This window comes from Methylophilus sp. E2MeOHC9, from assembly GCF_058744375.1.
On the sequence record NZ_CP196024.1, the window covers coordinates 1,551,242 to 1,608,912 of the forward strand.

The window sequence follows — 57,671 nt, forward strand, 5'->3', positions numbered from 1 at the left end:
CGCCTGAAAGGGTGACAGCGCCTACCGTGGTGGAGATGTTGCCGTTAACCAGCGCATTGCTGTTCAGGGTCACCAGGCCGGTCGCGCCGATAATATTGCCATTGACGACCGCATTGGATAATAAAACCACAGATCCCAAGCCGCTTGCCGTGACATTGCCGGTCACCGTGCCCGACACTGTAATACTGCCGTTAGTGGTCGTCAGGTTGCCTTTCACAAATGCTGCTGCAGAGGTAACGATGCTGTTGTTGCCCGCGCTGATGTTGGCATATACCGTGGGGAAAGACATGGTCACCAGCCCCTTTGCCACCAGGGTGACATTCGCCAGTTGCGTCGCACTGCCAATGTTAAAGCCGCCTATCGTCAGCAAATTATTGAACGTGACGGTGACATTGCCGGCATCCAGAAACTGCACATGGTCCTGGATATTCAGATTGTTAGTGCAGGTGTAAGAGCCTGCACTGCCGGTGCAACCAGGTGGCATGGGCGCGCCAGGGGCGGCCGGGAAAGAGTAAAGCGCATGGGCAGTGCTGGTAAACGCCAGCAGTAAAAATAGGCTTAGGGAGGTAATCCAGCTAAAAGTTGGGCTTTTAGATGCTTTTTGGCGACGCAATGAAGTAACGAGATATTTCATATCCGATCTCCAATGGCAACTAAACCCATTTGCCGATCAATCTTAAAATGAGCCGGGGAAACTCATTGATGTATTAATTTATTTACATAAATATATTTACATGTATTTGTAAAGTTGGCAATAACTTAAATAATGTTAGTGATTTGTTTACATTTAAGGCGAGGGCAAACGATGCAAAATAAATGTTGGGTACGCATTCCTGGTCATGCTTTTACTGACTTTTAAACCAGTGAAATGGTTGAATGCGAACAGTGACGGCACAGCATCAGGGTCGAGTCACTTAACAATTATGTCGTCCATGCGGATGGATAAATGGATGGACTGCTTTTTTTGTGAAAAGTTGTCTTTATATAGTTTAGATAGCCAGATGCCGCTTTATTGTTAACGGGATAAATGCTTAGATCTTTGTAAACGGTGGTTTTCTGCTGAAATTCAAAAGCAAGAGTCAGAGTGTGCAGCGCTGGATTCTCCTGTATCTTGATTTTATTCCGAACAGGCTAAAGAGTTGATGATGAAACAAACGCTGAGTGACAATGCAGAAATGGTGATAGGCGACCCTCGCTGGCAGCAGGTATTGGCTCGTAATCCACAAGCCGATGGGCAATTTTTCTATGCAGTGAAAACAACCGGTGTTTACTGCCGTCCTTCTTGTGGTGCCAGACAGCCACGCCCGGAAAATGTGGCCTTTTATATCAGCGCAGCGGAGGCGGAAAACGCCGGCTTTAGGCCATGCAAGCGCTGCAAACCTGAACAACTGCCATTATCTGAAGTGCATGCAGGCAAGGTCGCCTTGGCTTGTCGCTTATTAGAAACGGCAGAAGTCATGCCTACGCTAGCGCAGTTGGCCGCACACGCCGGGCTAAGCACCTATCATTTTCACCGCGTATTTAAAGCTATCACCGGATTAACGCCCAAAGGCTATGCTTTGGCTCACAGAGCGCAAACCATGCGTGCAAGACTGTCCGAAAATACCAGCGTGACAGAGGCTATTTATGCCGCCGGCTATGCGTCTAATAGCCGCTTTTATGAGGCGGCCAACGATACATTGGGCATGCAGCCCACGCAATATCTCAAAGGCGGTATCAACACCACGATACGCTTTGCGTTGGCGGAATGTTCGCTGGGGAATATATTGGTGGCCAGTAGCGATAAAGGCATATGCGCGATTTCAATCGGTGATGATGCCGCGGTATTACTGCATGAGTTGCAGGACAGATTTCCAAAAGCCAACCTCATCGGTGGCGATGCGGCATTTGAATCACTGGTCGCCACTGTGATCGGGTTTATTGAGGCGCCCAGGCTGGGGCTGGATTTACCCTTGGATATTCAGGGCACTGCATTTCAGCAAAGAGTCTGGCAGGCTTTGCGCGAGATTCCTGCTGGCACCACGGTGACATATACAGCACTGGCCCAACGCATCGGCATGCCTAACGCAGTGCGTGCGGTGGCCAGCGCCTGTGCCGCGAATACCTTGGCGGTGGCGATACCCTGCCATCGGGTGGTGAGGCTCAGTGGCGCACTTTCAGGTTATCGCTGGGGTGTGCAACGTAAACAGGCGCTGATCAAGCGGGAGTCTGAAACATAATCTGAAACATAAATGGTTTCCGAGGAGTTAAGGTTAAACACCATCCCATTACAAAAATGGTTGTGAATTGGTTGTTGATTGGCTATAAACAACCAATTTGTCTGCTAGGACTTTTTGAAAACTGTTGTTGATTCAATTATTTAGCTAACTGGCATTGATATTGCGCATAAAACCGGAGTTGTTATCCAGAGTGCAAAATGTCCAGTCAATTTTCTGATTCACAGGGTTTGATCAGGGTGCTTTATCAAGAGCACCATATCTGGTTGCGCGCGTGGATCAACAAACGGCTAGGCTGCAAAAATGGCGCCGCTGATCTGGCGCAGGATACTTTCCTCAACCTTTTATTAAAAGCAGAGTTGCCGGTTTTAAATGAGCCCAGAGCGTATTTAAGCCGTATTGCCCATGGCCTGCTGGTGGATCACGTCCGCCGCCGTGACCTGGAACACGCCTACCTGGAAGCACTGGCATACATGATGCCGGATGAAGTAGGGTCACCAGAATCACGCGCGCTCATGCTCGAACTACTGGTGCGCCTCGATATGATGCTGGATGGTTTGCCCACCAAGGTGCGGACGGCATTCCTGCTTGCCCAGCTTGAAGGCACAAGCTATCAGGAAATCGCCACCCGCCTAGGCGTATCAACCCGCACGGTGGGCACTTATGTGGCAACGGCCATGCTGCAATGCATGGCGTTGTTACAGGAATAATAGGTTTATCAGTGATGCGTTCCGACCTCAGCGCTCACATCACCCCAGCCATGCAGGAAGCCAGCGCCTGGTATGCCCGCTGGTTGTCAGGCGAGATGGATGAGCAGGCAAAATCCGCCTGGCAATCATGGCTGGAAGCAGATGAAGAACATACGCGTGCCTGGCAGCAAATCGAGCGGGTACAACAATACTTTGGCAAAGTGCCAGGCGCGCTGGCGGTTGCCACCTTGCAAGCGCCACCTTCTGCTGAGCGCCGCCGCATCCTCAAGCAATTAGTGCTAGTTCTCTCGGTGAGCGGGGCAGGCTATTACAGCTATCGCGAGCAGCCGTGGCGTGGCGTCATGGCCGATGCCAGCACCCGCGTCGGCGAGCAGCGGCAAATCAAACTGGTCGATGGCACCATCGTGCACCTCAATACCGATTCCGCCATAAATATTGTCTACAGCGACACGGCTCGCATGATCGAGCTGGTTCGCGGCGAAATATTGATTGAAACCGCGCATGAGCAATCACGTGTTTATCGTCCTTTCAGCGTCATCACCCAACAAGGCAGCGTCACCGCATTGGGCACCCGCTTTAGCGTGCGCGAATGGCAACAACAGCAGCCTGGCCATGCAAAAGTGGATATGGTGAAAGTAAGCGTATTTGAAAGCATGGTCGATGTGCGTACTGCGAATAACCCTAATTCTCCAGTAAGGGTGAACGCGGGTGAATCTCTGGTGTTCACCCAAACGCAAGTGTTTGCCAAAACCCGGTTAAAAGCCACAGACAAAGCCTGGGTAAACGGCCTTGTCGTCGTCTACGCCATGCGTCTGCAAGACTTTGCCGATGAGCTTTCCCGCTATCAATCCGGCGTCTTGCGTTGTGACCCGGCCGTGGCCGATCTGCAAATTTCCGGCTCTTTCCCCATCGGCGATATAGAAGCCGTGCTCAATACTGTAGAGCAAACTTTACCTGTACGCGTCAAGCGATTCACACGCTTCTGGACAACGCTCACGCCAGCTTAAAGTTGGCTGCCTCGTCCTGTTCTCAAATTTTTTCAAAAAAATTCCAATTTCACTTCCGGTTTTTACTTTTCATTCGGCATAGCAGTAATTACATAGATTTTTGCTGGCAAGGTGTCGAGAGTGAATCATAAAAATCGTAAAAGCATTTCTTGGGGTGGAGTTTGTTTACTAAGTGCTGGCTTACTGCTTTCCGCTGTTATGGGAGAGGCTATCGCCGAAACGCTCAATATCAGCCTGCCAAAAAAGACATACCAGATCCCTGCAGGTGATCTTAGCGACACATTACCTGATTACGCTGCCGAATCCGGCATTCTGCTGGGCTTTGATCCGATTCTCACACAAGGAAAACGCAGCCAGAGCCTCAAAGGACAATATGGCGTGCAAGAAGGGTTTGATACCTTGCTGAAAGATAGCGGCTTAGAGGTGATTCAAGGGAAAGGTGGCCGCTACCAATTACGGCGTGTAGCCCCTAAACCAATCCCCGGCGCACCCGAAAAGGAAGAGAAAACGCTTAAGCTGGATGGTGTTGAAGTCCGCGCCAAACGTTTTTATGAGGTTGGTCCATTGCCAGGCTTGGGGCTGACAAAGGAGGAGATCCCGGGCAACGTTCAAAGTATTTCTGCTAAAGAAATTAAAGAGGCGCACTCTTTGAGTCTGACGGATCTAATGAACCGCAAGCTTCAATCTGTGACGGTAAATGACTACCAAGGAAACCCTTTTCAGATGGATGTGCAATATAGAGGGTTTACTGCTGGACCACAAATAGGTACTCCACAAGGGCTCTCAGTATTTTTTGATGGTATTCGTGTAAATGAGCCATTTGGTGATGTGGTCAACTGGGATATGATCCCTATGAATGCACTGGCAGGTGTTGATGTATTTCCTGGTTCAAATCCTGTATTTGGTTTAGGTACACTAGGCGGGGCTTTTGCCCTTAAAACTAAAGATGGTTTTAATCATGCAGGAGCTGATGTCGATATATTGACAGGGTCGTTTGGGCGTAAACAATTACAGTTGGAAGGTGGTTGGAATAACGGCACGATTGGTTTGTTTGGCGCGGGGAATTTCTTTCTTGAAGATGGGTGGCGTGAAAACTCACCGAGTAAGGTGAATCAGTTTTTCGGTAAGGCTAGTTATCGTGGCGACAAACTAGATTTAAATCTAAGTACATTGATTGTTGGCAACGATCTTGTGGGTAATGGATTGTTGCCTAGTGAGATGTATAGGCAAGACCGCAATGGTGTTTATACCTCTCCGGATACAACAAAAAATCGGCTAGCACAATTCCAATTGTCAGCTAGTTATTTTGTGAATGATAACTTTACGATTACAGCGCAAGCCTACAGGCGCAACAGTAAACGTAAGTCGCTGGGGGCAGACGTTTATACAGAGTTCGGAAAACAGCAATTAAAAAGAAACCTAGCCCAAGGTGAACAGTTCACATGTTTATTTGAAAGTACTAATAAATACGGGTTGCCAGACTATGCGATTATCCCCTGGCAAAACGGAGATTTGGGAACATTATTTGACGATCCTGTGATTGCTGGTTTTTTATCAGCGCCCACTGTTGAAGATGCATTTGCAGGTTTGCCTAGCAATATGATAAATGCAGACATTGATGATGCGTCATTTCTGGCGCGAGCACTCGACAATTTTCAGCGCCAGAAAAACTTTCAACAGACAAATATCTTTACTCCTGGCGGTGAAGGCTCACCAGAAGTGCCTAACGGCGTACAAGTGAGTTACTCCGGGAGTGATGTTTCATACTATTTTGAATCAATGACCAGCTTGTCAAGTTTACAAGCTAATGATCCAGCGACTACTTTTCTTACTGGAGCATTTTCATTTTATTTTTATACCCCAGATACGCTTGCAGCCGGTGACACTACCCCTGGTGATGGAATGGGTGTCAAGCATGTTGTAGTGTTTAGGTCGCCGACCAATAGTGACAAGTGCCATGGGGATATCACAAAGCCTGAAGATATGGGGCTAGATCCTTTAGCCGTACAAGTGCCAGGCACTACCACACCCAAGTATGTTGATGGTGCGGTTTATGGTACTGGCCCGGGTTCAGAAGGCGTGGTTGAGGGGACGCCTACTGCAGTGATTTCCAATACACAAATCGATCAGGTTACAGACGGCGCATCCATTCAATTTAACTGGAATTTCCCCAAACATAAATTTATGTTTGGTTTGTCTTTAGATGCACCGTCTGCAACTTACTATAGCGGCCAGATGCTGGGGATGCTGGATGGCGAGAGGAATGCCTACTTGGCCCCAGATGAGATTCGTGACCAATATACCGCTGCCAGCCAAGAAATCAGTAATAACAATTTTGATGGAAAGCAGATCACGAAAAGTATTTATTTTAGTGAGACTTGGAGTCCTATAGATACTCTGCATATTACGGGTGCTGCACGGTATAACGATACGCATGGTCAAAATACAATTGCATCTCGGACTTACGGAACTTTTGTCTGGAATCTAGCGCAATATGAATCCTTTCCTAACTATTATGATGTCTGTGTGAATGGCACGTGCCCAACAACTGGGTACATTGTTCCTGATGTCTCCAATTTGCTCCATCCTGCAGAAAAGGAAAAATTCCGTTACTACTCTTTAAATCCATCATTTGGCGCAACATGGCAAACCACGCCTAATCTTAATGTTTATGGTAATTGGGCACAGGGAGCGCGTACGCCATCAGTCATTGAGCTTGGGTGTGCTTTTGATAAAACTATGATTCCGCATGGTGTAAATGCAGATGGTACTCAAAAATATATTGAGAAAAGTATCATTGAAAATCGCTCATGTTCTCTGCCTACAACGCTGTCTGGCGATCCTTATCTACCGCAAATTAAAGCAACAACCATAGATCTGGGCATGAGGGGGAAATGGACTGACAACATAGAGTGGAATCTCGGTATATATCAGACCGACCTTAAAAATGATATTTACATGGTGAGCTACCCTGGAAATAGAACCTTCTTTGACACAATTGATAAGACCCGCAGAAAAGGACTGGAGGCGGGACTTACTGCTACCTATGACAAGTTCAGGATGCGTCTCAATTATGCGTTAACTGATGCTACCTTCGAAAGTAACTTTACGATGGCTGCAGACGATAATAGCAGTTCAACCATAGAGCCATACTGCAACTCCTCTGGTCAATGTGTATATGACGTTGGTGAAACTGCAAGACGGATCAAGGTGAAGCCGGGGGACCGTATGCCTGGTGTGGCCATGCATAATTTTAATGCTAGCCTTGGTTACGATATTACGCCTGATTGGCAAGTTGGCCTGTCTGCTGTTGCACACTCCTCAGCATTTTTGCGTGGCAATGAAAATAACGATCATCAAAAAGGAGTAACTGTCTATGATTTGGACATTAATAACCAGCCGCTTGCTAGGCCTGTGACCAACAATCCAGGCAAAGTCGCAGGCTATATGCTGTTCAATTTTCAGACGAGTTATAAATTGAGCAAAGAATGGACAGCAAGCATGATCGTGAATAATGTTTTTGATAAAGAATATTTCAGTGCTGGGCGTTTAGGCCGTAATCCATTCTCGCCAAGCATTAATGGCGCAATCGGTCCTTCAGGATATAACCACAACTCCAATGACTGGCTTATGACGAACTTTTTGGCACCAGGGGCTCCCCGTGGGGTTTGGTTTAGTCTTAACTGGCATTTTCAGCCGGATTGACATTAAAATAACATTTTGTAAAGTTATGTTAACGACGTCAGGTTTTTTGCTCTCTCAGCGATTAAACAAGTATAGGGATGTGAATACGTAATCTTCCTGATTAATTCGGGAAATCTTCCTGATATTGATTTTAGGTATTGCACATCAGCATCATTTTCTGACCGGCTAGGGCCTGGCACAAGTAATTTAATTTTTTTGAGGGGTCATTCGTGGACTTAGTACCTGACATCGTAGATTTAGTGCTGTATTTGCTGGGCGTGCTCTCGGTGGTGGTGTGGGCCATCATCATTGTCAAAAGCTGGGCCTGGTACAAGGCGCAAAGTGAATCCACTGACTTCCTGTCTGAGTGGCAACAGACGCGCAGTATCTATGAGTTACCTTTACTCATCTCCAAAAGCGAAAGCAGCTTCGCCCGGTTGTGTAATGCCGGCATGAATGCCATGAACGAAGTCATGGCCAATTCAGTACTACGCCGCAACGAACGCCAGGAAGTCATTTTGCTTTCGCTCAAGCAACAGGCATATCTTGAACATAAACGTATGGATGGTGGTGTCGCCGTCTTAGCCAGCATAGGCTCTACCGCGCCTTTCATAGGCTTGTTCGGCACCGTCTGGGGCATCATGAATGCGCTGAAGACCATCACCGCCACCGGCTCTGCCGGCTTAGACGTCGTCGCCGGCCCCATCGGCGAAGCCCTGATCGCCACCGCCATTGGCATTGCCACTGCCGTGCCTGCCGTACTCGCCTATAACTACTTCATGCGCAGGCAGAAAGTACACCGGGCCGATATGGAGCAAGTCGCCAGCCGCTTCCAGTCATTACTCACTCAATCCGGCGTAGAAAGCTAGGCACAGGCAAATGGCTATCTTAGGCGATGCAGAACAAGAAGACCTGGTGAGCGAGATCAACGTCACGCCACTGGTGGATGTCATGCTGGTATTACTGACAGTGTTTATCGTCACCGCCCCCTTACTCATGAATGCGGTGAAGGTCAAACTACCCAAAGCCAGTGCTGAAGTCGCCATCACCGTGCCCAAGACTGCGCATATCAGCATCACCGATGGTGGCGATGTCTTTCTTGATCAGAAAAAGCTCGCCCTGGACGCCCTGACCACTAACCTTGGCACCTTGAAGCAGCAACAAGACCCTGCGGTGGAGATCTACGCCGATGAGCATGCCGAGTATGGCATTGTGGCCAAAGTACTGGCGGCGATACAGCGGGCAGGCATCAGCAAGTTCAGCTTTGTGATGTCGCCGGAATCGGCTAAGTGAGGGCTATGCAACAGATGAGGCCATTGCCATGACCAGCCTGGTGTTGATTGATGAAGAGAGCCATGCCAAGGTCTGGCGTGCGGTCGGCATCTCGATTGGGCTGCATTTGTTGGTGGTTGCTATTTATCCGCATCTGAACAACATCCGTTTGCCAGACATCCCCGAACGGATGGAAATCGAATTCTTCTCAGTAAAGGCACCGCCACCAGCACCCAGTGTGCAGCAAGTGACACCGCAGGTTGAGACACCGCCAAGCCCCCCGGTCGTTGTGCCTAAGCCACAGCCGACAACACCGGTGCCAACACCTAAGCCGGTACTGGCAGCACCCGATAGCGATGCCGAGCATCGGGTGGCTGAACAGCCAGCAAAACCAGAGCCTGTCAAAACAGAAGCGGCACCGCCGGTTGCGGCCACCGCACCTGCAGCGCCAACGGCTAGTCATGACAATACGCGCCAGGCCAATAGTGATGAACATGCGGCAAAAGATGCACGAGCCACCACCACAGCGGCTGTCAGCAATGATTCAGATGAACTCACCGCCAGCGACAGTGATGCCTGGGGGGATTATGGCGAGCAGCTACGTTCACTGGTGAACAAGAGTAAGCAGTATCCGACGATTGCGATTCGCAGGCATCTCGAGGGCGATGTCACCATCGTTGCGCAATTCACCAAGGGTGAGCTGACACAGGTCTCACTGGCGGAAACGAGTAAGCATGTACCTTTAGATGAAGAGGCCATCAGGATGGTAAAGAAAGCGATTCAACAATTAGGCGTGAAAGACAGCCTGAAAAAGAAAACCTTCAAGATCACTATCCCGGTGTCTTTTAGATTGGAATAACAACTAAAACAGTGTCTTGCAGCAAGGAATGATCGAGGAAGCCTTCCCGAGTGCCATACGATCGTTCCTGCCTCCTAACCCCTGCGCTAACCAGGTTGCATCTGGCGAGTGTGGGGGATTTTTTTAGTCTTGCAAGGTGTTGTGGCGGGAGAAAGTCTGTATGGATGGTTTTGCAAAACAGGTACGCTTTAATCAAATAACAATGAGGGGAATCACACAATGGTTTTGAATAAAATAAAAGCAATCTTGTTCGCATCCATGCTCTTTATCAGTGCAAATGCGCAAGCAAAACTGCAGGAATTTGAAGAGGTGTTTACGGGGACTATTTCAGCAGTCAATACTGAACTGAATTTCTATGACGACACCACGACACTGACCAATGGGGATGTGACATTGACCTTGTACTATCAGGTGATTCCTGCGCTGCAAGTGAATTATCCTGCCGTAGGAACCTTTACCAGAACAGATGGGCTGGGCTCATTTTCTGGAAATTTCTTTTTCTATTCGTTGCTGGATCCTGATGCCATTTCGATCACAGGTTTTTTTGATCAAGATAGGAATTCAATATTACCCAATTCAGGCGCATATCAATACGCCTCTGGTTTTGGTGATGCAACTGGCACTATCACCGGCCAGGGAAACATGATTTTAAAAATTGACTGGCAGATACGTACTCCTGACGTGTTGACCCCCGTGCCCGAACCGCAGATGAGCTGGCTGTTTTCGATGGGTTTCGTGATGTTGTGTTTGCGGCGCAGCCAAAAGACTAACCAACAGGCAGCGTAAGGTCTGACTGATTTAACTGAAGACTAACCAAAAAATAAGGGTAAAAATGATCAACATCATCAAAAAGTGTTTGCTGTTATGCGCGTTGCTGGTCAGTGCGCAGGCAGAAGCTAAAGTTGAATTCTTTCAAGAAAGTTTTTCAGGTTATCTTGCTCGAGAGTTCGAGGTCGATGCTGGCTGGTTTCTGGGGCAAACGAGCTTTGTTTACAATCAATCCACTCTTTCTATGCAATATGATCTGATCGATGACGGTACTAGTTTATTTCTGGTGTTTGGTACTTTTAACCGAACCGATCAGTCAACGAACTTAAATGGTTACTTCGATATTTCGTTGTTTTCTGACGATTTAAATAATCCGCCGGATCCCTGGGTTTATCCTGATATTCCAGCGCCGGTATGGGCAAATTTTTATGCAGAAGAGTCATTTATCGATCCTGTCAGTGGCGACATTATCCGAAAGACGGTTTTGAGCGGAACGGGTAAAGGCTTGTTGACGCAACGGACATCTCTTTCTCTTAACTTAGACTGGTTTCTTGCTACCTCTGACGCTGTCAGCACTGTTCCTGCGCCACCGATGGCCTGGTTATTTGCCAGCGGGTTGCTGACGATAGGCGGCTTGCGGGTTTATAAGCGCCATTAATGACATGGCTGTATACAGCCATATTGGTGGTTGATATGCGCATATTTTATTGATTTATCTGCATGATGGGCGTGAAATTACGTTTAAAAGGCATGGCATAAATTTTGCGGCAAAACTGCCATGGAAAAAACAATGATGTGGGGCGGAATCAATTTGCAGTGGGCGTACACCGATTTGCTCGGCTATATACGCTTTAAGGTTTCATGTCCGCATGTGGCCAAAGATATCTTGCATGATGCCTTTATTCGCTACACGGTGTCGACCAGCACGAATAAAGGGCAAGAGCCGCATGCCTATATGCGTAGCATTGCCAAGAACCTCATTGTGGATGCTTACAATGCCAGCCAGCGGTTTGTGTCGCTGGATGCGGATATCGGCCTGAGCCGTGAATGGCTGGAGTCGCCTACGCTGTCCGTTGAGCAATTGAACGACATCAAGCAGCGGCTGGAAACCATACAGGGGATTCTGGAACAGCTGCCGCCACGTTGCCGCCAGGTGTTCTGGATGTACCGGGTGGAAGGCTACACCCAGACTGAAATTGCCGCCGCGTTAGGTATCAGCAAAAATATGGTCGAGCGGCATGTGATGCGCGCGATTGTCGATTTAAGCAGTGCACGCGAACTGATCGCGAATGACTGATAGCCCCAACCAGTGACAAATAAACACGACGATTCGATCAAGCAAGCTGCCGCGCGCTGGTATGTGCGCATGCGGGAAGCCGCGCCAGATGCGCCTGAGCGCACCACATTTGAAGTGTGGCTGCTTTCTGACCGCAGGCATCAGGCTGCCTATCAGCTGGTTGAATCCACCATGGATGACTTTAGCTCGACCGACCGGTTGAAGGATTTATCCAACGCGCTGACGCAAAAACTCTATTTTGAGCAATCCACCCGCCGCAAAAAACTCTCCAAGCTGGGTTCTGGCCTTGCCGTGATGTTGTTATGCGTCGGCCTGGGCTTTTTGGGTCGCACGCAATACCAGACCTGGCAAGCCGCGCCACTTTCCACGCAAGTACAAACCACTGCCGTGGCGCAAATCGTTAAACGCACGCTGGACGACGGTTCGGAGATCACCGCTAACGCTAATAGCGCGCTTGAAATCGTGTTCTACCGTCATCAACGCCTGGTCAAACTCACGCGTGGCGAAGCGATTTTTGAAGTCACTAAAGACCCTGAACGTCCATTTGTCGTGGAGACGCAACAAGCCAAAGTCACCGTGCTGGGCACACGCTTTGCGGTCAACCAGTTGAGTCAAAAAGTCCGCATCAGTGTCGATCATGGCCGCGTGCAAGTGGCACGGGCCGATGGCACCGCAAAAGCCCTGATCCTGCACGATGGTGAAGTCGCGGAAATCATGCAGGAAACCGCTCCGCTAAAAGTCAACCGCTATGCCAGTGATAGCTTCAGCTTCGCCAGCGGGCGCATCGTGTTTGACCGGGCAGATATGTTTGAAGTCGCCGAGACTTTGTCACGCTATCGTCAACAACCTGTCATGGCAGCTTTCCCGGGCGACAACACACCTAAAGTCAACGCAGTCATCAAAACCATAGAAATCGAAGACTTTATCCATACATTGCCACGCTCAGTCCCTGTTGCACTAAAAAACAGTGAAAACGCGCTGGTAATCGCACCGGCCAAATAGCTCTTTACATTTCTTTTTAACATCCGCATATCAGGCGTTTTGCCAGTCCGTCGGTTACACCTCTAACACGACCAGTAATCGACGGATGTTCCATGCAAAATAACACCATTAGAAATGCCATCCTGGCAGCATTGATAAGCCTGCTGACGCCAACTGTCATCTATGCAGAACTCAATACCAAAGTGCCTATGGAGCAAGAAGGCGGCTTTTCTGTACCATTAAATCTGGATATGCCCGCCCAACCACTGGCCGCCGCATTACGGCAATTTTCCATCCAGTCCAATTTGTCCCTCACAGTCGATAGCGCCCTCATCGTCGATAAAAAGTCCCCCGCAGTCAAAGGGCGCATGACTCGTAAAGAAGCCATGAAGCGCATGCTGGATGGCACTGGCCTGCAAGGCAGGATTGAAGATGACAAGATATTGATTCAGCGCGCAGCGAAGGAAGATAAAAGTGTACAGTTGGACAAAGTTGAGGTTCGTGCAAAGCGCTTTTATGAAGTAGGGCCTTTACCAGGTCTTGGGCTCACAAAAGAAGAAATCCCAGGCAACGTACAAAGTATTTCTGCCAAAGAAATCAAAGAGGCTCATTCTCTTAGTATTACTGATTTGATGAACCGAAAATTGCAATCGGTCACCGTGAATGACTATCAAGGCAATCCTTTCCAGATGGATGTGCAGTATCGTGGTTTTACTGCTGGCCCTCAAATTGGTATGCCTCAAGGGTTATCAGTATTTCTTGATGGTATCCGTGTCAATGAGCCCTTCGGCGACGTTGTGAACTGGGACATGATACCCATGAACGCTCTGGCTGGAGTGGACGTTTTCCCTGGCTCTAATCCTATCTTTGGTTTAAACACATTGGGCGGTGCGTTCTCGATGAAAACAAAAGATGGGTTTAACAATGCAGGCGTTGATGCAGATGTACTTACTGGTTCTTTCGGGCGCAAGCAGTTACAAGTCGAAGGAGGCTGGAACAATGGAACGATTGGTTTATTTGCTGCAGGTAACTTCTTTATGGAGGATGGCTGGCGTAAAAACTCGCCAAGCAAGGTAAATCAATTGTTTACCAAGGCTAGTTTCCGTGGTGAAAAGCTGGATCTGAATTTAAGCACATTGTTAGTTGCCAATGATCTAGTTGGCAATGGCCTAATTCCCAGTGAAATGTATGACAGAAATCGGAACGATATTTTTACCGCGCCGGACGAAACCAAGAATCGGCTGCAACAGTTTCAATTATCAGGCAGCTATTTTGTCAATGATAGCTTCACTATTACTGGTCAAGTTTATCGGAGGGAAAGTGACAGAAAAGGGATTGGAGCAGATGTATTTACTGACTATGATCAAAACCTGCCTGCCAGAAGGTTATTGGCAGGAACGAATGAAGAATACACCTGTTTGTATAACAGTAGTGGTGCTGCCCAAGCGAATGGCGTTCCAGATTATTACGTATTACAAACTGATGCTAGCACAGGGTTTGATGTTTTTGGATCTGATATTTTTGCAGATTCACAAGGTTTCACCGGACTAACTCCTGCTCAATTTGATGCAAAATATACAGCATTAGGTATGAAAAATACGGAGCTATCGCCTGAATTTCTTGCCTATTATAAGTATGTTTTTAATTACTTTAAAAATTTTGAAGAGTCCCAAATCTTCAATCGTGGCAAGACTCCAGAACCACCAAGTCGTGGCGAAGTCAGCAATGACTTTAATGGCGAAAACTCTTTCTTTGCATCATTTACACCACTAACCGGTCTCGGTGGCGCAGTTACTCCTGGTGCCGGTATAAATACAATTAATTATGGTTTTGATGAATATTTCTATACTAGAGGCAAAGATAATTTAGGCAATGATGTGGTGTTTAAGAATTATGTTTTTGTTGGTATAGCAACAAACAACGATGCTTGCTACGTATCGCAAACTACTCAGGCTGTCAGCGGCGGTGTCAAGGGTGGAGGCGCGCTCTCTTATCCAGGCCCGGATGGAAATGCTGTATATGTTGATGGTGCTGGCAGGGGGCAACCTGGCGTTGTGAAAGGTACGCCTACAGGCATTATCAATAAAAATAATATTGAACAATTAGTCGATGGTGCATCATTCCAGCTTAATTGGAATTTGGAGCACCACAAATTCATGGTAGGTGCATCAATCGATGCTGCGAGCGCTGATTATCAAAATGTCAGTCAGTTAGGATTTCTCGATGCTAATAGAAATGTTTATTTAGACCCGATACAAGCGCATCCTCAATTTGGAGGGGCGCTTATACAATCCCGTAATAATGACTTTAAGGGAAACAATACAACCAAAAGTATATATTTTAGTGAAACTTGGACTCCCGTAGACTCGGTTCATTTAAATGTTAGCGGTCGTTATAATTTTACTAAAGCGGTAAACAAAATTGCCGCACGCTATGGTGTGTTCGGGAGCGCTGCTATCGGAGATCTGGTTGGTTTGCCTTATACCCGAGATACATGTAATGGTGATTGTATTGACGATCCCAATCCACCAACAACTGGCTACCGGCCACTTAATATCACTACACCACTTGATCCTGCAGAAACCGAGAAATTTTCTTACTACTCATTTAATCCATCAATAGGTGGGACATGGCAAGTAAACGAAAAGTTAAACGTTTTCGCTAACATTGCACAAGGCACAAGAACCCCGAGTGTGATTGAGTTGGGTTGTGCGCTTGATAAAAGTTCAGGTAGGTATTTCACAGATGGTCAAGGCGGATTCATTTTCGTACCGAAGAGCGTACTAGAAAATCGTAGTTGCACCCTTCCTACTACTCTTTCCGGTGATCCTTATTTGCCACAAATTAGATCTACAAGTTTTGACCTTGGGATGAGAGGGAATTTAACAGAGGGTATTCAATGGAATTTAGGTGCTTATCAAACTGATCTAAAAGACGATATTTACTTTGTGAACGTTGCGGGAGGGGGAGGCACAGGTTTCTTTGACACTATAGGAAATACACGTCGAAGAGGGATTGAAGCAGGCTTAAGTGGTAAGTTAGACAAATGGAGGTTCGGTTTCAATTACTCATTAACGGACGCCACCTTCGAGAATAATTTTGAAATGCTTAGTAACAATAATAGTAGTGCAAGGATTGTTGATGGCGATCGTACTGGCGTCATAAATGTCGAAAGAGGGGACAGGATGCCGGGAGTCTCTCTGCACAATTTGAATGCAACTTTAAATTACGAAGTAACTGATAAATGGGTTGTAGGCTTAAGCACTGTTGTGCATTCAGATAGTTTTGTCAGAGGCAATGAAAATAATGAGCATCAACAAGGCGTAATTCGTAAAACAATTACGTATACAAATCCTGTTAATGGCGCACAAACACTGATACAAACACCCCCCACCCGAAACCCTGGCAAAGTTGATGGATATGCCGTCTTAAATTTCCAGACCAGTTATAAACTCAACAAAGAGTGGACTGCAACCATGATAGTTAACAATTTGTTGGATAAGGAATATTTTTCAGCTGGACGTTTAGGGGTTAATCCTTTTTCGCCGAGCATTAATGGTGCAATTGGTCCTGATGGGTATAACCACAATTCAGATGATTGGCTGAGCACTAACTTTATTGCTCCAGGTGCGCCGCGCGGTGTCTGGTTCAGTTTGAACTGGCATTTCGTGCCGGATTGATTTTAAAGTTGTTGTTTTATTATTTCACTCAACCAATCCATAAAAATCCGCACCCGTTTTGACAAGTTGCGGCGATGCGGAAACAGGATTGAAACCGGCATAGTGGGCGCAGGATAAGTTTGCATAATTTCCACCAATTGGCCGTTGAGCAGTAACTCATGCGCGCCAAACCTTGGCGCTTGCATAATCCCTAACCCTGCGGCACAGGCGGCTCGATAGGCGTCTGTGTTGTTGACGCAGATGCGGCTTGGCATTTTGTAGCTTTGTGGTTGGCCATTTGCAGTGTATTCAAAGGCATCGAATCGATTGTTGGTGCTGGTCTGGTAATGAATCAGGTAGTGGTTCTGCAAATCTTTTATGCTTTGCGGCTCACCATGTTCGGCGATATATGCCGGGCTGGCAAAGTTGGTTTGTTGCATCTCGCCTATCTTGCGCATGATCATGCCAGATTCTTCGACTTCGCCAGTTCTGACCACGCAATCATAACCTTCACTAATCAGGTCAACTTTGCGATCTTCGCTGCTGATGTCGATTGATAGGTTAGGGTAGCGTTGCAGGAACTCTGGTAAGGCAGGAATCACCAGGTGCCGCGCCATCGGGTGCGACATATTGACGCGGATGACACCGGAAATGTGTCTGTCATCACTGATAAACAGGGTTTCCAGTTCTTCAATTTCACTGAGTACGTCTTTGCTTTTCTCATAAAACAGCTGGCCGTCCGGCGTCAGTTGCACTTTCCGGGTGGTGCGGTGAAACAACTGAGTTTGCAGTTTGGTTTCCAGTTGCTGTATGGCTTGTGAGACGCTGGCTTTGGGCAGGTTTAAGCTTTCTGCTGCTTTGGTAAAGCTGCCCAGCTCTGCCACGCGTATAAATCGCTTGAGTGTCTCGTTTCTATCCATATGTTGATTTATTGTTCGTTAAATATGAACAGTATAATCAATTTAAGCTTATTTATCTTTGGTGGTGATAACAATAAACTGCATCTACTTTAAATCACTACAGGAGCTTGAACATGACTGCAAAAATTGGACTGATTACTGGTGCTAGCCGTGGATTAGGGAAAAACACGGCGCTGGCAATGGCGCGGCAGGGCATTGATGTAGTGCTTACTTACCAAAGCAATCAGGCTTTGGCGCAACAGGTAGTAGGCGAAATTCAGGCATTGGGCCAAAAGGCGGTGGCTTTGCAACTGGATGTGGCCAAGGTAAGCACGTTTGGTGCTTTTGCTGAGCAACTGAAACAGGCATTGAATACGCAGTGGCAAGCTGAAAAGTTTGATTTCCTGATCAACAATGCCGGTACTGGCATCACTGCACCATTTGCGGAAACGACTGAACAAATATTTGATGATATGGTGAATATTCACCTGAAATCCACTTTCTTTGTGACGCAGACATTATTGCCGTTGCTCAATGATGGCGGGCGGATCATCAATATCTCCAGCGGATTGGCGCGCTTCACTTTGCCTGGCTATAGCGCCTACGCCGCAATGAAAGGTGGCATTGAGGTATTGACCCGTTACATGGCGAAAGAGTTGGGCGCGAGGCAGATTGCGGTGAATACCGTGGCCCCTGGTGCGATTGAAACCGATTTCGGACAAGGGTTGGTGCGTGATAACAAAGATGTGAATGCGTTTATTGCCTCGCAAACTGCGCTTGGTCGCGTCGGGGTGCCGGATGATATTGGCCCCATGATCACCAGCCTGTTATCGGAAGATAACCGCTGGGTGAATGCGCAACGGATCGAAGCTTCCGGCGGCATGCTGATTTAATAAGCCGTTTAATAAAACACAGGCAATGTGGTTGCCTGTTTTTTTATGACTGACCCTTGCTTCTTGCGGGGGGGGGGGGATTTTAATCGCTAGACCTGACCACAGGCAATCCAGGAACCCACTTTAAATTGATCAGGATTATTTGCTTTGCAAAGTGGTGAATTGCGTCTTGTAATCTTCCACCCATTGTTGGGCATGCAACCGTTGTTTGGCATTGGTACTTGCATGCAGGCTTGCGATGGTTTCACACGTTTGTTGCGTGATTTTGTCGATATGCGCCTGGTAAGCCGGATTCGGGCTGTGTTGCATACGCTCAAACCCTGCGCGTACGAGTTGGGTTTTTTCTTCGTTTGACGCGGCAGGATTGCGTAGTGCTTTTAAAATAGTCAAGGCATCTTCGTCACGCCGTAAAATTTCTGAGTAGACCATGGCAGGGTCACTATTTTTGCCAATGCTTTGTTTTAAAATGGTTATTTGTTTCTCGTTTAAATCCCCATATATTTTTTCCGCATAATCTTTGGATTTTTCCAATCTCATTTCCTGCTGTTCCTCGGTCGTTTCCTGCCACCACTCCTCTTTCCATTCTTCATTGCGTTTTTCCAGCTTTTGCTGCAAATGCTGCAATTGTTTATCACTCAGTGTCTCGGCTATGTCCACAATGATAGGAATGAATTTCGTTTGAATCGCTTGTACATTTGATTTGATGGATTCAATCCGCTGGCAGGCAATCTGTGCGCTCACCTCATGACTGAGATCGTTGCTTATTTCATTCAGCAACGAAACATAACGCGGTAATTCGTTTTTTCTATGCCATGTATGCAGATCCTGCAGCGCTGGTTTAAGTTTGGCTTTTTGCGCTTCGCTGAAATTAAAGTAATCATCCAGCCGCCATGCGATAAGCACAGGCGCGTTGTTGTAAGCGGTTTTTACCAGGCTGCAACTGAGGGTTGAAAAAGCCAGCGCTAGGATAAAGATATTTTTGATTATTCGCATGGACTTACGACCACGACTGCAATGCTAAGTTTGCGATACAGCCCTTTCTAACTACATTTTGATTGTTTACGTAGCTGGATGACAAAGTAGGCGCATCGTCTACGCAAAAATGATTCTTGCGCAGAGAAGCCCCGCATACTCCCTAGGCAGGATGGCGGGTAAATCTTGCAGTCATCAGGCAGCGCATGATACTGCCTGTTTGGTTTGCTTAACGCGGATAGCCAGGTGGTGGTGGAGGGGGGTAGTAGATTGATCTTACCGGAGGCGAGCCTGTCGTGCTTTGCGTTCTGGTGATTTGTGTGGTGCTTGTCGTCGTTGCAGTGCCCTGCGTATAGGTTTTTGCCATGCTGGCTGGTACCGGGATCTTATGCCCTGCCGCATACATGCATTGCAGATAGGCATTGTCATATTTGCGCTGGGCATTATCGCCGCTGGTGGCTGCGGTATCCGCGCCAATCGCACCGCCTGATAAAGCACCCACACCTGCGCCTATGGCTGCACCTTCGCCACCGCCTGCTGCGGCGCCGATGGCGGCACCGATCACAGTACCAACGGCAGTCGTGGTCGCCAGGCTTTGATTGTATTGCTGGTTAACCGTTTTAGAGCCGATTTGCCCCAGTGCAAAATCGCGACAGGATAAGTCATCAGCCCTGAACAGGTTGAAGTCTTTGCCGGTACCTGGCAGCGCCATATTGCTTGGGCCGTTGGGTGTCGTCGCACAGCCGGCCAATGCAATCGCCATGCTGATACATGCAATGTGAGTAAGTGTTTTCATCGCCGTGGCCTTATCTGCCGGAAGTGGGCGGGGTAGGTGTGACTTGCTTCCAGCCGGCTGCGCACTCTTTCACATAGGGGTAGTAACTATCTGATTGCTCACAGTAATACCAGTAGCCTTGCGCGTTGTTATTGCCCGCGCTGGCTGTCGGTGGTGTAGCTTGGGCTGGTGGCTGTGTGGAGACCTCAGGCGTTGAAGTAACCCCGCTGCCTTGCTCAATATACACCTGTGGTTGCGGCGGTTGCGTCACGATGACTTGTGGCGGGCCGTAAGCATACGGGTATGGGTAGTAAGGGTAACCGTATGAGTAAGCAAATGGTGGCGGCCCGTAAAAGGGGAACGGGCTGCCGACGTAGACACCTACGCCGCCACGCCAGCCACCGCGATGGCCTGGCGGGTGCGCCTGCGCCAGGTTGCTGATCAACATCAGGCTGACCAGCAAACCAGTGAGTATTCTATATTTCGTTTTCATCAGGATTCTCCCAAAAACACCATAGTCAAAAGACTGTTGTTAGTGATTCAGACCGCAGAATAATGAAATTTATTCGCTGACAGGTGCTCCGTTTTGTATCAGATTGTATCTACGTCTAAGGTTTGAAAGGCTGCCATCAGGCCGCTTAACAAGTTGCCGGGGCGTCCAAAATCAGAAGATTTACATAAAAACCCTTGCTGAAGCCTATCTTTTTTAGACTGCTTTTAGTAACTTGTCAGAGTGTGCAAGCAAATTGCTTGATTCCGGAAAGCCTTAAGATGCAATCTCAAACCCAATCTGTCCAGCAAATCAATTTAGCTTACGATAGTCACCAGGACCGGCTGTTGCTGAAAGCTGCTGTGAGTAGCAACCAGGAGATCCGCGTATGGATCACTTACCGTGTCGCACGGCAGATATTCTCAGTGTTGAACCGGGAGGCGCATCTGCCGGTGACGGCCATTGGCCAGGTCACTGCCGCGTTGCTGGAGAATACCCAATCGCCCGCAGAAGCCACCCGCCAGTTTGAGCAGGAAGCCGAGGCGGTGCATAACCTGGAAACGCTGGATTTTGAAACGGCTTATGAGCAGAGGGCATCCACAGTCAGTGAGCAGGAGTTATTGGCAATTGAAACCCGGTTCGTCTCTATCAATGACCAGTTAAATAATATGCAACTGGCGTGCGCAGGCGGCATGAACGTGAATATGGGCCTGAATAAAGAACTGGTATTGGCGATTAGCCGTATGCTGATGATCGCCAGTAAAGACGCCGGATGGGTTTTACCCGCAGAGAAGGAACCAGAAGCGGTTTCCAGCATCGTAATGCAGGTACCGACAGAAAAGCAGGTGTTACATTAATGGATGAAACGTATTTGGGAGATAGCGGCATTCGCGTCTCTAAAATCGCCTTGGGCACCATGACCTATGGCGACCAGAACACACAGCAGGATGCTGACAACCAACTGGATTTTGCCCTGGCGCAAGGGATCAACTTTATTGATACCGCAGAGATGTATCCGGTGCCCCCCAAAGCGGAGACTGTCACCCGCACAGAAACCATCCTCGGGCATTGGATTAAAAAGCAATCTCGTGACCAGTTCGTGCTGGCGAGCAAGATCGCAGGGCCGCGACGTGGCATGCACTGGATACGCGGCGGCCCTAGCGGGCTAGATCGTGCCAATATCCGCCAGGCCGTGCACGACAGCCTGCAACGCCTGCAAACTGATTACCTGGATGTGCTGTACCTGCATTGGCCGGAACGCAATGTGCCCATGTTTGGCCAATACCAGTTTGACCCTAAAGCCGAGCTGGACAGTGACGGCCAGCCAATGGCATGGGTGACCATACAGGCGCAACTGCAGGCGCTGGATGAGTTGATCAAAGAAGGCAAGGTCCGCACTATCGGCCTCAGTAACGAGCAACCCTGGGGCGTGATGGAGTTTTTGCGTGTTGCGCGCGAACAAGGCTTGCCGCGCATTTCGGTGCTACAGAATTGCTATAACCTGATGAATCGCGGCCTGGAGTTTGGCATGGCAGAAGTGCTATACCGCGAACGTATCAGCCTGGCCGCGTATTCTCCGCTCGCTTTTGGGCACCTGACCGGTAAATATATTAAAAATCCAGCTGCCGCTGGCCGTGTGACTTTGTTTACCGGCTATGCGCAGCGCTATAAGAAGCCTGGTGTTGCCGCTGCCTCGCAGGCCTATGCTGAACTGGCGCAGGCGCATGGTCTCACCCCCGTGCAGTTGGCGCTCAGCTTTGTTTACCATCGCTGGTTTATGGGCAGCACGATTATCGGGGCGACCAATATGACTCAGTTACAGGAAAACATTGCTGCCTATACCGTGCATTTGAGTGAAGAAGTGTTGCATGCGATCGAGCAGCTACACCTGACGATGATGAACCCTGCCCCGTAAGGGCTAAGTGACTAAATATAAGCAACAAAAAAGTCGTGCAAGATCAATAGTCGTACAAAAAAATAGCTGTTGCAGTACAAGTGAAACAAGCGAGCCTTAAGTAAACGAACTGAAGAATAAGGGAATACGTATGATGAGGATTTACGGACGCAGCCTGATCATGGTTGCTTTCATGCTTGCAGGGGGTGCGCACGCCGCCACAGGCAACGAAATGCAAGCCGCATTGCACACATGCCAGACAGAGTTTATTGATGATGCTAGCCGTCGGCTGGTGTGCTTTGATCAGGTAGCTGAACAGTATGCTTCCAACAAGGTTGCCGCCCCTGTGCTTTCTACCAAACAAGAGAACCTGGTCAAAACGGTGGATGCGAAGACTACTTACCTTGCACGTAAATGGCATTTGAACCCGCAGGATGAATTACATTTTACTGACCTCGAAACACATCAGTTAAATTACGTCGTCGGCGCATACTCCACTAATCCCAATGATGTGCCGGTTTCACCTTCGCGGCCCAACACGCAGAACCGCGATTTAAGCAATAACGACCTGCATTTCCAGATCAGCCTGAAAACCCAGCTCATGAATCTGTCAGACTGGCTGCCGGAGAGTCAATATGTGCACAGTGCGCGCTTATGGGGTGCTTATACACAGCAATCCTTCTGGCAGGTGTATGACGGCGGTCAGTCACGGCCCATGCGGGACCATAATTATTCACCTGAATTGATCTTGTCCCTGGGCTTGAACAAACCTGGCGAACCCAAGCAATGGGCGGCAATGCCGGATATGCTGAATCTGGGTGTGGTGCATGAATCGAACGGACGTTCTGAACCGCTCTCACGCAGCTGGAGCCGTATTTACCTGCAAGGCGGCTGGCAGCTTAATGAGCGCTACAGCTTGTTGTTCAGGCCCTGGTGGCGCATCCCTGAGGGGAAATCGGAAGACGATAACCCGAATATCAGCAAATATATGGGCTACGGGGATATGACTTTCCGTTGGGATAATGAGGCGCAAAATACCGCTGCCAGCGTGACCTTGAGAAACAATTTGCGTAGTGATAACAAAGGCTACGTGAAGTTTGATGTGCAATACAAACCATTAAAAAGTGAAAGCGTGAAGTTTTACGCCATGCTGGCCAGTGGCTATGGCGTGTCGTTGCTGGATTACAACCAGGCACAAACCATGTTCGGCATAGGTTTTGCCATTGGCGAATAGTGCCACAAGTTTCCCGCTAGCATTCCATGCCTGCCGTCTGTTGCAGCAGGTGAGCGCCTGCCCGCTCAAGCGCTGAGTGCGTGCCATTTAAGCCATGCGTTTTATTACTCTTCCATTGCAGCGGCTACTGGCCTCAGAGCAGGCCGGTAGTGTCTTGCTGGTGCTGGCGACCGGCCTGGCACTTGTTATCGCCAATAGTGATTTTTCTGGTCATTACCATGCGGTATGGCACACGCATAGTTTCGGGTTAAGTTTAGGCGAATGGGTCAATGATGGCCTGATGGCCATTTTCTTCCTGCTGATCGGCCTTGAACTCAAACGTGAACTGTATGTGGGCGAGTTGTCCAGCCGTAACAATGCCTTGTTGCCGACCATTGCCGCGCTTGGCGGCATGCTGCTACCAGCGCTGATCTTCTGGCAACTCAATCATGGCAGCGCTTTCCAGGCCGGGGTTGGTATCCCCATGGCGACTGACATCGTATTTGCACTTGGTGTATTGTCGGTGTTGGGCGCCCGCGTGCCTGTGTCACTCAAAGTGTTCCTGATGGCGTTTGCGGTGATCGATGACCTGGGCGCCGCTATCCTGATTGCTGTGTTTTATACCGCTACCGTTTCATGGCTGTATTTGGCAGCGGCGCTGGTGGTTTTGGCAGGCCTGTTTGTGCTTAGTCGCTGGCGTGTGGTTTCCATGACGCCCTATGCATTGGGTGGGCTGTTTCTGTGGTGGCTAACCCTTAAATCCGGCGTGCACCCCACACTGGCGGGGATAGCCCTGGCCTTTGCGCTTCCATTTTCACGGGAAGGACAGGATTCGCTTTCACACCGGCTGGAGCATTTTCTGCATTGGCCGGTGGCTATGCTGATATTGCCGATATTTGCCTTTGCTAATACTGGCCTGGCGATCTCGACAGAGAGTTTTAGAACGCTTTTCTCGCATACCAATTCCTTGGGCATTATTGCCGGATTATTTCTCGGCAAACCTATTGGCATCACCCTGGCAGTCTGGTGTGCAGTCAAAGCAGGGGTGTGTGCATTACCTCACCCGCTACGCTGGGCGCATATCATAGGGGCAGGCATGCTGGGTGGCGTGGGTTTCACCATGTCGATATTCATCGCCAACCTGGCATTTGCCGGCCAGCCAGACATCATACAACTGTCTAAAATGGCCATCCTGACTGGTTCACTGCTCTCAGGGCTGCTCGGCTGGTGGTGGTTGCGCGCCACACTAGCGGCTAAATCGCCTAGGTAAAATCATGAGTCATTTTTAGGGATGCTGCGCAAGCTTTTAAAAACGCATCTGCGTATAGTCAACCCTAACGAGATGCATCGAGGGATGCGCTCCCAAATCAATCTAGGAGAATGATATGTGGACTAAACCAGCTGCTACTGAAATGCGTTTTGGCTTCGAAGTGACAATGTACGTCATGAACAAGTAATCAATATTTAACTTGCATAACAAACAGCCCGACCTCGTGTCGGGCTGTTTTTTTATAAAGATCAAGGCAGCAAATTGGCGGGCTTGAGATGCTGTAGCTAGCCGCGCTTAGTAGATACCGCTTTTACAAATGGGTTAATCGCTCATGGTCGCCCAAACCAATGGGTCTGGCAGCCACAATAGAAGCGGCCATGGCAAATAACCTGACCACTTTGCTATGCGGTGAGTCCCAGTATTCTGCAGTGTGAGGCACAAATTTAAGCAAAGCCAGCTTTGCCGAATCCGGCCCTTCCGGAAACCACGGTTTCACAAACGGTGACCAGAGTTCTTCTTTACGGGCTTTGTCTGTGACTAGTGCTCCTGACCCGGATAAGGAAACATAAGTCGCATCAGACTCGCCGCTGAATGCCAGATTGAGTTCATCCAGATGCTTTGCTTTTTCTGAGCTGCTATCTGTAAAAAACCAGATATTTCCCTCTCTATCTAACTCGATCGGGCCCATAGGCTGGCTGATCAACGCGCCCTGGCCGTCAATAAAAGTCAGCATGGCAATATCAAATCCTTCGATCAACTCAGCCAGTTTTTGACGCTCTTCTGTGATTTGGGGATGGATTTTCATTTTTTTTCCTAAAAGTGTTGAGCTTATGATGTCAGTGGTTCAGGTCGTAATCGACTTCTCCGCCGATTCGCCAGTGGCGACCAAGGTGAAATCTTCCACATTAAACGCCGGGTTTTCGGTCTCAAAACGTTCTTTGCCTATCTTGTAACTTTCTTCCATATCATCGGCGATCACGCTGGTTGTCCAGAAAGGCAGGTCTTCTTTAGGTTTGCTCGCACTGACATAAAATAAAGCCATCAGATTGTCTCCAGTATTTGAATGTCTTAATGTGAATACAATACAAAGCAGGTGAAATGATTCACCTTTTAAGAGCATCATAAATAGCCAGCCTTTGGAATGCCGTAGGACTATCGATGATTTTTCTGTCAGAGGAATATGATTTTTCGATGGATCCCAACGAAGTAAAAAATCGCTCATGCAGCGGTATGATATTCCTACAAGGATTTCAGTCATTGTGGCCTAGTGCCTGAGCGTGTGAGCCATGCAAAATAAGGTTTTATTCACATGAAACCGAAGGGATAACGCCATGATAGAAGCACATGAAATCAAAGAAGATATGCCGGTACATACCGCTCAAGCGGAACAGTTCGCGGTGGTTGACCATACTGATGGCCCGGATTCGATTAAACTCAAAAAAGATAAATCTGGCACCCATCATTACATTCCAGTCAGCTGGGTGATTTCTACCGAAGGGGGTGTGGTGAAAATCAATCGCACCTTAGACCAGGTGCTGCATGACTGGAGTGCGCAAGCCTTGTAAATGGTTGGATATAAACAACAATACAAAAAAGCCCTGTCTGCATAGACAGGGCTTTTTTTGCTTATTACGTTTTTAATGCACTTCTGCTGCTGCACGGGCCGCATCACGCAAGTGTTTCACTTCATCATGATTACGTTTAGCGCCTTCCAGCTGGCGGGTTACCACCATACGTACATTGATAGGCAAGTCTTTTTCAGCCGCTTTGCGGTAGGCATTCAACGCCACATCTTCACCACGCTCGGTTTCATTCAGCACGGCAACCGTATCGTTGCTGGTGAGCGCAGTTTTCAAGTCTATCCAGCGTCTGTGCAATGCACCACCAATGGTGCTGGACTCGGCCGGTTCACCGCCTAATGAGCGCACCAAACCTTGCAGTTCTTGTGCACTGGAAGCTACTTCTAATGAGCGACGCAGGAAGAAGGCTTTTAATTGTGGGTCATCCACATTTTCTGCCGAACTGCGAAAGCCTTCTTCACCATCTTTAGATGTCTCAATCAAATCATTCAATGTATCAATTACATCATCATTATCTGCCATGATCGTTCTCCAAATTCAAGTTGTTATGTATAGAAACTTCAGTATGCCAATGGCATTAAATTCGCTGCATCGGAGAGAGTCGCAAATAGTTGTAGGAATCTATTTATTGATGAATGATTGACCAACAGTTGCGCTTTTGTAATGTTTTAGTTGTGGCTTCTATGTGGGAATCAGCTGTCAGGAAAAATCTGTATTTTCCTACACTTAAATCAGACGCAGACTTGTAGTGACTTTTTGGCAAGTCTCCATAATAGCGATTAACAGCTATCCACTTTAATCTTCACTTGATTTGTGATTTGTCAGCACTATATGCACGCCAGACAATACTTTGTGCAGATTATCCCGGCCAGCAAAAATCTTTTAATAGTAGTCAGGAGCACATCATGAACCTTATCCGATTGTTTAATTATGTAACGCCTAAAGCCAGTGAAAAGCAGGCCAGGGCAGAAAAGCCTGGTGTGGCGCAACTATTGTTGTTCTACGTGCTGCCCTTATCGCTGATTCCATGCATCATGATGTATCTAAGGTTGCACCATAATTATCCACGGCAGTTTATGGATACGTTGCCGGGCAACCGCTTGATCATGATTTGTGCCGAGTTATTTCTATTGCAGATAGGCGTGATTCTGGCCATGGCCTGGATTACCCAGAACCTGGCTGAAATGGTGGACAAGAAACCCAGCTTCCGTGATTCGCTACTCATCATCGCCATTGCGACTACGCCGTTATGGTTAACCTCGGTGTTTTATGTCGTACCCAGCCTGAGCTTTAATGTTGTTGTGCACGGTATTGCTGTCCTTGCATCGATTGCGCTGGTGTATCGTGGCGTGAAGTATATATTTGCCGTCCGTGAGCGCGGTGCCATTGCCACATTGACTTTGGCTGTTGTATGTACGGCAGGGTTAGGGTTCGCAGTGGTGATGATAGGCTCACTGATCTCATGGGAAGCCATTGAGCAAATGCAATTTGCGATCAAGAAATCCTAAGCGCTAGCATTCGCCAAAGAATCTGCGACCTGACCCACGTCAGTTCGCAGATTTTTTTTGCTTTAAATATAGGGGATGGAATTTGATAAAGGCAGGCGCAAATGAATATCTGATGCGCCTGGCTAATGAATACGCAGTTAATTGATCAGGTGATGATCGAGCGCGTAATGGATCAGCGAAGCATTGTTACGCATATTCATTTTCTTGAGTATTTTGGAGCGGAAAACGCTCACCGAACCAGGCGCAATCGAGAGTTCTTCCGCGACTGAATTGACTGCCTGGCCTTTGATCAGTTTAAAAAACACCTGCAATTCGCGCAAAGATAAACGTTCATGCAGCATGGGGTATAGCCTTTCATCCAGTTTCTCATGGGTGGATGCCAGATAGGATTGTCCCCGTGCGATCGATTTGATTGCCGGTATCACCTGTGCGCTGGTGGCGGTATATGACAAATAACCTTTGCAGCCCAGCCGGGTAAAGTTCGCCATGCGATCCACCTGGTCACTGCCATTGATAATCAGGATGGGAAGGGATGGATAGGCCTGTTTGAGATCGCAAAAGGTTTCCAGCCCGTTTTTTTCCGGCGAGGACACATCCAGGATCACAACGTCGAATTTCTGGGCGCGGATCTTCTCAAGTGCTTCACCCGAGTCACTGACTTCTTCCACCAGGTGCATAGCGCTATCAGCATTGATCAAATCCTTCAACGCGGTATGGCTCAATTCATTTCCGTACAGCAATAAAATATTTTTCATTTCTTGTTCATCTCCAATAATGTGAAGGAGAGTCAGCAAAACTTCTCAAACTCGAATTCTGTATGAATGGCTAGACTGCCAATAAACGCTTTTCTATCGCTCAGTGATGAGCCTGTAATCTTTGCTGCAGCAGGCACAACATGCTCTGTTCAGCTGCGCTTAGTTCAGTTTCGTTATAGTCTGCTTGCTGCACCGGCTGCCGGAACTCGGTACCGGCCAGATAGCATTCCAGTATCCACGGATGCACATAACTGTTGCGACAGATGGCAGGCGTGTTGCCCAATTTAGAGGCGGCCACACAAATGGCCGCCACAATATTTTTTTTTGCTTCTGTGATGCTGGTATACGGTTCCAGTTCACTCAGTGCCATCAAGGTATGCAAGCTGCCAAACCAGGTACGAAAATCTTTGGCGGTAAAATCGCCGTCGGTGATCTGTTGCAAATACTCATTCACCTCAGCCGAGCCGATGGCATGGCGCTCGCCTTGTGCATCTACATATTGGAACAGCGTCTGGCCGGGTAACTCCCGCATATTGCGTATCAAACGGGCCAGCCGCCGGTCACGCAAGCTCAGGCTGTGTTCCACGCCACTTTTACCACGGAAGTGAAACTGAATTTCACTGCCTTGTATATCGACATGACGATTGCGCAAAGTGGTCAAGCCAAACGACTTGTTGGTCTTTGCGTATTCATCATTGCCTATCCGTATCAACGTGTTTTCCAGCAGGTAGATCAGCATGGCTAACACTTTTTCCTTTCCCAGGCCAGGCGCGGCCAAGTCACGCGCAATCTGGGCGCGTATGCCTGGCAGTTGCAGGCCAAATTCGATCATATGCTCGTATTTCTTGGCTTCGCGCTGCTTGCGCCATTCCGCATGGTAAAGGTATTGCTTGCGGCCTTTAGCGTCGCGCCCGGTGGCTTGCAGGTGCCCATTGGCACGTGTACATATCCACACTTTTTCCCATGCGGGCGGAATACGCAGGGCCACAATCCGGCTAAGCTCATTTTCTGCTTTTAATACCTGGCCATGCTGGTCCAGGTACCTGAATTTCCCCCTAAATGCCTGGCGGCTGTAGCCGGCCGCGTCGTCCTGAATGTAATGCAATTTTTCCAGTGGATATCTGCGCGTTTCAGCCGCCTGCGATACTGGTTTTTTTGACAGTTTAGACACCATAATCATTCATTGAACATCCGGTTTCCGCCAGGCACGCTGTTGTGCAAGGCGGCAATGGCTGTTTCAAGCATTATTTAGCAGCCGTTTTGCTACTGCTGCTTTTCACATTCCAGATCACATTGCCGACATCATCTGCCACCAGCAGGTGGCCACGTTTATCGACCAGCACGCCTACCGGACGGCCTTGCGCTTCGCCATCCACATTGAGGAATTCAGTCAGCACATCAATCGGTTTGCCTGCTGGTTTACCACTCTCGAACGGCACAAAAATCACTTTGTAGCCGCTGTACGGGATACGGTTCCACGACCCATGCTGACCGATAAACATACCATTCTTGAATTGGTCCGGCAGTTTGTTGCCTTTAGCCGGCGTTAACCCGAGCGAAGCCGTATGCGAACCGAGCGCATAGTCGGGTTTGATCGCCTTGGCGACCAGTTCAGGGTTTTGTGGGTTGATGCGGTTGTCTACATGCTGGCCGTAATAACTGTAAGGCCAGCCATAAAACCCGCCTTGTGAAACCGAGGTCATATAGTCCGGTACCAGGTCGCTGCCTATCTCATCACGCTCATTCACCACCACCCATAGTGCGCCGCTGTCTGGTTCCCAGGCCATACCGTTAGGGTTACGCAAGCCGGATGCAAAAATGTTGTGTTTGCCGGAGGCGGCGTCTACTTCCCAGATCGCGGCACGCTCTTTTTCGGTCTCCATGCCGTTTTCACCGACATTGCTGTTGGAACCTACGGTGACATAAATCTTGCTGCCATCTTTGTTTGGCAGGATGTTTTTGGTCCAGTGGTGATTACGTTCTGCGGGTAAATCAGTGACTTTCACGCCCGGTGAGGTGATTTGTGTCTGGCCTTCCTGGTAAGGGAATTTAACCAGTGCATCCGCATTGGCGACATAAAACGTATCGCCCACTAGTGCCATGCCAAAAGGAGAATTCAGGTTTTCGAGGAATACATGCTTGATGTCTGCCACGCCATCGCCATCGATATCCCGCAGTAGCGTGATGCGGTTGAAGCTCTCGGCACCGGCGCCGCCATTTTTCATGAATAAGCCAGCGATAAAGCCTTTGAAGCTGAAGCCGTCACTCTTTTCATGATGATTGGTTTCTGCCACCAGGATATCGCCGTTTGGTAGTTCATAAAGCCAGCGCGGGTGTTGCAAATCAGTAGCAAATGCCACCACATTGGTGCCAGGGGCAGAAGTCGGTTTTTTGCCTTCAGGCCAGCCGACCGCTTTTGCGACATTGACAGTAGGAATCAATCCAGTCTGGTACGAAGACAGATCTGGCTCAGGGCCAAAGCCTGCGGCTTCTGGTAATTTGGCCGGTTGCGAGCAACCACTTAATGCCAGCAGCAAAAGTGAGCTGCTGATGAATAATTGTGGGGGTGTAGTTTGCATGATATTAACTCCTAAGCGGCAATGGGTGCGGGTGCCTTAACGGCGCACGGCAAGAATTTGATGGATACCAGTCACGCCTTGTTCAAATTGAATGGCACAAGCAGTCATATACAGACGCCAGATCCGGTAAGTGCGCTCACCGACAGCGGCTGCGATTGCTTGGTGACGATGTTCCAGTTTGGTGACCCAGCGGCGCAATGTCAATGCATGATGGCGGCGCAAGCCTTCTACATTGAATACTTCCAGTTTTGCGGATTGCATTTGCTGCCGGATGTGCGGCAGGGTGGTTAAATCGCCATCCGGGAACACCTGCTGGTTGATAAAGGCATTCGATATTTCGTGCTGGCGGCCAGGGCTTTCAGTGGTGACTTCGTGGTCAAGAAACAAACCGCCGGGCTTGAGCACGGCATGCACTTTGGCAAGGTAATCAGGTAGATTTTGCTGGCCTATCTGGCTGCATACGCCAATGCTCATGACCTTGTCGTAGCGCGGTGAGTCTGGCAGATCGCGGTAATGGCAAAGCGTGACTGTCACCATCTTCTCCAGCCCTTGTCTTTGGATTTCGGCGGTAGCATAAGCGTGCTGCTCCGGGCTCTGGGTAATGCTGTGCACAAACACACCGTAATGTTTGGCAGCCCAGCAGGCCAGCCCGCCCCAGCTGCAACCGATATCGAGTACGGTGTCGCCATGCTGTAAGTGCAGTTTCAGGCAGATCAAGTCTAGCTGGTTATGCTGCGCCTGGGCAAGGTCTTGTGTGGTATCACCAAAATAAGCGCAGGAATGCAGCATTTTGTCATCCAGCCATAAACGGTAAAAGTCACTGGAGGCATTGTAATCAAGGGTATTGGCGTTGGCTGACTGGCTTGGGCTGATGTCTGTCCGCGCTTGTATGGAGGATTCATCCTCAGCATTGACCAGTGTCAGTGCGCGATAGAGCAGGTCGAATTTCTCAGTTAAGGATAACGGTATAGATTCAAAGTAGTAGTGAAGCTGCATTGCCGCATTAAAGTCACCGAGAATCTGCACTTCACCGGCAAAGTAGGCTTCTACCAGACGCACAGGGTCGCTGAACAACTTTGCATCGCGTAATGCGGCCGCATTCTCCAGGCAGACGGTAAACGCAGGCGTATCTTTGCCTATGTAGAGCATGCTGCCGTTCCACAAACGGAAAGCAAATGACTCGGGGTAGTCCTGAAACAGGCGGTTAAGGATAAATCGGGATTTGGTGGTGTCGCCATTTTCTGTCGGCGCCTCTGAAGCCGGGGCTGGCGCGGTTTGCGTGCCAAACGCATCCATCGACCAGGCAGGGTCAAATTGCAAGGCGTGCTTCAGATTGCTGCTCATAGATGACGATCTCCAACTTTTAATTTTCCAATCATGCCTGACACTCTCAATTGCATCTGGCAGCGCGCTTAGATCTGGCATTTTTGTGTCTGCAGCATACAGCGTGTGTAAGGACTCTGACTGCCTGCGTTTCTTCACCAGTGAGTGGCGAAGTATTAGGTTGTGAGTGTAAAAATGAAGCGGCTTTCCCAACATAGGGCAGCCACTGATTGTCATGTCAGACAGGTCTGACAGGGGCTGATTTACGGGCTAGTCAGCCAGGTGCCGGCTCAAAAATCGACGCAAATGACACCCTCTAAAAAAAGATTTTATAACGCGATATGTTTAAAAATGGGCCCATTCCTACACACAAATCAGTTTTTGCCTATGCCTGCATATTTGGACTCTGTTTAGTATTGATGTTGAAGCCGTATGTTCTAACCATGATGTTTTCGACAATCAATAAAGGAGCAGTTGTGATGCGTAAATTAATCCTGATGATGCTGGTAGTCATGCCCATGATAAGCACTGCCTGGGCGGCAGATAAACCAGTGAAAAAGCCTGCCACTAAACCACCGGTGAATAATACGGTGCCACCGTGTGATAACTCTCCAAACTCGAAAAAACCTCCCTGTGACATAGATTCAGATAGCGTGAATGTGCCGCCAAAAATGCCGCATGAGCGCGGTGTGATCGTGCCGCCTGAAGTGCCTGCGGAGGGCCTGCCAAACCGCGAGAAAGACATTCCTCCACCAAGGGAGCCTTTGCAGCCAACCTCGTTTGAAAACAATCTGCAGAATTAATGTGGCAGAAATAATGTTGGAAAAGCCATACCCTGCAAAAGCCAGGGTGATGGTTTTCCATTAGATATCAATACGCAAAACACATGATTGTGTGAGCCAGCCATGCTGCTGACTCGCTGTTAGGAGAACATGTATGGAAGAAAAAAAAGAAAAACTGAACCCGCCTCAACATCAGGAAGAGCAGCCAGGCTCGGAAGAAGAGATGACCCCAACGCCTGTTTATATCGATGCTGAATATCAGGCCGGCGGCAAATTAAAGGACAAAGTCGCCATTATCACCGGTGGTGATAGCGGTATTGGCCGGGCAGTGGCGGTGCACTTTGCGGCTGAGGGCGCTCACGTAGCGATCGTGTATCTGGAAGAGCATGAAGACGCGCACAAGACCAAAGCGCTGGTGGAATCTTATGGCAGCAAATGTTTATTACTGCCTGGAGATATCTCGGATGAGTCGTTTTGCCAGCAATCCGTGCTGAATACCTTGAAGCAGTTCGGCAAGCTGGATATTGTCATTAACAATGCCGCCCAGCAGTTCCCGCAAAAAAGCATCCTGGATATTTCGCAAAGACAGCTGGAGCATACCTTCAGGAATAATATTTTCTCTATGTTTTACCTGGTGAAAGCGGCTTTACCGCACTTGCCGAAAAAAAGTCATATTATTAACACCACCTCGGTCACCGCCTATCGCGGCAGTCCCGAGCTGCTGGATTACTCCTCTACCAAAGGCGCGGTGGTTTCATTTACACGCTCCTTAGCCAAACAGTTGGTGCCCGACGAGATTTATGTGAATGCCGTGGCGCCAGGCCCGGTATGGACACCATTGATCCCTTCCACTTTCGATGAGAAAAAAGTCAGTGAGTTTGGTAATCAGGTGCCTATGAAGCGCCCTGGGCAGCCAAGCGAAATTGCGCCCGCTTATGTGTTTTTAGCCTGCCAGGATTCTTCTTATATGACAGGCCAGGTTTTACATGCCAACGGTGGTGAAGTGGTGAATGGCTAGGGAGTTTCCTGGAGAGATGCACACTCATCAATTTCATCGGTGAATCTGCAGCCATCAGCCTTACTTTGTCTGACAACAGAATACGTCATTGGATGATAACCGTGCCTGATGGGGTCACTTAAGATAGCTCAGGGTTAAATTTAAAATTAAGGATTCGGGCTATTAACCCATTGGCTGAATCTTACATACTAGGAGAAGCATCATGGCAAATCCACAAGACAATCAAGTAGGCCAAAACCAGGGAAATCGGGATCAGAAAAATCCGGCCCAGCAAAACCAAAGCCAACAAGGTCAAAACCAGCAGGGTCAAGGCCAGCAAGGGCAAAATCAGGCAGGTCAGGGTCAACAAAACCAGGGCCAACCCGGTCAAGATCAGAACAGGCAAAATCAGCAGAATCAAGGACAATCTAGCCAGGATCAGAAAAATCAGGGTCAGCACAACCAAAGCCAGCAAGGGCAGAACCAGCAGGGCCAGGGTCAGCCAAAGCAAGGCCAACAGCAGCAAGGCATTGATGCGGGTACTGAACATCTTGATCCTGCGGAAAAGCAACAGTCCAATATTGGCAAGGATCAGGCACCGGGTAGTCAGCCTTTATCAGGTGACAACAAGCAAGGTGAGGGCGACAGTGGTCATTAATGGTTGCTGTGCGTGATTGTAAAAAAGCCTGGAGTGTTCCAGGCTTTTTATTTGTTTTGTTTTTGCCCTAACGCGTTTGATCAGGTTGGATATTCTGACAGCAGATTAGGCGCTTTCACGATAAAGCCTATGCTAAAACACTTTTATCATGGACTCACGTTACTTCATTTTCTACACGAGACATTTCAGGTCATTCAGGTAACGGTTTGGCCGAATAATATTCCGAAGGAGATTTAACAATGGCAAATTTACAAAACAACAAAAATCAACAGCAGGACAAATCTGGTGCTAAAGTCAGCAAAGACCAGCAGCAGCAACATGCGCAGGGTAGCAAGCAACAAGCGCCCGGCAGCCAGCAAGGCAAATCCCAGCAACAAGGTAACAAGCAACAAGGTTAACTAGCTGTGGATGAAAAAACCTGGAGCAATCCAGGTTTTTTTACGTCCAAATCTTTTTCCTCTCCGCTTTTTTCATGCTTTCCTGTCCGAATCGTCCTACAGGAAATTCCGCCGTTGTTACATGGGCGAGCCTTTTTCTTTTATTCATAATCAGTTTGCAACTCATGCTTTCAATGGCATGAAACATTCAGCAATTAAAAGAACACGACATTTACCAAGGAGAATTAGCATGAATACAAAATTAGGCTTAGGCATGTTGGTATTGATCACAGGGTTAACCGCCTGTAATAAAAACGAATCCGGCTCAGGTGAAGCGGCTTCGGCTGGCGCCAGTGGCCCGGCCATCAAATTCGTTAAAACCCAGGATGGTTCAGCTTTGGACATCAAGCCAGAGCTGTTTGATACACCAGAAGCCAAGGAATTTTTAGCTACCGGCAAAAACCCCTATGTTGGTAAAGATGATGCGATCAAAGCCGGTAAGAAAATCTTTCAGTTATATTCCTGCACGCAGTGTCACGGCCCTGAAGCTGGCGGCCAGGTGGGCCCAGCCCTGACTGGCCCGAATTATAACTACGCCAAGGATGCAACCAATAAAGGCATGTTCGAGACTGTCTGGAACGGTACAAACGGCGGCATGGGCGCCAAGGGCAAAGGCTTGATGGACCCTTCAGATCCGAATAACGGTATTTCACCTGACGAATTATTGAAGGTGATTGCCTGGGTACGTAGCCATGGTAGCTTGACCGGTAACGAAGATAGTTAAACCCTCACTAAATCCTCGTTTAACGGCAGTTAAACGAGGGTTGCTCAGCGATGGTTTTAAGGGGTCATCATTATCCTACAGCACATTCGTGGGCCTGCTTACATACAACAAAAACACCCATCAGTAAGATAGACATCACTGCCCTGTAAAGGGCAATTCAAACAATATTGAGGAGAATACGATGAATAAATTACTCACAGTGTTATTAGCTAGCGTATTTATGAGTACGACCACAGTTGTTTTTGCAGCGGACGCCGTAGGCGATGTGCCACCTGCGCATCAGCAGAAAAAAGAGGTGCCTAACAGCACTAAAAACGGTGATTACCTGCAAGACCAGCCGGACAACAACGGTAGCAGTGCTAACCAGGGGTCGGGCAACAAGCAATCTAAGCCAGGTAACATTGAAAAAAGCAAACGTTTCCAGGAGAAGCCTGCTGAAGGTGGTACTGGCGTAAACCAGCAGAATAAATAAGTTGCTGTAGGCCTTGCGACACTCAATTGAATCTTTGATCACCTAAGAGTATGCGCAAGGCTTTTCTATTTCTGATGACTGGTTTTTTATGGGAGAACATTCATGACCGAGCAAAATCTTAAATTGTTAATGCAGCTGTGCAAGCAATGCGCAGATGCGTGTGAACACTGTGCCATCGCCTGTGAGAGCGAGGCCAATCCCATGATGAGAACCTGCATTGAACATGATATGGACTGTGCAGATTTTTGCCGTTTGACCGCTTCATTTGTCGCGCGCGGCAGTGCGTTTGTCGAACTGGTCTGCCAGGATTGTGCCGAGATTTGCACGGCTTGTGCCGAAGAGTGTGAAAAACATACTTCTATCCATTGCCGCCAATGCGCCGAAGCTTGTAGACGTTGTGCAGAAGAATGCCTGAAAGTGGGCGTTGCCGAGTATGCCTGATGTGTTGTGATTCAAATGCTGGATAGGCTAATGCTGGATAGGCTAATATTTTGCCTATCCAGACATGTTGGCAGGTGTTTCAGATCAGGCTATCTTCCATGCCCAGCTTTTAACGCCAACTTAGCTTTCTTGCATCTTCAGTTTTAATTTGTAGATGATAAATTCTGCCGGGCGCACAGGTGCCAAGCCGATTTCTACGATCAAACGCCCGTCCAGAATATCCACCGCTGTCATCGTTTTACCCAGACCTATATTCACAAAAAACGCGTGCTCCGGCTGGTTTCCCAGCAACGCGCCCTGTTTCCAAAGCGTGGTTAAGAAATTTTCAGCCGCCGCTTTTACTCTAAGCCAGGTATTGGCGTCATTGGGTTCAAACACATAGGCCTGCAAACCGTTTTCAATCGAAGCTTCCACCATGCCAAACAGGCGGCGCACATTGATATAGCGCCATTCATTGTCGTTGCCTGCCAGCGTCCTGCCGCCCCATACCAAGGTGCCGCGGCCGGTAAAACTGCGGATGATATTGATGGATTTCCCTGTGGTATGTACGTTGTAATCCGCCTGATCGCCATCGGTCAGGTTCAATACTGGCTTGATGACTGCCTGCAAGGCCACATTGGCCGGCGCTTTCCATACGCCACGGCTCGCGTCAGTCTGGGCATAGACGCCGGCGATAGCGCCGCTGGCTGGCAGTGTGTTCAGTGTTAGTGTTGCGCGGTCTAGCCATGCGCGGAACAGGCCGGAGTTCTGATATAAATCATGGTTCAATGCGCGCGCGGTGGTTTGTGCGCTGAGCTGTACTTCCCTGAACCAGATAATAGACGTGTGAATAATGGATTTAAGCATTGCGTGTGTTATCAGCACGCGGTCGAGGTCAGTCGGTGTTGCAACATAATCCGCTTCAACATCCGGCAAGGGGCTGAGTGCCAGCATAGCTGCCTGGTCTTTTAACCCGAGCAGTGAGCAGGCCGCGCTATCCTCTATCAGCGAGATGCCTGTATGCGCTAGCAGCGCGTGGTGATGCGCGACCAGCAGGCGCACGCTGTCTCCTATACGCGTATGCGCCTGACTACTGATAGTGCTGGAAAATTTGATCAGTGCCGTGTCAGCACACTTGTTTACCACTAGCGAAAGTGTATCAAGCAGCGACAGAAACCATAGGCTTTGCGCACGTAAAGGTGCCTGGTAATCGTTGATATCCGAGCTATTCAATCCGGCGATATCAGGCCACAGGGTAGCGGCCGTTTGTTCCAAAGTCGGCGCATTTTTAAGCAGGCCGCTTTCACCGCTGGCAAGCAATACGCAGGCAAGCTCGCTCAGCGCGACATCGATGACTTTGGTTTTGATCATGGCATCGCTGGTCGGGTGATCCGCCAGCAGTGCTGCTGCATCAATCAACTCTTCAGTCTGCTGGACGCCGCTGGCACTGAGCTTGCGCTTCAACACCAGATCGCCAAGTCGTTTTTCCCTGTCAAAAGACGTGACCAGCCACGGGCCATAGACGGCACCATATTTGAGATAATCACTACCGATATTGCTTCTGAAATGTTCGGCTTCCTGGGCAAACGCTGATTTCTCAGACTGGCGGCCTAATTCGCAGATGGTGACCCGGTTGCGCACCTTTGCACACTGCGCCAATGCAGTGGCATACAGCGATACGCCGTGATCCTCAAGCAACACCGCTTCCGGTATGACGAGGATGGTTGGCGCTGAGGAGCTTTCAACGATGGCCAGCCCTTGTGCCAATGCCGTTTGCACAACAGCGCTGCTGTAATCGCCTACCGACACAATCACGCAAGCGTCGCCACCATTGCTAAAAAACAGGCGCAGGCTGTCATATAAGTAAAATACCTGGTTGGCCGTGGCATCGGCAATCTCGTTCTGCGCATCCAGCCAGAGGGTGACTGCTGGTGAGTCGGCCAAGCCAAAGTAATGCTCATATTCGGCCATGCTATTAATTGAAAAGGGGACTAGCGTTAGCGGTTTTCCATCGTTTTCAGCTTTTTGTGTATAGCCAATAAATGCCGGCAGGGCAGTTTCAACCGCCGCGATAGATGGCGGCAAATTGGCGATTTCTGCCACATAGACACCAGGTGTTTTATATTGGGCCATGATTCAATTTTTATCCTGTTTGTAAGCAGGCAGTCGTCGCTCAAGCATGGGCAACACCTTGGTGTCAGGCGCATCTGTAGCAACAGTGAGTAAACGTAATTTATATAAGGCAGAAGGCACAGGCACCGTTTTTAAGGTCGACCAGACGTGATGAGTCTCTTCCAGCGTCGGCGAATATAAATCTATGGCAAGTTTAAATTCACGCAGCCTGTCCATGGCATGGGCGGGCGCGTGTTGCGTCAGCGATTTGTGTTTGACGTTCAGTTCGGTAAACAGCGGTTGCGCATGGAAAAACTGCATGGCACGGCCCAGCATCAACAGTGCCTCGGTGTAAGAGGCATAAGTGGCCGTGAGCAGTACATGCACATTCAGTTGCAGGGGAGAAGATTGATAGCCTGTGCCTGCAGGGTTGCGGCCGATCGGCGGCGCATTCTTGAACTCGAGTTCTTCCTGGATATTCACCAGCGTCAGATTCAGGCATGCTTGCGTAGCTGATTGCGCCCCCGGTGATGACGGTAAATACGCTGAGGAAAGATCACTTAGCCGGGCAGGTGCATGGTTGGCACTCATGCCATACGCCTCAATCAGCTGATGATTTAACTCATTCACAATGATGGTCAGGGCATGCGCAATCATGGCGATCTCTCTTGGATGATTTCAAGCCATTATAGGACGGTTAGGCTATGCGTGCGATGATTAGTGATTCGCGCTTGTTAAACTTGCAGCGATTACTTGTAGTGGGGAGAGGGTAAACAGGCGCTATAAATTAAATACCCATAGGAATATTAAATATTCCTATGGGCAAGTCTTGCTCTTAGATGTGGCGAGTTGTAAGTCTTGTCTATCTAAGTATCCATTGCTGCTTAGTTAGCAACAACGATTTCATTTTTAACGGCAGTCACGCCTTTAACGCTCTTAGCAATTTTTTCTGCTTTTTGTGCTTCAGCTTTTGATTTTGCATTGCCTGAAAGTTGTACCAGGCCGTTGCTATCAGTTTCAACACTGATGTCAGTAGCGCTGACTACTTTGTCTTTAGCAAAAGCAGCTTTTACTTTAGTTGTGATCACTGAATCTTCTACTTTAGTACCTAATGAGTCGCCGTCAGCCGCAAAACCAGCCAAAGGCAAAGCCAAAGCACTTACCAACAATAATGATTTGATTGTATTTTTCATGATGTTTCCTTCTTGAGTGGATTTAGGAGGTTCCATTATTAAAAAAACATGGCATGACGTGAATACATCTTATTCTGATAGTTACGTAGGAATGGGCTGACTTCATGCGCGTTTGATTGCAAGTGCAACTGCCTGTATTCTTGCCGGGTACGATACACAGGCCCACCTGTACCTTTTTTCATCGAAAACATAGCCTATGCAACTGCATTTTTTATCGGCGTTAGCCATTTTTATCAGCGGCTACGCGCCACTTGGCTTGATCCTGGTCATCAAGGATTTGAATGAAGAGTCATTCTACTTTGAGCACCCGGTCAGGGCCTTCAGTATCTTTGTCATCTTCGCATTGAGCGCCTTATTCGCCCTGAGTGCGGCGCGCAATATCAAGCAGGGCGTGCCGGTCAAAATCACTAAAGTATCCAACAAGTCAGCGGATATGTTCACATATACCATCCCCTACATGATGTCGTTCTACAAGTTTGATTTAGGCGACTGGAAATTGCTTCTGTGCCTGTTTATCTTTCTGAGCCTGATGTTTGTGCTGTCATACCGTACGCAAAATGTATTCGTTAACCCGGTGCTGGCACTGGCCGGATACGGCCTGTATGACTGCCAGTTCAAGGATGGCACGCAAGAGAGGCAGGGCCTGCTGCTATCAAAGCAGCATTTCCAGGTCGGTGATTACTGTGCGATCAAACGGCTTTCCAATTTAATGTACTTTGTCACGCATGTTGAAGTCACGAAGGAAGCGGGCGAAGGAGAATCTCAGTGACGACTAACGTGAAACAAACCCTGCAAACTTTGCGCGCCAGTGATTTCAAACATTGGGTGACCACTTTTTGGCTGGTGAAAAGAAAGCTCAGCCAGCAGCAGGCAAAGTATGCAGTATTGAAGGTGGATACCGATGCCAAACTGGAGCAAAAGCTCAAAAACGCAGTCACCGAAAAAATCCTCGATCAGGACTACCAGCTAGACGATTACGACTTCCTGACCGCCGACCAGGACAAAGGCTTGCTGACCATCGCTTCATCCGATACCGATGTCATGCTGATCCAGGCCGAGATTGAAAAAGGCACCGCCAACGCCAAAGTCGAGCAATATGAGCAATTACTGGATGCATGGGCGATGGTGATCAAACTGGAGCACCAGGATAAAGCCATTTATGCTTACCGTAAAATCAATAAATTCAATAACGCGACCAGGCTATCGCATGTGTCCTTTATCCAGTTTAAAGACCAGGAACTGAAAGACCTGGATGAAAAGGAGATTTTCACCATAGATACCCAGGTGGATTTTTTCACCTATGAAGGCACGACTTTCATCGCCAATAAAAAAGAGTTTGAAAGCACGCTGAACTTCCGCGCCGGTATGGAAAAAAACCGCGATGTGGTGCTACAGGAATTCGTCGACCTGAAAATATTCAACGATGCCAGTTTGCTGAAAGAGCATATAGGCGCCAACCTGAATTACCTGCGCAAAGTGTCTTCGATACAGAAAAGCGGCTACTACAAAGACGCCAAGTTTATGGAAGAACTGGTTAAGGTCAATCAGCTGAAAAACTGGGGGCTGCAAGTTGAGAACGGTGCACTTGTGATCAATGAGGCCTCGATAGACCTTGTACTGACTTTATTGAATAACGGCAGGCTGGAATCACCTATCAATCACGAAATCTTTGATGCATCCGTCAAGAAAAAAGTCTCTTAGCCACTAAGTATCATCATTTAAATTCATGCAATTACATTACCAAACCTTAGGCCAGGGCCAGCCGCTTATACTCATACACGGGCTGTTTGGCTCGGCCGATAACTGGGGCAGCATTGCCAAACATTTCTCGCAGCACTACCAGGTCATCACCGTAGATCTGCGTAATCACGGGCGGTCACCGCACAGTGAGTCACAAACCTACCCTGAAATGGCCAATGATCTATTAGAAACCTTCAATGCACTCGGCTTGGAACAAGTGCATTTGCTCGGCCATTCACTAGGCGGCAAGGTCGCCATGCAATTTGCAACCGATTATCCCCAACGTGTGAATAAGCTGATTGTGGTCGATATGGCGATGCGGGCTTATCCCGATAGATACACGCAGCTGATGGATAGCATGCTGGCAGTGGATCTCAGCCAGATGACATCACGGAGTTACGTGGATAAAGCCTTAACCGATGCCATAGATCATGTGAGAGTGCGGCAGTTTTTACTCACTAATCTGGTTAAAAGTGAAGCGCAGTTGCAGTGGCGGATTAACCTGCCAGCACTCAAAGCCAATTACGCAAAACTCATTGCGGCGATTGCCGTGAACTTTGAGGGGCCCAGTCTCTTTATTCGCGGTGAACGTAGCGATTATGTGCAAGACAGCGATATCACTGAACTTCAGCAGCATTTCCCACAAGCTGAATTCGTTACCTTGCCAACAGAGCATTGGGTGCATGCGGAGCAACCGCAGCTGTTTATACAAGCCATTGAGAGCTACTTGTAAGTATTTACAAGTTGTCTGTATCTAGTCTGCAAGTCAATATTTCTTATTGAACTTACAAGTCACAATGCCATCCTATTTGGTCTTTGTTGGGAAATGGCTTGTTGTTTCATTCGTGAAATGCGCGAAACCTCGTTTGCTTCTCTCTGTAAGTTCAAATAAATGCCCTGACTATTCATTTCACGTTGCATAAAGGATAAAAGTGACTAGCTGGCTTCAGTACAAGTTTTTAAGTATCACCATCAATGAGTGGGTCTTCACCGCATTAATCTTCATATTCGCGCAGGTCGGATTACTCCTCATCCGAAAAGTCGCCATCAAGAAAATATCGAGCTTCACCTTACGAAACCCAACAAAAGTAGGTGATGCCATCATCGAAGTATTGCGTAGTACCAATCAACTAACGTTCGCACTTTTTTCATTGCTGTTCGCCATGCATTTTTTGGAGTTGAACGCTAAATGGATCACGCGCCTGGATTACCTTTCCTTTTTTGTCATCGGTATCCAGACGGCGATATGGGTGAGCAAGGGCATCTCTATTTGGGCTAAAGCGAAAGCCGTTTCCACGGATGGGTCGGCGGAAAATGCTGTTCTCACCACCATGCTGTCCTGGATTTTTAAAACGATCGTGTGGTCGATTGCGCTGCTGAGTATTCTTGCCAATATGGGCGTCAATATCACCGCTTTCGTTGCTAGCTTAGGTGTAGGCGGTGTGGCGATTGCACTAGCCGTTCAAAGCATACTGAGTGATTTATTTGCATCACTGGCTATTGGCCTGGATAAGCCGTTTGTGATTGGTGATTTCATTATTTTTGGTGATGTATTAGGTACGGTTGAGCGTGTTGGCTTAAAGACTACGCATATTCGTAGCTTAAGTGGTGAGCAGATCGTGTGCGGCAATACTGAGTTACTGAAAAACACCATCCATAACTACAAGCGCATGGCAGAAAGACGGGTGGTTTTTCAGTTCCGCGTGACCTATGGTACCAAAGCCGATGTCATTGAAAAAATCCCTGACATTGTTAAAAAAGCCATTACTTCAGAATCTAAAGCCAGATTTGACCGCGCGCACTTTAAGGGCTTTGGCATCAGCTCTCTCGATTTCGAAGTGGTTTATTATGTTCTGGATAGCAGTTACAACGTATATATGGACATACAACAATCCATCAACCTATGTTTGATGCGCGAGTTAGAAGCAATGAATGTCAGCTTTGCTTATCCAACCATGACGGTGAACCTGGCCAAAAATTCAGAGCTAAAAATGAGCCTTCCTGAAGGGGCTTTGGGTAATACATTGCAATAAAGCATTGGTTACTTTGAAAAAATGGCTTAGATGAAATGCATCTAAGCCATTTTTATTTCCACTCTGCTGAATTGAACAATGACAACGTTTGTAGCGGATTTAAAGGCATGAAAGGTTTTCATTAGAGCATCAGGTTTGCAAATATTTCGACTTCAATACAATATTTCCAAATCTGAAACGTCTATACAGCATGGAGACGCATTTTGAACACAACTTACTCATGACACAGCAAAATTCTGTGATCACGGAAACATTCAATAAAGAAAAAGCCAAATTGCGTAATTTCATCCGCAAAAGCGTCCCCAATACCGGTGACGCGGATGATATTTTGCAGGATGTGTTCTATGAGTTTGTTTCAGCCTACCGTCTACCGGAGCCGCTAGAGCAAGTCGGCGCCTGGTTATACCGTGTGGCAAGAAATCGCATTATTGACCGTTTTAGAAAGCAAAAGCAGGAAATTTCTTTAGAGCAGGACGATGATGAAGATGCCCTATGGCTTGAGTCTATCCTTTCGATTGAAACCGAAACCCCGGCGTCAATTTACGAAAGAAAAATGCTGATTGAGCACGTGATTGCAACGCTTAATCAATTGCCAAGCGAACAACGGCAAGTGTTTATCGCCCACGAGTTAGACGGCCAAAGTTTCAAACAAATTGCCGCAGAAACCGGTGTTTCCATCAACACCTTATTAGCAAGAAAAAGGTATGCAGTGACTTTTTTACGAGAGCAACTGCAGGCCAGTGACTAATCGTATTAATAATTGAATTATTGGAGAAATGAATGAGAAATTGTAAAAGTAAATGTGCTGCCATCGCAGTGTTTGTCGTAGCCGCCATCGCAGCCTTATCTTATGTCGTCATGCTATTGTGGAACAACGTGGTCATTTCATTAGCCGATGGCATTCACGCCATTGATTACTGCCACGCAGTAGGGTTGTTGATTCTCAGCAGGATTCTTTTTGGCGGCTTCAGAGGTCGTCACGGGCATCATAGACATTGCGGTAGTGAAGCAATGACAGCTGATGAACAAGAGAAAGTGCGTTGTGGGTTGTTTAATCGCTTTAAATCTAAAAAGGATGCAGGGTAATTACACCAAGTAATGTAACGTTTAGAAAGATTCAAATGAAAACGGCTTCTAGGAATAGAAGCCGTTTTTTTTAAATGTACGAACAGTATTAGGTGTAATAAACTTCCAAAGCTTATGCAGATAAGCGTTTGTTGATTTCGATTTTAACGAATTTAGATAAAATAATACTTTGAAAGTATTATTTTAATTAAAGCTTGCAGGATTGAAGGCTTAATAATCATTTTGTAAAACGTTAGTAGAATTTATACAAATAAACCAAGAAGAACTATACAGGGGAGGTCTATGCATTCGATCTTGCAAAGTATTTGCGACAATCTTGATCAGATTTCAGGTCAAATCATTGGGCAACTTAGTAGTGATGCCACTTACTGTCAGAACTTTGGGTGGAATTGTGTTTCACTTACAAGGCACGACTTAGCTGAACTTGCTAGGACACTATCTAATGACATTCATAATGCAAACATTGATGATATTGACGAAGAAACGCTAAAAAAGATCGAATCTTTCCCATCAAGTCTCAGCTACTTATTAAATAATACTATCCCTCAATTACCAACTTCAAATTGTGGATATGCAGGCCCTGCTTATATTGGTACGCTGCAAAATATGCGTATTATTTTGGAGCCACTTTTATTCCCACCAACACCCCCTCAGCCACCATGGGAAGTGCTTTTGGAGACTAAGGCGTTACCTCCTCAATTAGCAAGAAAACTTCGCTCCATTCAAGCGGAGCTAGAACAAATTATTCCAGATAAGGAAAGTTTAGTAGCGCAAGTTAAGTTAATTAAAGATGCGCATGAAACTGCCGAAACATTACCAATAGATATGAAAACCTTGTCAGATGCTCGTACTAAGGTTGATAAGTACGCTACTGATGCTGGCATAACATTTGGAAAAATTGAAAGTCAGCACGAAGAAATACTCAAACTATCTGCAAAGATTGTAACAAAAGATGAAGAGGCCGCTAAATTAGTTGAAAACTGTGAAGCCGCATATCAGATAACAACAACTAAAGGACTTGCTGCAGCTTTTGATCTTCGGGCCAACAATTTGGCAAACTCAATGTGGGCGTGGGTTGTAGGATTGCTAATAGCACTAGTGATAGGTGCTAATGTAGGTGCTCATAGAATTGATCAATTGAATGCGGTTCTTTCTAATCCGAAGGCCCAAGCTGGCTTAGTTTGGATACAGGTTGTTCTTTCTTTATTAAGCGTTGGCGCACCAGTTTGGTTTGCTTGGTTAGCTACTAAACAAATAGGACATAGATTTAAATTGGCTGAAGACTATGCCTTTAAAGCATCTGTTGCAAAAGCATATGAAGGCTACCGTAGAGAAGCAGCAAAAATTGACCCCGCCTTTGAATCAAGATTGTTTAGTTCTGCTTTAACTCGGCTAGAAGAAGCCCCATTACGTTTTGTCGAGGATGAAACTCATGGAAGTCCATGGCACGAGTTTGTATTTTCAAAACGTCGGAAAAAAGATGTGCCGACAAAATCTCCGTTAGAAGATGCTTCTTCATTATAAATAATAATTTAATAGGAGGTGTATATGACTCTGAAGACCTTAGTGCTTTTTATTTGTGTGATTTTAATTGCGTGTTCCCCTCAGAACCAAAACTCCAAATTTGATGCAAAAATAAAAGCGTTGGAGCAAGAAATTAAGGAGCTGAAAGATGAGCAGACTATTAATGATCTTTTACGAAAGTTTGAGAGAATCGCCTATCTTACCCCTGGTGCTGAAGGTTATTCAGTAGTGAAGTCAGATGTAGGTGCATTGACTGTATCTATTGAAAACATACAATCATATGCAAATGGAAGTAAGGTTACTTTGCAATTTGGAAACCTCACTTCAGCAAGAATTGATGGGCTTAAGGCAAAGTTTGAATGGGGCGAAGTTGATAAAAATGGAAGTGCAATTAATGATACTGCTAAATCTAAAGATGTTACATTTGTAGAATCATTGCCACCAGGTGCATGGGGAAAAGTGAATGTAGTCTTAGAGGGCTATCCACCGTCAAATTTAGGTTTTGTCCGCATCAGTAATGTTGGTCACCAAGGGGTGCATCTTTTTAAATAGCTAGGTGTCGCATCAGAATTCAATTATCAGTGAAATATTATGATGATCTAATTTAATAAGGATCTTATTGTGTTAGGCAAAACTTCGCGGATGCTAGCTGAAATCGATTTAAATCCGGCTCCCCCAACGAAAAAGCGACTTCCATTTGAGGAAGCCGTTTCGTATGTAGGTGGCGCATGGCGAACTTGAATCATTGCCCATGATTATGAACTTGGACGTTATCAGCGATGCATGTTTGCCTGAGCCAATTTGAAAGAGATCGCCCAAATCAATAATCCAATCACTGAAGTCACCGCACCAATCGTACCAAATACGTTGTAGCCTAATCCATGGTCAATCGCCATCCCGCCCAACCAGGGGCCTAAAGCATTTGCGGTATTTAAAGCGGCTTGAATAGCAGCGGCAGATAAGACCTGCGCATCTCCAGCAATTTCCATCAAGTGGGTTTGCAACGTGACTGGCAGCGCCATCATGGTGCCTACTGCGACTGCTGCGAGCACAATGCCTGGCAGTGTGCCGGAAATGAATGGAATCATGGCCAGCACAAATATCGACCACACAATCAGCAGGCATGCGCCTTTGAATTTCATGGCATCTGCAATTTTGCCACCAGACAACATGCCGATGATTGAGCCTATGCCAAAGGCGACAACCAGCCAGGGCATATATGACTCAGAAACCTTGGTGACATTGACCAACACCGGTGCCATGTAGCTAAACACCGTAAACATGCCGGCAAAACCGAATACGCCGATCAACAGCACTAACCAAATCTGTAGCCGATTAAATGCTGCCAGCTCTTCCATAGGGCTGGATTTTTTCTCGTTCTCGTCTAAAGGTAGCGACTTGTTAACCATCAACAATGTAATGAATGCGAGCAGACCTACTAATGCAAACGCTAATCGCCAGGTAAATTGTTGCCCCAACCAGACAGCAAGCGGGTTGCCCACCAGTATGGCTACGGCCAGGCCAAGCATAACCTTGGTGACCGCCATACCTTTTTGTGAGGGTGGACTGATAGAAGCTGCTACTAGCGAGGCAATGCCGAAATAGGCGCCATGTGGCAGGCCTGAAATAAATCTGGCGATCAGCATGGTGCCGTAAGTAGGGGCGAGCGAGCTGGCAATGTTGGCGATGGCATACATCATTGCCAGTAGTAGCAATAAGTTTTTTCTTTTGAGGCCAGCGCCAAAGATCGCCAGCAAAGGTGCGCCCACCACCACGCCTAAAGCATAGATGCTGATAGAAATGCCAACCTGGGATTCCGAGACACCTAATCCACGGCTGATCTCTAGCAGCAAACCCATGCTTGAGAATTCGCTGACACCAATTGCAAATGCGCCTATGGAGAGTGCAAAAATAATAAGGTTTTGCCTGGCTTTAGAGAGTTGGATCTGTGGGGCTGGGTGATTCGACATGGGCTTACTTAAGGGTTTAAATGAAATACGACGACTACCAATGAATTTAATTTTGATGACTAAAGTTGATTGGCGTAATGTGCAGCGTCGTTATACACCACCCTTGTCGAATTTAGGCAAAAACGAGCCATTAATTTTGAATAATGGCTAATCTAATCATTTGCTAGTGATCTGCAATTTCGTCCGTCAAGGATGCTTTTGCTTGAGCTATGTAATCAGATCACTTTCGCAACAGCCAATAGTTTTTCGCGACGTGCGTCTGGTAATTGATTTGGTGTATAAGCGTATATAGCAACGTCTAACAGCTGTTCCAATTGATGTTGAATTTTGCCAATATCTTCTGGCATAAACTCATAAGTGCGGTCGACCACAATTTCCAGGAATGTTTCATCAAGGTCATAACCGTGTAAATCGTTAAAAAGAATTCGGGGGAATAGAGCGTGATTTTTCTCAACAATCTGGATGATTTCCAAGCGCTTTAATTTTATTTTCGCCGAAAGCTTCATTCTCGTGGTTACTTGATCAAATCAATTTTATGTAACTTTATGAGTGAGTGAGCTCCGAAATGTTCATTTTTGGCATTTCTATGTTGTTTGAAAACCCTACTGATTGGGCGATGGCCACCACTTGGGGAGTAGTTTTTTGATTTTGGATTGATTGTAGCGGTCGTCCATTAAATGAATCACGCCACTATCATTAGTCGTGCGGATCACTCTACCGGCTGCCTGGACGACTTTTTGCAATCCGGGGTAAAGGTAGGTGTATTCATAACCTAAGCCGAATATCTTTTCCATTCTCAAGCGCATTTGCTCATTCACATCATTAAGCTGTGGCAGGCCTAAGGTGGCAATAAAAGCGCCGATCAATCTGTCACCGGTTAAGTCAATCGCTTCACCGAATGAGCCGCCTAACACGGCAAAGGCGATGCCTTCAGAAGTGAGGGTGAAGTCATTCACAAATTGCTGTTTATCCATTTCCGACATCACTCTCAATTGCGAGCGCGTGGGGATGTTGGGATATAAGCTATTAAACAAGGATTGCACATCGTGCAGATAATCAAAACTGCTCAAAAACAGTATGTAGTTGCCGGGTCGCTCAATGAACTGCTTTGCCACCAGATGCACAATCGGCTCATGTGAAGAGTGTCGCTCTTTGTACCTGGTTGAAATATGCCTGGCTACTTTCACTTTCAATTGCCTGGCATCAAAAGGGGATTCCACATCCACAAAGCTGGTGTTTTCAGGCATGCCCAGCATGTCATTAAAAAATGAGGAGGGGCTTAGTGTGGCTGAAAACAGGGTATTTGAATTGGCTGCCTGGAAACGGGGGGTTAAATGTTTTGCCGGAATCACATTACGGATGCATAGCGTTGCGTCTTGCTGAAACAGACCCACGCTTGTTTCAGTTTTAGTGATATCGAATAGTGAATGATCACCAAATGATTCAGCCAGCGTCGAAAACTGCAAAGCATCAAAATAGAAATTGAGCACTTTGGCATCATTGAAGGTGGGATATTCTGCAAGGTAATCCGTGATTTTTGAGATCACCCGTTGCAATAACTCTTCAAACTCTTCTGGGATATAGGGATACACTTCATAACGCACCGTCTGGCTACGGTTTAATACAATCCAGCTGATATTCAGCTTTTCCAGCACACCTTTTAATGACTTGGGCGCATGGGCCAGCATTTCATTGAAAGCGCCATAATTCAATTCGGCACTATACATTTTGCGTGAGCGCTCAATCATGTTGTGCGCTTCGTCTACCAGCACACTGACTTTCCACTCATTGAGTACGGTGCCCGCATACAGCAAGGCGTGCAGGTCAAAAAAGTAGTTGTAATCACCAACCACTACATCACTCCAGTTAGCCAGGTCCTGCGATAGGTAATAGGGGCATACCTGGTGTTTAAGTGCGACCTTGCGAATGGTGGCTTTATCCATCATGTGTTGTTTAAGTGCCTCATTTCTGGCTTTGGGCAAGCGGTCATAAAAGCCATTTGCCAATGGACATGACTCACCATGACAGGATTTGTCCGGATGCTCGCAAGATTTCTCGCGTGAGGTTAATTCCAGTGTCCTGATGTGTAGGCCGGGATTGGTTTTTTGCACCGTTCTGATTGCATTTAAACCCAGCTCGCGACCGGATGATTTGGCAGTTAGAAAGAACACCTTATCCAGTTTGGCTTCTGGCATGGCTTTTAATAGGGGAAAGATAGTGCCCAGCGTTTTGCCTATGCCTGTGGTTGCCTGGATCAACTGGTGCCGTTGTTTCATGGCTGATTTATACACGGATTCAGCCAGTACTCTTTGGCCCGTCCTGAATTCAGGGTACGGAAAGTTGAGTCTGGATAATTCGCTATTTCTGTTGGCTCTATGAGCAAGTTCATGCTCCGCCCAAATCAGCAATTTGCTACATAATGACTCAAAAAATGCCTGCAAGTTACCTGCCGAATATTCTTCAACCAGCAGCGTTTCCTCTTTAGAAGTCACGTTGTAATACACCAGGGCCACGTTGATGGAGGGAAGCTCTTTCTCCATACACATCAAATGCGCATACACCTTGGCCTGCGCCCAGTGCAGCAACCTGTGGTTCTCAGGCATACGATCCAGATGCCCTTTATAGGTTTTCACCTCTTCCAGCTGATTCAGCTCTGGGTCATAACCATCCGCCCTGCCACGCACAAAGATATTCTGGTATTCACCGGTCAGTGTGATTTCGGTTTGGTAGTAATGCTCACGGCGGTAAGCCACGGCTAAATGACCAAGCATGCCCTCGATGGCGGTGGGGGAGGGGGTGAATCGTTGATCCAGGCTGCCGGTTTTGGCAGTCAGCTCACAAAGCGTACGCACAGAAATCACATACTTAAAGATAGCTTTAAGATCTTCTGAGATTGCTAGATTGGCGACTAACTTAATGGCGGGCCTACTTTTTGGGATTGAGCGCTTTAATTATCAGTTTGTGTATCAAGGACTAGTGGCAGATCCATGTCGATTCTTGCCAGTCTTTGCGCCATTTTGATCGTGGACTCGTCAAAAAGGCTGATGTCAGTATCGGCAAGCGATATTTGCCTGTATTTTTCCAAAGCACTCTCAAAGGGTGACTCTTTAATAAAGGCAATCAATTGCGAGTAACGATCCCTTTGTTTGGTATCTTTGGGATTGTTTTGTTCGCTATGGAAATTTTCCAGATGCCTGGAGAAACAGGCAATAAACTCTAATTCAAAACTATTGTTGATTTCCATGCGGGCACTTACTTTAGTTTGATTCAATTGCACTATTCTAAAGCTTTTTACGTCGCTGCAAGAATTCATAGAAGGTTTAACATTACCCAAAAATGAATACCTGGGTGAGCAAATGACACAAATAAAAACGGCTCCCATCTCTGGAAGCCGTTTTTGTATCTGGTGGTGAAAGAGGGACTTGAACCCTCGACCCCAGGATTATGAATCCTGAAAAATGAAAGTAAGTTAGTGCTTAATTTTAAAAGAGAAATCCAGTAAACACGGGGCTTGCCGCGCGATTCGTGACCGGATGATAGTGGGTAAAAAATGGTTGAAACCGGACGAAAATGAAGCAAAATTAGCACAGTTTTAGCACAGTGCTGGAGATACGAATATATTGGATTATTATCAATAAAATCATGCTCAATTTCATTTAGTCAGTAATTAACGCAGACTTTTTAGCATGTTCTTTAATTACTGCATCAATTCTTTCCAAAATTCCCTTGAAGTTGTCAAAGCTAATTTCTTTATATTCATTTTTAACAATATATTCAGCAAAATCAGATTTGGGATAATGAATCGTTAAGTCAATTGATTTATCGTCTAAATTGAGGGTTTTTCCTTTGTATGGTTTTTCTAGGGTAGTAGAGTCGAAAAAGTCCTCAATCATTGTATCTTCACCTTTTGAGTTCAGAGGAGTAAGAACAATATAAAGATTCTCTGCAACATGAATGAAGGATTGCTTTTTTAAATCTTCTTTTTTTGCCTTTTTCTTTGCATAGTTAAGAATAGAGTCGGCGCCTGAGTCGTTATCCAAAAACAGTATCACGGGATTAGACTTACCGTTGGCAGCTATTTTTTTGCATTCAGCCAAATATTCAATAGCGAAATATTTAAGCTCATCTCCACCACCAGTTAATCCAAATAGGCGTTTAGATGTTGATGACCTTTCGAATAGCTTAACCTTGCTCTCAACAATATCTTTTGAATTTTTCTTTCCTAACTCTGGAAAAGAGTCGACCAATCTTCTTATAGCGTACTTCAGATAAATATTGTCTGTTTTTCCTTCGCCGATGATTACCGGAATCTCAGATGCATATAGCCATCTATAAAATAGAAAACTTCTATAAGTCTTCTCGAATGAGGATAATTGGTTCTCTCCAGTATCCTTTTTTTTAATAGTTCCACTATTCTTCTTAACTTTTTCTTTCTTGTGAACGTATATCGAATCAATAAAACTTAATCTGCCATGCAGCCTATTTAGTGTTCCTTCAGTTTCTGAGTGAACAATATTGCCAGCCTCATCAAGTGCGGTAGCCTTAATTTTGAAGCTACCAGTTTTGAGAAGACTATGAACCATCGCTCTTGTAGACCTGCGATATTCAACTTTAGTATTAACAACTTTATTTACAGTTAGTCCTGTCACGTCTTGTCGAGAGTTTTTATATTGCATCCTCGTTTTAGATTCGTTTATAGAGAACCCTGCTTTTTCAATTAATCTATTTAAGCTTTTTCCAATCTGCCATTGGTGTTGTTCAGCATTAATAATACTTGCGATTTTGTCAGGGAACACTTGCTCATTAGTTGAGAAAGTTAAATCATCTGCATATCTCGAATATCTGCAACCCGTCTCAAAAGCTAATTTAGCCAGGCGAATGTCTACAATATGCCCAATTAAGTTCGAGATAACAGGGGAGCATGGACTGCCTTGTGGAAGAGAGTTTTCATGACAGGCGATTTGGGCTAATACAGTAGCCACGGATGGATTTAATCCAAAGTTTTGATTCGTTATAAAAAAGCCTCTAACTCGACCAAAATTTATCGAGCCAAAGAAGTTCTCTAAATCTATGTTGAAAACAAATTTGCTTTTTCGATGTGTGGAAGCATTTGTGATTATTGAATATTTGGGTCTAAAGCCATGGGAAAGTGTCGAATTGACTTTTCTCTTTTCATTTATTTCTGTAATGCAGGCTTCTAGGACTTTCGCTAGTCTTCTTTGTAAATTTTTTAAATCTGCTGATGGGGCGTTTAAAACTCGCTTTCCACCCGAGCGTTTTGGAATTTCAAATTGCTTATATTTACTTGCTGAAGGTTTTTTATAAAGAATGAATGCTAAAGCTCTTGGTCTGAAGCCTAGAATTTCAGCAACATCACTTAGCGTGGTTGCCATTTTCAATGACTCTAGCTTTGAAATCAAAACTTCGACTTTCTTTATTAGTTATTGCGGAAGTGGACTTGTAGGCACTCCTATGCTGTAACTTACTCATTGCATAACATTTGCTCAAGGTCATCCAGTGGCAACACCGCCAGACATTTTTTGCACTTATCGCGAAGCACGATAAAAAATCTGCCTACAAGCCCGAATCGAGTTTAGCACAATAAACAAGCCGATATTATTCAGAGACAACGAACGGTTTTGATGGCAAACGAATGCTTATTTAGCACAGTTTTAGCACAGTTTAGGTGTGGTTGAAGGCTTTTATAATTTTAAATTATTGATTTTATTGGATATTTTTTTGTGATTTGATTGAAGACACACGGAGTTTGTGTCCGATGGTCGAGCATTAATGTCCGGAATCGTCCGGATATGTCTGGTTTTGACCAAAAAAAAGCCCCTCATCGAGGGGCTTTTTAGAAGAATTTAGCACAGTTTTAGCACATGACACATGGACTAAATTAGCACAGTTGAGCTAAGTTCTTGATTTGTATGGTGGTGAAAGAGGGACTTGAACCCTCGACCCCAGGATTATGAATCCTGTGCTCTAACCAGCTGAGCTACATCACCATTTGAAAGACCGCGATTATAGCAGTTGTGTCTAGGTACGACAACATTGGTTTATATAGTTTCTTGGTCTTTTCCGCTTAATTAAACATTAAACCTGAAGTGCATGACATCGCCGTCTTGCACGATGTATTCCTTGCCTTCCAGGCGCATTTTGCCAGCTTCTTGCGAACCTTTTTCACCTTTGAATTGCACGTAGTCGTTGTAGGCGATCACTTCGGCACGGATAAAACCACGTTCGAAGTCGGTGTGGATGACGCCTGCGGCTTGTGGGGCGGTGGCGCCTTTTTTCACGGTCCAGGCGCGCACTTCCTGTACGCCGGCGGTGAAGTAGGTTTGCAGGCCCAGTAAATCATAGGCGGCGCGAATGACGCGGTTAAGGCCTGGCTCTTCCTGGCCGAGCTCTTCCAGGAACAGTAATTTGTCTTCTTCGTCCAGTTCGGAGATCTCGCCTTCGATTTTGGCGCAGATGGTGACGACGGGTGCTTTTTCGGTTTTTGCCAATGCAACGACTTTGTCGAGGTGCGGGTTGTTTTCAAAACCACCTTCAATGACGTTAGTGATGTACATCACAGGTTTTACTGTGATCAGGCACAGCGGTTTGAGCAATGCGAGTTCATCCGCATCCAGGTTCAGCGTGCGTACGGCTTTGGCTTCGTTGAGGCAAGGCAATACTTTGTCCAGCACCTTGACCAGGGCGATGGCTTCTTTGTCGCCGCTTTTGGCTTTTTTGCCTTCGCGCTGCATGGTTTTTTCAACAGTTTCCATATCAGCCAAGGCCAATTCGGTATTAATCACCTCGATATCGGCCAGTGGGTCTATTTTGCCAGCGACGTGAATGACGTTGCCGTCTTCAAAACAGCGCACGACGTGGGCGATGGCGTCTGTCTCACGGATGTTAGCCAGGAATTTGTTACCCAGGCCCTCACCTTTGGAGGCGCCGGCGACCAGGCCTGCGATATCCACAAATTCAACAATCGCTGGTTGTACTTTTTGTGGTTTGACGATGTCGATCAGCGGTTGCAGGCGGTTGTCTGGCACTTCGACAATGCCGACGTTGGGTTCTATGGTACAGAAAGGGTAGTTTTCTGCGGCGATACCGGCTTTGGTGATCGCATTGAACAGGGTGGATTTGCCTACGTTTGGCAGGCCGACAATACCGCATTTCATAATGGCGTGACTTTCAGTGTGAGCTGCCGCGGAATATTTTTTGCGGCGGGCATTGAGTAAAAAACGACATTTTACCGTTAGTAAAGGGGAACAACAAAAGTATCTTGCAATTGCGTGAGGTTACAGTGCATGATTGTGCGCACATAATTAAATTGTCATCAATCTTCCTGGATAAGGATGAGGAATGTTTCTTTTAGATATGGCATCGTTGCGACAACTCCTAATGTCGCGCTGGATTGCCGGGGTGATCTTTTCAGGGGCGGTGCTCACCACTTTTTTGCTGTGGATGAGCGAGCGTCACCATGCGGAAGCATTGCAGGCGATTCAGTTCAAGCAAACTGTCATCTCGGCCGCCGAGGAAATCCAGCATCGCATAGATGCGTACCGCCAGATACTTAAAGGGGTCGAGCAACTTTATACCTCCTCCGAGCATGTTTCTGCGGATGAGTTCAAACTCTATGTCGATGATTTTACCGAGCGCCCCGAGGACAACAGTCTAAGCGCCATTGGTTTTATCAAATATATACACCTGCAACAACCAGAGACTTTTAAAGACCTGGATATCCCTATCCAGCAGTTGCTGAAGCAGGGTGGTTATGCGTCCGGCACTGAAGAAGTCGCGCCTATCTTGTATGTAGAGCCGCGCAACGATGCCAACCGTGAAATATTGCTGAAAAACACCTTTGGCAATGCGCTGATCCGTGACGATCTCCTGATGGCGGGTGATAGCGGGCGACTGGTGATGTCTACGCACTCGATGGTGGACACGCTGGCCCCGTTACAAAAAAACTATGTGCTGCATGCGCCTGTCTATCGCGGAAAGCTGGTGGATATCCCGGCAGAGGCGCGCAGAAGCATGTTGAACGGCTGGGTGTTTTTGCGCTTTGATGTCAGCGCTTTTTTGCATGAAGCCCTGCAAGCAACCGAGCAGCAACAATTACATTTTGATGTGTTTGACCAGATGCGCGGGCGCGGGCAAACCCCGTTGTACCACAGTCATGACGAGCCGTATCTGCACGATATCTCGGCGGTTTACAGCATGTCGCATGCGCTGAATATCAATGGCCAGCTATGGAGTTTGCGTGCGCGCTCTACCCCTGCGTTTGAGGCCATCATTGATTACAGCCAGGCCAACCGCATTGGTTTGCTGGGCGTGTTTTTGAGTGCGTTGCTGGGTGGGATCGCTTATTTTGCCGTGACACGTAGCCAGACCCAGCTGGCGCTGGATAAATTCAACCAGGAGTTCAACACCAGCGAGCAGCGCTGGATGCTGGCGCTGGAAAGTACCGGCGATGGCCTGTGGGATTGGTATGTGCCTGAATCGCGCATTGTGTATTCTGACCGCTGGAAAAGCATGCTTGGCTTTTTGCCGAATGAGTTTGATCATCAGCCTGCCAGCTGGCATAAGCGGATTCATGAGAATGATTACCCGGCTGCGATGGCGATGTTGCAACAGGTGCTGAGCGGCGAGCGTGATCATTATGCGATGGAATACCGCATGGCTTGTAAAGACGGTAGCTGGAAATGGGTATTTGACCGTGGCATGGTGTTCAAGCGGGATGAGCAGGGCGCGTCGGTACGCCTGCTGGGCACCCTGGCGGACATCAGCAAAATCAAGCAGTCTGAAGAGGTGATCTGGCAATACGCCAATGTGGATACGCTGACTGGCCTGCCTAATCGCCGCATGTTCTTTGAGCGGCTAGACCAGCAATTGCGCCTGGTTAAACAAAATAACCACAAAGTG

At 47.3% G+C, this 57,671-nt stretch carries 57 protein-coding genes and 1 tRNA gene (2 of these 58 running past the window's edge); 36 read left to right on the top strand and 22 right to left on the bottom strand.

The genetic code is table 11. The features are described 5' to 3' along the window. On the bottom strand, window positions 1–634 hold the start of the coding sequence (locus ACSSVF_RS07460) for a DUF6701 domain-containing protein (RefSeq protein WP_492406277.1). 2,330 nt of this gene lie to the left of the window's left edge; the window shows 634 of its 2,964 coding nt (coding positions 1–634); the start codon lies at window positions 632–634; the stop codon falls past the left edge of the window. A 508-nt stretch (window positions 635–1,142) separates the two neighbouring features. On the opposite strand from ACSSVF_RS07460, the gene ada reads away from it, so the two are divergent. From ada to ACSSVF_RS07520, 12 genes are all read left to right on the top strand, one after another. Next, entirely contained in the window at window positions 1,143–2,219 is a 1,077-nt protein-coding gene (gene ada, locus ACSSVF_RS07465; RefSeq protein WP_492406278.1) for a bifunctional DNA-binding transcriptional regulator/O6-methylguanine-DNA methyltransferase Ada, read from the top strand. A 197-nt stretch (window positions 2,220–2,416) separates the two neighbouring features. Next, entirely contained in the window at window positions 2,417–2,926 is a 510-nt protein-coding gene (locus ACSSVF_RS07470; protein WP_492406279.1) for a sigma-70 family RNA polymerase sigma factor, read from the top strand. 14 nt (window positions 2,927–2,940) lie between these two features. Further along, the gene (locus tag ACSSVF_RS07475) at window positions 2,941–3,933 is read left to right on the top strand and encodes a FecR domain-containing protein (RefSeq protein ID WP_492406280.1); all 993 of its coding nucleotides are present in this window, start codon (window positions 2,941–2,943) and stop codon (window positions 3,931–3,933) included. A gap of 198 nt (window positions 3,934–4,131) precedes the next feature. Further along, window positions 4,132–7,638 (top strand): TonB-dependent receptor, encoded by a 3,507-nt coding sequence (locus ACSSVF_RS07480; protein WP_492406326.1) that lies wholly within the window; start codon window positions 4,132–4,134, stop codon window positions 7,636–7,638. Window positions 7,639–7,847: 209 nt separating this feature from the next. Continuing rightward, window positions 7,848–8,486 (top strand): MotA/TolQ/ExbB proton channel family protein, encoded by a 639-nt coding sequence (locus ACSSVF_RS07485; protein ID WP_442584494.1) that lies wholly within the window; start codon window positions 7,848–7,850, stop codon window positions 8,484–8,486. Between the two features lie 10 nt (window positions 8,487–8,496). After that, window positions 8,497–8,910, top strand: a complete 414-nt coding sequence (locus ACSSVF_RS07490) for an ExbD/TolR family protein (RefSeq protein WP_492402505.1) — start codon at window positions 8,497–8,499, stop codon at window positions 8,908–8,910. A gap of 28 nt (window positions 8,911–8,938) precedes the next feature. After that, window positions 8,939–9,748, top strand: a complete 810-nt coding sequence (locus ACSSVF_RS07495) for an energy transducer TonB (protein ID WP_492402506.1) — start codon at window positions 8,939–8,941, stop codon at window positions 9,746–9,748. A gap of 219 nt (window positions 9,749–9,967) precedes the next feature. Next, complete coding sequence (locus tag ACSSVF_RS07500; RefSeq protein ID WP_492402507.1) at window positions 9,968–10,534, top strand: hypothetical protein; 567 nt, start codon at window positions 9,968–9,970, stop codon at window positions 10,532–10,534. A 46-nt stretch (window positions 10,535–10,580) separates the two neighbouring features. Next, window positions 10,581–11,174 carry a hypothetical protein gene (locus ACSSVF_RS07505; protein ID WP_492402509.1) on the top strand — a complete coding sequence of 198 codons (594 nt, stop codon included), beginning with the start codon at window positions 10,581–10,583 and terminating at the stop codon, window positions 11,172–11,174. 120 nt (window positions 11,175–11,294) lie between these two features. After that, window positions 11,295–11,813 carry an RNA polymerase sigma factor gene (locus ACSSVF_RS07510; RefSeq protein ID WP_492402510.1) on the top strand — a complete coding sequence of 173 codons (519 nt, stop codon included), beginning with the start codon at window positions 11,295–11,297 and terminating at the stop codon, window positions 11,811–11,813. 12 nt (window positions 11,814–11,825) lie between these two features. After that, the gene (locus ACSSVF_RS07515; protein ID WP_492402512.1) at window positions 11,826–12,815 is read left to right on the top strand and encodes a FecR family protein; all 990 of its coding nucleotides are present in this window, start codon (window positions 11,826–11,828) and stop codon (window positions 12,813–12,815) included. 92 nt (window positions 12,816–12,907) lie between these two features. After that, window positions 12,908–16,474 (top strand): TonB-dependent receptor, encoded by a 3,567-nt coding sequence (locus ACSSVF_RS07520; RefSeq protein WP_492402514.1) that lies wholly within the window; start codon window positions 12,908–12,910, stop codon window positions 16,472–16,474. A 2-nt stretch (window positions 16,475–16,476) separates the two neighbouring features. Here ACSSVF_RS07520 and ACSSVF_RS07525 read toward each other — a convergent pair whose 3' ends face one another. After that, complete coding sequence (locus tag ACSSVF_RS07525) at window positions 16,477–17,373, bottom strand: LysR family transcriptional regulator (protein WP_492402516.1); 897 nt, start codon at window positions 17,371–17,373, stop codon at window positions 16,477–16,479. 113 nt (window positions 17,374–17,486) lie between these two features. Here ACSSVF_RS07525 and ACSSVF_RS07530 point away from each other — a divergent pair, with 113 nt between their 5' ends. Then, window positions 17,487–18,245, top strand: a complete 759-nt coding sequence (locus ACSSVF_RS07530; RefSeq protein WP_492402517.1) for an SDR family NAD(P)-dependent oxidoreductase — start codon at window positions 17,487–17,489, stop codon at window positions 18,243–18,245. A 138-nt stretch (window positions 18,246–18,383) separates the two neighbouring features. On the opposite strand, the gene ACSSVF_RS07535 is transcribed toward ACSSVF_RS07530, so the two are convergent. The 3 genes from ACSSVF_RS07535 to ACSSVF_RS07545 form a co-directional block, all read right to left on the bottom strand. Continuing rightward, entirely contained in the window at window positions 18,384–19,238 is an 855-nt protein-coding gene (locus ACSSVF_RS07535; RefSeq protein WP_492402519.1) for a DUF6279 family lipoprotein, read from the bottom strand. A 208-nt stretch (window positions 19,239–19,446) separates the two neighbouring features. Further along, window positions 19,447–20,013, bottom strand: a complete 567-nt coding sequence (locus ACSSVF_RS07540; protein WP_492402521.1) for a YMGG-like glycine zipper-containing protein — start codon at window positions 20,011–20,013, stop codon at window positions 19,447–19,449. Between the two features lie 10 nt (window positions 20,014–20,023). Then, on the bottom strand, window positions 20,024–20,485 hold the full coding sequence (locus ACSSVF_RS07545) for a hypothetical protein (protein ID WP_492402523.1): 462 nt from the start codon (window positions 20,483–20,485) through the stop codon (window positions 20,024–20,026). A 278-nt stretch (window positions 20,486–20,763) separates the two neighbouring features. On the opposite strand from ACSSVF_RS07545, the gene ACSSVF_RS07550 reads away from it, so the two are divergent. From ACSSVF_RS07550 to pqqA, 5 genes are all read left to right on the top strand, one after another. After that, window positions 20,764–21,339 carry a hypothetical protein gene (locus ACSSVF_RS07550; protein ID WP_492402525.1) on the top strand — a complete coding sequence of 192 codons (576 nt, stop codon included), beginning with the start codon at window positions 20,764–20,766 and terminating at the stop codon, window positions 21,337–21,339. Then, on the top strand, window positions 21,339–22,397 hold the full coding sequence (locus tag ACSSVF_RS07555; protein ID WP_492402527.1) for an aldo/keto reductase: 1,059 nt from the start codon (window positions 21,339–21,341) through the stop codon (window positions 22,395–22,397). Before ACSSVF_RS07550 ends, ACSSVF_RS07555 begins: the two co-directional genes overlap by 1 nt. A gap of 130 nt (window positions 22,398–22,527) precedes the next feature. Then, window positions 22,528–23,610: a phospholipase A gene (locus ACSSVF_RS07560; RefSeq protein WP_492402529.1), complete on the top strand. Its 1,083-nt coding sequence runs from the start codon at window positions 22,528–22,530 to the stop codon at window positions 23,608–23,610. Window positions 23,611–23,704: 94 nt separating this feature from the next. After that, window positions 23,705–24,859 carry a Na+/H+ antiporter NhaA gene (gene nhaA, locus ACSSVF_RS07565; RefSeq protein WP_492402531.1) on the top strand — a complete coding sequence of 385 codons (1,155 nt, stop codon included), beginning with the start codon at window positions 23,705–23,707 and terminating at the stop codon, window positions 24,857–24,859. 115 nt (window positions 24,860–24,974) lie between these two features. After that, window positions 24,975–25,046 (top strand): pyrroloquinoline quinone precursor peptide PqqA, encoded by a 72-nt coding sequence (gene pqqA / locus ACSSVF_RS07570; protein ID WP_081624291.1) that lies wholly within the window; start codon window positions 24,975–24,977, stop codon window positions 25,044–25,046. Between the two features lie 123 nt (window positions 25,047–25,169). Here the strand turns inward: pqqA and ACSSVF_RS07575 are convergent, their stop codons facing one another. Both ACSSVF_RS07575 and ACSSVF_RS07580 read right to left on the bottom strand, forming a co-directional pair. Beyond that, window positions 25,170–25,664 (bottom strand): pyridoxamine 5'-phosphate oxidase family protein, encoded by a 495-nt coding sequence (locus ACSSVF_RS07575; protein WP_492402532.1) that lies wholly within the window; start codon window positions 25,662–25,664, stop codon window positions 25,170–25,172. Window positions 25,665–25,703: 39 nt separating this feature from the next. After that, window positions 25,704–25,901 carry a hypothetical protein gene (locus tag ACSSVF_RS07580; RefSeq protein ID WP_492402533.1) on the bottom strand — a complete coding sequence of 66 codons (198 nt, stop codon included), beginning with the start codon at window positions 25,899–25,901 and terminating at the stop codon, window positions 25,704–25,706. Between the two features lie 289 nt (window positions 25,902–26,190). Here ACSSVF_RS07580 and ACSSVF_RS07585 point away from each other — a divergent pair, with 289 nt between their 5' ends. Beyond that, window positions 26,191–26,424 carry a DUF2171 domain-containing protein gene (locus ACSSVF_RS07585; RefSeq protein ID WP_492402535.1) on the top strand — a complete coding sequence of 78 codons (234 nt, stop codon included), beginning with the start codon at window positions 26,191–26,193 and terminating at the stop codon, window positions 26,422–26,424. A gap of 72 nt (window positions 26,425–26,496) precedes the next feature. Here ACSSVF_RS07585 and ACSSVF_RS07590 read toward each other — a convergent pair whose 3' ends face one another. Beyond that, window positions 26,497–26,961 (bottom strand): PA2169 family four-helix-bundle protein, encoded by a 465-nt coding sequence (locus ACSSVF_RS07590; RefSeq protein ID WP_442584474.1) that lies wholly within the window; start codon window positions 26,959–26,961, stop codon window positions 26,497–26,499. Between the two features lie 383 nt (window positions 26,962–27,344). Here ACSSVF_RS07590 and ACSSVF_RS07595 point away from each other — a divergent pair, with 383 nt between their 5' ends. Next, entirely contained in the window at window positions 27,345–27,947 is a 603-nt protein-coding gene (locus ACSSVF_RS07595; protein ID WP_492402537.1) for a Yip1 family protein, read from the top strand. A 137-nt stretch (window positions 27,948–28,084) separates the two neighbouring features. On the opposite strand, the gene ACSSVF_RS07600 is transcribed toward ACSSVF_RS07595, so the two are convergent. From ACSSVF_RS07600 to ACSSVF_RS07615, 4 genes are all read right to left on the bottom strand, one after another. After that, window positions 28,085–28,702: a response regulator gene (locus ACSSVF_RS07600; protein ID WP_492402539.1), complete on the bottom strand. Its 618-nt coding sequence runs from the start codon at window positions 28,700–28,702 to the stop codon at window positions 28,085–28,087. A 100-nt stretch (window positions 28,703–28,802) separates the two neighbouring features. Next, window positions 28,803–29,876: a DNA topoisomerase IB gene (locus ACSSVF_RS07605; RefSeq protein ID WP_492402541.1), complete on the bottom strand. Its 1,074-nt coding sequence runs from the start codon at window positions 29,874–29,876 to the stop codon at window positions 28,803–28,805. A 70-nt stretch (window positions 29,877–29,946) separates the two neighbouring features. After that, window positions 29,947–31,281, bottom strand: a complete 1,335-nt coding sequence (locus tag ACSSVF_RS07610) for a PQQ-dependent sugar dehydrogenase (protein ID WP_492402542.1) — start codon at window positions 31,279–31,281, stop codon at window positions 29,947–29,949. A 36-nt stretch (window positions 31,282–31,317) separates the two neighbouring features. Next, window positions 31,318–32,625 carry a class I SAM-dependent methyltransferase gene (locus ACSSVF_RS07615; RefSeq protein WP_492402543.1) on the bottom strand — a complete coding sequence of 436 codons (1,308 nt, stop codon included), beginning with the start codon at window positions 32,623–32,625 and terminating at the stop codon, window positions 31,318–31,320. A 458-nt stretch (window positions 32,626–33,083) separates the two neighbouring features. Between ACSSVF_RS07615 and ACSSVF_RS07620 the strand changes: the two genes are divergently transcribed. The 7 genes from ACSSVF_RS07620 to ACSSVF_RS07650 all read left to right on the top strand — a co-directional run bounded on the left by ACSSVF_RS07620 (window position 33,084) and on the right by ACSSVF_RS07650 (window position 37,115). Further along, window positions 33,084–33,407, top strand: a complete 324-nt coding sequence (locus ACSSVF_RS07620; RefSeq protein WP_492402545.1) for a hypothetical protein — start codon at window positions 33,084–33,086, stop codon at window positions 33,405–33,407. A 133-nt stretch (window positions 33,408–33,540) separates the two neighbouring features. Further along, window positions 33,541–34,404: an SDR family oxidoreductase gene (locus ACSSVF_RS07625; RefSeq protein WP_492402547.1), complete on the top strand. Its 864-nt coding sequence runs from the start codon at window positions 33,541–33,543 to the stop codon at window positions 34,402–34,404. 202 nt (window positions 34,405–34,606) lie between these two features. Then, a complete protein-coding gene (locus ACSSVF_RS07630) occupies window positions 34,607–35,041 on the top strand; it encodes a hypothetical protein (protein WP_492402548.1) in 435 nt (144 codons plus the stop codon). A 239-nt stretch (window positions 35,042–35,280) separates the two neighbouring features. Beyond that, entirely contained in the window at window positions 35,281–35,439 is a 159-nt protein-coding gene (locus tag ACSSVF_RS07635) for a hypothetical protein (RefSeq protein ID WP_492402549.1), read from the top strand. A 229-nt stretch (window positions 35,440–35,668) separates the two neighbouring features. Next, entirely contained in the window at window positions 35,669–36,202 is a 534-nt protein-coding gene (locus tag ACSSVF_RS07640) for a c-type cytochrome (RefSeq protein ID WP_492402551.1), read from the top strand. Between the two features lie 181 nt (window positions 36,203–36,383). Beyond that, window positions 36,384–36,674, top strand: coding sequence for a hypothetical protein (locus ACSSVF_RS07645; protein ID WP_492402552.1), 291 nt, complete (start codon window positions 36,384–36,386; stop codon window positions 36,672–36,674). Between the two features lie 129 nt (window positions 36,675–36,803). Further along, a complete protein-coding gene (locus ACSSVF_RS07650) occupies window positions 36,804–37,115 on the top strand; it encodes a four-helix bundle copper-binding protein (protein ID WP_492406327.1) in 312 nt (103 codons plus the stop codon). 120 nt (window positions 37,116–37,235) lie between these two features. Here the strand turns inward: ACSSVF_RS07650 and ACSSVF_RS07655 are convergent, their stop codons facing one another. From ACSSVF_RS07655 to ACSSVF_RS07665, 3 genes are all read right to left on the bottom strand, one after another. Next, window positions 37,236–39,227 carry a phage tail sheath family protein gene (locus ACSSVF_RS07655; RefSeq protein ID WP_492402553.1) on the bottom strand — a complete coding sequence of 664 codons (1,992 nt, stop codon included), beginning with the start codon at window positions 39,225–39,227 and terminating at the stop codon, window positions 37,236–37,238. A gap of 3 nt (window positions 39,228–39,230) precedes the next feature. Continuing rightward, entirely contained in the window at window positions 39,231–39,863 is a 633-nt protein-coding gene (locus ACSSVF_RS07660) for a Pvc16 family protein (protein ID WP_492402555.1), read from the bottom strand. 227 nt (window positions 39,864–40,090) lie between these two features. Then, window positions 40,091–40,399, bottom strand: a complete 309-nt coding sequence (locus ACSSVF_RS07665) for a BON domain-containing protein (protein WP_442584458.1) — start codon at window positions 40,397–40,399, stop codon at window positions 40,091–40,093. 196 nt (window positions 40,400–40,595) lie between these two features. Between ACSSVF_RS07665 and ACSSVF_RS07670 the strand changes: the two genes are divergently transcribed. The 8 genes from ACSSVF_RS07670 to ACSSVF_RS07705 all read left to right on the top strand — a co-directional run bounded on the left by ACSSVF_RS07670 (window position 40,596) and on the right by ACSSVF_RS07705 (window position 47,334). After that, the gene (locus tag ACSSVF_RS07670) at window positions 40,596–41,168 is read left to right on the top strand and encodes a KwaA family protein (protein ID WP_492402557.1); all 573 of its coding nucleotides are present in this window, start codon (window positions 40,596–40,598) and stop codon (window positions 41,166–41,168) included. Beyond that, window positions 41,165–42,100: a Kiwa anti-phage protein KwaB-like domain-containing protein gene (locus ACSSVF_RS07675; protein ID WP_492402558.1), complete on the top strand. Its 936-nt coding sequence runs from the start codon at window positions 41,165–41,167 to the stop codon at window positions 42,098–42,100. The genes ACSSVF_RS07670 and ACSSVF_RS07675 overlap by 4 nt, the downstream gene beginning before the upstream one ends. Before the next feature lie 25 nt (window positions 42,101–42,125). Then, complete coding sequence (locus ACSSVF_RS07680) at window positions 42,126–42,872, top strand: alpha/beta fold hydrolase (RefSeq protein WP_492402560.1); 747 nt, start codon at window positions 42,126–42,128, stop codon at window positions 42,870–42,872. A 199-nt stretch (window positions 42,873–43,071) separates the two neighbouring features. After that, window positions 43,072–44,172 carry a mechanosensitive ion channel family protein gene (locus ACSSVF_RS07685; RefSeq protein ID WP_492402562.1) on the top strand — a complete coding sequence of 367 codons (1,101 nt, stop codon included), beginning with the start codon at window positions 43,072–43,074 and terminating at the stop codon, window positions 44,170–44,172. 220 nt (window positions 44,173–44,392) lie between these two features. Next, a complete protein-coding gene (locus tag ACSSVF_RS07690) occupies window positions 44,393–44,920 on the top strand; it encodes an RNA polymerase sigma factor (RefSeq protein ID WP_492402564.1) in 528 nt (175 codons plus the stop codon). Between the two features lie 32 nt (window positions 44,921–44,952). Further along, the gene (locus ACSSVF_RS07695) at window positions 44,953–45,258 is read left to right on the top strand and encodes a hypothetical protein (protein ID WP_492402566.1); all 306 of its coding nucleotides are present in this window, start codon (window positions 44,953–44,955) and stop codon (window positions 45,256–45,258) included. A 282-nt stretch (window positions 45,259–45,540) separates the two neighbouring features. Beyond that, window positions 45,541–46,782, top strand: a complete 1,242-nt coding sequence (locus tag ACSSVF_RS07700; protein ID WP_492402567.1) for a hypothetical protein — start codon at window positions 45,541–45,543, stop codon at window positions 46,780–46,782. 24 nt (window positions 46,783–46,806) lie between these two features. Further along, complete coding sequence (locus ACSSVF_RS07705; protein ID WP_492402568.1) at window positions 46,807–47,334, top strand: DUF3251 domain-containing protein; 528 nt, start codon at window positions 46,807–46,809, stop codon at window positions 47,332–47,334. A gap of 221 nt (window positions 47,335–47,555) precedes the next feature. Here the strand turns inward: ACSSVF_RS07705 and ACSSVF_RS07710 are convergent, their stop codons facing one another. From ACSSVF_RS07710 to ychF, 7 genes are all read right to left on the bottom strand, one after another. Then, the gene (locus ACSSVF_RS07710; protein ID WP_492402569.1) at window positions 47,556–48,752 is read right to left on the bottom strand and encodes an MFS transporter; all 1,197 of its coding nucleotides are present in this window, start codon (window positions 48,750–48,752) and stop codon (window positions 47,556–47,558) included. A 215-nt stretch (window positions 48,753–48,967) separates the two neighbouring features. Further along, entirely contained in the window at window positions 48,968–49,258 is a 291-nt protein-coding gene (locus ACSSVF_RS07715) for a nucleotidyltransferase (protein ID WP_492402571.1), read from the bottom strand. Window positions 49,259–49,354: 96 nt separating this feature from the next. Then, entirely contained in the window at window positions 49,355–51,604 is a 2,250-nt protein-coding gene (locus ACSSVF_RS07720; protein WP_492402573.1) for an ATP-dependent DNA helicase, read from the bottom strand. Between the two features lie 95 nt (window positions 51,605–51,699). Then, complete coding sequence (locus ACSSVF_RS07725; RefSeq protein ID WP_492402575.1) at window positions 51,700–51,996, bottom strand: hypothetical protein; 297 nt, start codon at window positions 51,994–51,996, stop codon at window positions 51,700–51,702. 412 nt (window positions 51,997–52,408) lie between these two features. Further along, entirely contained in the window at window positions 52,409–54,145 is a 1,737-nt protein-coding gene (locus ACSSVF_RS07730; RefSeq protein WP_492402577.1) for a retron Ec67 family RNA-directed DNA polymerase/endonuclease, read from the bottom strand. A 538-nt stretch (window positions 54,146–54,683) separates the two neighbouring features. Beyond that, window positions 54,684–54,760 (bottom strand) — tRNA-Met (locus ACSSVF_RS07735). An 81-nt stretch (window positions 54,761–54,841) separates the two neighbouring features. Further along, window positions 54,842–55,927, bottom strand: coding sequence for a redox-regulated ATPase YchF (gene ychF, locus ACSSVF_RS07740; protein ID WP_492402579.1), 1,086 nt, complete (start codon window positions 55,925–55,927; stop codon window positions 54,842–54,844). Window positions 55,928–56,111: 184 nt separating this feature from the next. On the opposite strand from ychF, the gene ACSSVF_RS07745 reads away from it, so the two are divergent. Then, window positions 56,112–57,671, top strand: the 5' portion of a protein-coding gene (locus ACSSVF_RS07745; protein WP_492402581.1) for a bifunctional diguanylate cyclase/phosphodiesterase. Its footprint extends 1,203 nt past the window's final position; the window shows 1,560 of its 2,763 coding nt (coding positions 1–1,560); its start codon is at window positions 56,112–56,114; its stop codon lies beyond the right edge, outside the window.

Coding starts and splice junctions, on each gene's coding strand:
- ACSSVF_RS07580 (WP_492402533.1), bottom strand. CDS start 25,901: ATGGCTTTATTTTATGTCAGTGCGAGCAAACCTAAAGAAGACCTGCCT.
- ACSSVF_RS07710 (WP_492402569.1), bottom strand. CDS start 48,752: ATGTCGAATCACCCAGCCCCACAGATCCAACTCTCTAAAGCCAGGCAA.
- ACSSVF_RS07525 (WP_492402516.1), bottom strand. CDS start 17,373: ATGGATAGAAACGAGACACTCAAGCGATTTATACGCGTGGCAGAGCTG.
- ACSSVF_RS07690 (WP_492402564.1), top strand. CDS start 44,393: ATGACACAGCAAAATTCTGTGATCACGGAAACATTCAATAAAGAAAAA.
- ACSSVF_RS07665 (WP_442584458.1), bottom strand. CDS start 40,399: ATGAAAAATACAATCAAATCATTATTGTTGGTAAGTGCTTTGGCTTTG.
- ACSSVF_RS07635 (WP_492402549.1), top strand. CDS start 35,281: ATGGCAAATTTACAAAACAACAAAAATCAACAGCAGGACAAATCTGGT.
- ACSSVF_RS07700 (WP_492402567.1), top strand. CDS start 45,541: ATGCATTCGATCTTGCAAAGTATTTGCGACAATCTTGATCAGATTTCA.
- ACSSVF_RS07660 (WP_492402555.1), bottom strand. CDS start 39,863: ATGATTGCGCATGCCCTGACCATCATTGTGAATGAGTTAAATCATCAG.
- ACSSVF_RS07535 (WP_492402519.1), bottom strand. CDS start 19,238: ATGCGAATAATCAAAAATATCTTTATCCTAGCGCTGGCTTTTTCAACC.
- ACSSVF_RS07505 (WP_492402509.1), top strand. CDS start 10,581: ATGATCAACATCATCAAAAAGTGTTTGCTGTTATGCGCGTTGCTGGTC.
- ACSSVF_RS07585 (WP_492402535.1), top strand. CDS start 26,191: ATGATAGAAGCACATGAAATCAAAGAAGATATGCCGGTACATACCGCT.
- ACSSVF_RS07615 (WP_492402543.1), bottom strand. CDS start 32,625: ATGAGCAGCAATCTGAAGCACGCCTTGCAATTTGACCCTGCCTGGTCG.
- ACSSVF_RS07605 (WP_492402541.1), bottom strand. CDS start 29,876: ATGGTGTCTAAACTGTCAAAAAAACCAGTATCGCAGGCGGCTGAAACG.
- ACSSVF_RS07470 (WP_492406279.1), top strand. CDS start 2,417: ATGTCCAGTCAATTTTCTGATTCACAGGGTTTGATCAGGGTGCTTTAT.
- ACSSVF_RS07680 (WP_492402560.1), top strand. CDS start 42,126: ATGCAATTACATTACCAAACCTTAGGCCAGGGCCAGCCGCTTATACTC.
- ACSSVF_RS07655 (WP_492402553.1), bottom strand. CDS start 39,227: ATGGCCCAATATAAAACACCTGGTGTCTATGTGGCAGAAATCGCCAAT.
- ACSSVF_RS07495 (WP_492402506.1), top strand. CDS start 8,939: ATGACCAGCCTGGTGTTGATTGATGAAGAGAGCCATGCCAAGGTCTGG.
- ACSSVF_RS07550 (WP_492402525.1), top strand. CDS start 20,764: ATGCAATCTCAAACCCAATCTGTCCAGCAAATCAATTTAGCTTACGAT.
- ACSSVF_RS07575 (WP_492402532.1), bottom strand. CDS start 25,664: ATGAAAATCCATCCCCAAATCACAGAAGAGCGTCAAAAACTGGCTGAG.
- ACSSVF_RS07610 (WP_492402542.1), bottom strand. CDS start 31,281: ATGCAAACTACACCCCCACAATTATTCATCAGCAGCTCACTTTTGCTG.
- ychF (WP_492402579.1), bottom strand. CDS start 55,927: ATGAAATGCGGTATTGTCGGCCTGCCAAACGTAGGCAAATCCACCCTG.
- ACSSVF_RS07695 (WP_492402566.1), top strand. CDS start 44,953: ATGAGAAATTGTAAAAGTAAATGTGCTGCCATCGCAGTGTTTGTCGTA.
- ACSSVF_RS07630 (WP_492402548.1), top strand. CDS start 34,607: ATGGCAAATCCACAAGACAATCAAGTAGGCCAAAACCAGGGAAATCGG.
- ACSSVF_RS07480 (WP_492406326.1), top strand. CDS start 4,132: ATGGGAGAGGCTATCGCCGAAACGCTCAATATCAGCCTGCCAAAAAAG.
- ACSSVF_RS07650 (WP_492406327.1), top strand. CDS start 36,804: ATGCAGCTGTGCAAGCAATGCGCAGATGCGTGTGAACACTGTGCCATC.
- ACSSVF_RS07560 (WP_492402529.1), top strand. CDS start 22,528: ATGATGAGGATTTACGGACGCAGCCTGATCATGGTTGCTTTCATGCTT.
- ACSSVF_RS07500 (WP_492402507.1), top strand. CDS start 9,968: ATGGTTTTGAATAAAATAAAAGCAATCTTGTTCGCATCCATGCTCTTT.
- ada (WP_492406278.1), top strand. CDS start 1,143: ATGATGAAACAAACGCTGAGTGACAATGCAGAAATGGTGATAGGCGAC.
- ACSSVF_RS07545 (WP_492402523.1), bottom strand. CDS start 20,485: ATGAAAACGAAATATAGAATACTCACTGGTTTGCTGGTCAGCCTGATG.
- ACSSVF_RS07600 (WP_492402539.1), bottom strand. CDS start 28,702: ATGAAAAATATTTTATTGCTGTACGGAAATGAATTGAGCCATACCGCG.
- ACSSVF_RS07510 (WP_492402510.1), top strand. CDS start 11,295: ATGGAAAAAACAATGATGTGGGGCGGAATCAATTTGCAGTGGGCGTAC.
- ACSSVF_RS07645 (WP_492402552.1), top strand. CDS start 36,384: ATGAATAAATTACTCACAGTGTTATTAGCTAGCGTATTTATGAGTACG.
- ACSSVF_RS07640 (WP_492402551.1), top strand. CDS start 35,669: ATGAATACAAAATTAGGCTTAGGCATGTTGGTATTGATCACAGGGTTA.
- ACSSVF_RS07595 (WP_492402537.1), top strand. CDS start 27,345: ATGAACCTTATCCGATTGTTTAATTATGTAACGCCTAAAGCCAGTGAA.
- ACSSVF_RS07670 (WP_492402557.1), top strand. CDS start 40,596: ATGCAACTGCATTTTTTATCGGCGTTAGCCATTTTTATCAGCGGCTAC.
- ACSSVF_RS07540 (WP_492402521.1), bottom strand. CDS start 20,013: ATGAAAACACTTACTCACATTGCATGTATCAGCATGGCGATTGCATTG.
- ACSSVF_RS07730 (WP_492402577.1), bottom strand. CDS start 54,145: ATGGCAACCACGCTAAGTGATGTTGCTGAAATTCTAGGCTTCAGACCA.
- ACSSVF_RS07520 (WP_492402514.1), top strand. CDS start 12,908: ATGCAAAATAACACCATTAGAAATGCCATCCTGGCAGCATTGATAAGC.
- ACSSVF_RS07705 (WP_492402568.1), top strand. CDS start 46,807: ATGACTCTGAAGACCTTAGTGCTTTTTATTTGTGTGATTTTAATTGCG.
- ACSSVF_RS07555 (WP_492402527.1), top strand. CDS start 21,339: ATGGATGAAACGTATTTGGGAGATAGCGGCATTCGCGTCTCTAAAATC.
- ACSSVF_RS07620 (WP_492402545.1), top strand. CDS start 33,084: ATGCGTAAATTAATCCTGATGATGCTGGTAGTCATGCCCATGATAAGC.
- ACSSVF_RS07475 (WP_492406280.1), top strand. CDS start 2,941: ATGCGTTCCGACCTCAGCGCTCACATCACCCCAGCCATGCAGGAAGCC.
- ACSSVF_RS07715 (WP_492402571.1), bottom strand. CDS start 49,258: ATGAAGCTTTCGGCGAAAATAAAATTAAAGCGCTTGGAAATCATCCAG.
- ACSSVF_RS07530 (WP_492402517.1), top strand. CDS start 17,487: ATGACTGCAAAAATTGGACTGATTACTGGTGCTAGCCGTGGATTAGGG.
- nhaA (WP_492402531.1), top strand. CDS start 23,705: ATGCGTTTTATTACTCTTCCATTGCAGCGGCTACTGGCCTCAGAGCAG.
- ACSSVF_RS07590 (WP_442584474.1), bottom strand. CDS start 26,961: ATGGCAGATAATGATGATGTAATTGATACATTGAATGATTTGATTGAG.
- ACSSVF_RS07625 (WP_492402547.1), top strand. CDS start 33,541: ATGGAAGAAAAAAAAGAAAAACTGAACCCGCCTCAACATCAGGAAGAG.
- ACSSVF_RS07725 (WP_492402575.1), bottom strand. CDS start 51,996: ATGGAAATCAACAATAGTTTTGAATTAGAGTTTATTGCCTGTTTCTCC.
- ACSSVF_RS07490 (WP_492402505.1), top strand. CDS start 8,497: ATGGCTATCTTAGGCGATGCAGAACAAGAAGACCTGGTGAGCGAGATC.